We start from the raw sequence: 57671 nt of genomic DNA on the forward strand, positions 1-57671 counted from the left end.
AAAAATTATAAAATAAAACAGCCTATTATATTATAATAATAGACCGCTTCATTTTTAATATTAAAGAATTAATTTCTATAAGGGGATATTTCCCTCAATCTTCTTACTATTTTTTCAATAGCATCAGCACAGTACATTATATCTTCAATTGTATTATCCAAAGAAAGAGAAAACCTTGTGGAACTATGAGCATACTCAAAAGGCACTCCCATAGCCTGAAGTACAGGAGAGGTCTCTAATGTGCCTGATGAACAAGCACTTCCGCTAGAGGTACAAATACCATAGCCGTCTAATAAAAGAAGTATGGCTTCTCCTTCTATATTTTTGAAACTGATATTTGAAGTATTGCTTACTCTATCAGCATTTGCTCCATTTATTTTAACATCGGTTATTCTTTTTAAAATCTCTGATTCTAAAGCATCTCTTAATTTTGAAGTATGCTCTGTAAATTTAGAAAGTTCCGCTTTTACCATAGAAACAGCCTTTCCTAAACCTATAATATAAGGTATATTCTCAGTGCCGGCTCTTCTCCCCCTTTCCTGATGACCTCCAGTTTGTATGGTTCTTAATTTAGTACCGTTTTTAATATATAAAGCGCCGATTCCCTTAGGAGCATGTATTTTATGCCCTGCTATTGTAAGCATATCAATATAAGGCTCATCTTTCATATTAAGAGGAAGCTTTCCAGCAGCCTGCACAGCATCTACATGAAATACTGCACCTGCATTTTTTACTATCTCCCCTATTTCTTTTATTGGGAAAATTACTCCTGTTTCATTGTTGGCATACATTATTGAAACAATTGCAGTATTTTCATCAACGGCATTCTTTAATTCATCAATATCTATATTGCCGTCATTATCAACCGAAAGATAAGTTATTCTGTATCCGTAACGCTCCAAAGATTTGCATGTTTCGATAACTGCAGGATGTTCAACTTTTGTAGTTATAATATGATTTTTAGTGGGATAGGCTTCTATAGTTCCTCTAATAGCCATATTATCACCTTCGCTTCCACATGAAACAAAACATACTTCAATAGGTTCGCAGCCTAAAAAATCAGCCACAAGCTCTCTGGACTTTTCCATTTCTCTATGCACAGAGCCTGCAGGAGTATACATACTTGAAGGATTAAAATACATATCCTTAAAATAAGGAAGCATAGCCTCTAATACTTCATCATATACTCTTGTTGTGGCATTATTATCCATATATATAATTTTTTTATCCGACATATACCTCTCCCGTTAAATACCGACAACTTCCAAATCTTTAGAAACAAGTTCCTGCAGTTTAGGCTCAACAAAACCTTTCAAAGTATTTTTAGAAGAAGCACATGAAGAACAAGCACCTTTAAACTCTATAATTACCTTATTTCCATCAACATCTACAAGTCTTAAGCTTCCTCCGTCCATTTTCAGCATAGGATTTATTACCTTCTCTAAAGCCTCTTCTATTTTTTTAATCTTCTGAACATTAGTCATAGGTGCATTTTTAGCCTCTCTCTCCATATCTGCCAGCTCTTCATTTAATATATCTTCAATTTTAACCTTACAGGCTCCGCATCCGCCGCCCGCTTTAGTATAAAAAGTAATTTCATCTAAAGTTTTAAGATTATTTTCTCTTACTGCTCTTCTTATTTTAGTATCCGTTATGCCGAAACATTTACAAATAATTGCACCTTCATCATGTTCATCCTCTTCTGATGCTACTCCTCTGTAATTATTTATAGCCTTCTCTAAAGTTTCCATACCCATAACAGAGCAATGCATTTTTTCTTCGGGAAGACCTCCAAGCTCCGAAGCTATATCTTTGTTTGTTATATTTTTAGCTTCATCAAGAGTTTTACCCTTAATCATTTCAGTTAATATACTGCTGCTGGCTATAGCCGAAGCACATCCGAATGTCTGAAATTTAGCATCTTCTATAACTTCTGTATCCTTATTAATTTTTAATGTTAATTTAAGGGCATCTCCGCATACTATACTTCCTGTCATAGCCTCTGCATCCGGATTTTCTATTTCTCCCACATTTCTAGGGTTAATAAAATGATCTTTAACTTTATCTGTATATTCCCACATGTTCCTACCTCCATCTAAGTTAATTATTAATATATTAAATATATAAATAATTTCGGAATATAAAAATGATATAATTTTAAAAATTATTTATTCATTTCATTTAATATTTGCTGTATAGCTACCTGACAGCTTCCGCAGCCCGTACCTGCTTTAGTAGCTGCCGATACCTCTTCAACTGTTTTAAGTTTTTTTGATTTGATAGCATCTCTAATCTGACTCTCAGTTACAGCCATACAAAAACATATTGTCTTATCAGCCATTTTGATTCTCCTATTATATAATTTTTAATTATAAAAAATAATATAAATATTTAAATTTATATATATTTATAACCTTCATTGTTAGAATATTGTAATATTTACAAAAAATAAATCAAGTATATTTAAAATCCGTTCTTATATATTTTAATTATTAATAAATATAACAAATATTAAATATAAAATTATAATTTTTAAATACTATAGGCTAGTCAATAATAAAAACAGCTTTTTTGGTTCTTTTTTTGACGAAACAAAAAAAGAATATGAAAAAGAAATCAAACAATAATACATAATACCAACAATACAGAATAATAAAAAAGCTAGCCTGAGCCATTGACTTAATTTATTTAAAATATATCTGCAGGAACAGTACATAATTTATCAGGATTAAAAAAATATAGAGATGCTGGCTTAAAAAGATAAAACAATAAGAAAAACACTTATACTTACTTCAGATAAAATCAGATGTAATATTTATAATGGAGACTGGTGTCCGTATTTTTTTATACTATTCTCTAAACTGCAAAGAGTACAAATACTGATATTTACCGCCTCTTTTAATTAAATCTTCATGAGTTCCTGATTCTATTATTTTACCGTTTTCCACAACACATATATAAGTAGCATTTTTTATTGTTGATAATCTATGAGCTATAACAAATGTAGTCTGAAGATTAATAATCTCATTAAGTGCTTTTTGAACATACATTTCGCTTTCGGTATCCAATGCACTGGTAGCCTCGTCTAGTATTAATATAGAGGGCTTTTTCACAACTGCCCTAGCAAGTGCTATTCTCTGACGCTGTCCACCTGAAAGCATTACACCTCTGGAACCTATATGCGTATCATAACCATTAGGAAGTTTAAGTATAAACTCATCGGCATGGGCTATCTTTGCCGCTCTAATCAAATCATCGTCTGAAGCATCAGGATTAGCATATAAAATATTTTCTCTTACGGTACCGTAAAACAAAATATTCTCCTGAGATACAACACCTATTTGATTTCTTACGCTTCTGGTATTCAATTCATTTATATCAATTCCATCAAACCTTATTACTCCTTCGCTTGGCGTAAATAATTTAGGTATTAAACTTATTAAAGTGGTTTTTCCGCCGCCAGAATTACCTACAAATGCAACAACATCTCCTTTTTTAACATTAAAACTTATAGGTCCTAAATGAAAATGTTCGGCACCGCTTCTTCTGGAATATTCAAAATGAACATTTTCAAAAGTTACGGAATGCTCTATAGGATTCATTTGTTTTTTACTAGGATCGTCTACATTTTCTGCTGGCAAATCTATAATATCAAAAACCCTAGAAGCTACCTTTTTAGTCATTTGCAAATTTATAACTATACCAGATAAATCTCTTACAGGAGTGGAAATATTAAGCATATAAAGCAAAAATCCCCATAGAAACTCAAAAGGCATTTCTCCTTTAAATATAAGAAATCCTCCGTAAGCAAGTATTATAAGCATTGCAGCTATCATTACAAGCTCTGTCATAGGTCTATTTAATGAAGTAAGAAGGCTTATCTTCCTCATTATATTTATTAATTCGGTATATAATGATCTGTATCTGCTTACTTCCTGATCCTCTTTTGAAAATATCTTTATAACTTCTATTCCTCTTATATCTTCCTGTATAACCGAAGTAGTGCTTCCCAAAAGATTCTGCTGAGCCGATATTCTCGTTCTTATTAGCTTTGAAACTTTATCTATACCTAAAGCTATTAAAGGAGCAGCCACAAAACAAGCTATAGTAAGCTTTACATTAAGTATTAAGAGCATACATAATGTAAGTATTAATGTTAATGGAACGGTAATCATATTAGGAAATGTAGTTGATAAAAATGTTTCTATAGTACCTGATTCATTAATAATTCTGCTCATTAAATTTCCTTCTTTTTCCTGCTTAAAAAATGCTATATCAGTATTAAGAAGTCCTTTAAGCATATCAGCCCTTACATCTTTGCCTATCTCCTGAGCGGTAAATTGAAAAAGAAAAGTCTTCACATAATCAAAACCTACTCTGAATAAAACATATATAAATCCTATAATTATAATAAAAGCAAACTGGGCAACTATTATCGGATTTGCTATTGAATCGCCGCTGAAAATCTGCTGAGTGAAATTTTTTGCATTCAAATTGCTGAATCTGGCTGTTAAATCTGCAATAAACGGAATTTTATCTAAAATATCAACTCTCTTTCCTCCCGTTATAGCTATTGCCATCTGACCAAAAAAAGGCGGAAGTATATTTATTATTGTATATCCTACGCTTAATATAAAAGAAGGTATAAAAAGTTTTTTATGTCTCATAGCATAGGAAAACATTCTTTTATAAGGATGTTTTTCTTTATTTGAATAATATTTTTTTATATGTTCTTCGGTAACCGCTTCATAGTCAAAAGGTCTGTCATCTTTTTTAAAAAATTCTTTTATTTTTTTTAGCATAAATCTATTTTCCTAATCATTATTTTTTTACTTTCAATATACTATATCATAAAATTATATATTTCAATTGTCAGTATTCTGTCAAATTCTCGCCGTATTCCAATCTAAATTTTCTGTCAGCCATATCGGCAATTGAAACTGAATGCGTAACTATTATCAAAGAAGCGCCGCATTGTACAGTCATATCCCATAATAATTCTCTCACTATTTCTGCATTTTTTTTATCCAAATTACCCGTAGGCTCATCTGCTAATACAATTTTGGGATTATTTATTAAAGCTCTTGCTATTGCAACTCTCTGAGCCTCTCCTCCTGAAAGCTCACCTATTCTATGCTCCATTCTGTCTTTTAAGCCCACAGTTTCAAGTAATGACTCTGCCTTTTGTCTGGCTTCTTTTTTATTATAATTAAGCATTAATGAAGGAATCATAACATTTTCAGCGGCGCTGAACTCTCCAAGAAGATTATGAAATTGGAAAACATAGCCTAGATAATTATTTCTGAAATGCGCTAATTGACCTTCATTCATTTTTCCTATATTATTGCCTAATATATTTATACTTCCGTCCGTTATATCATCTATTCCGCCGATTAAGTTCAAAAGCGTGGTCTTTCCGCTTCCAGATTCTCCTGTTACAGCAAGTATTTCATTTCTGTATATTTCTAAATTTAATGACTTTAAAACTTCAACTTTAGGAGGACCCATATATGTTTTTTTTAAATTTTCTATCTTTATTAAGATCTCTTTAGAATCATTACTCATATCTTAAGACCTCCGCAGGCTTATATCTGCTTGCTATATATGCAGGTATTATTGCAAATAAAACTGAAAGCAAAAATGAAATACCTGCGACCATTATAACTTGAGAAGCATGCACTATTGAAGGAAGTCCTCCGCTTACATAATATATATCGGAAGGGAAAAAATCGGGTACTATGGGCATTAATATACCTGCATTTATTTTAGAAGGTATAAACCAAATTATATTAACTATATATTGAAGTATTATCCTAATTCCCTCCAAAGTTTCATTTACATAATTTGCCAATAATATGCCGAATATTACACCTAATACAGTGCCTATTAATCCTATTATTGCTCCTTCCAAAAAAAATACTTTAGCAACATTTGACGGTCTCAATCCTAATGTCTTTATTATAGCAATATCCCGTCTTTTATCTTTTACAAATATTATCTGACTTGAAGCAATATTCAAAGCAGCAATCAATATAATAAAAGAAAGTATTAAAGCCAGCATTAATTTTTCAGTATGGAGCGCCTGAAAGAAATTTCTGTCAAAAAGCATCCAAGGCATAACATTATAAAACTCTTTTAAGTCGGAATTTATTTCTTTTGCCGTTTTATCGGCATTAAAAAAATTCTTTACTTTTACCGCAACGCCTGTAACGGAATTATCATATCCTATCATTTTCTGACCTGCATAAAGAGAAACTATAACCATTCTGCTGTCATATTCATAATATCCAGTTTTATAAATACCTTTAATAGTAAAAGTAGTTTTCTGAGGTCTGAATCCCTTTTCAAAACTTCCTGAAGCAGAAATTATATCTATAGTATCTCCAACGGATAAAGCATAATCCTTAGCCATTTCGGAACCTATTAAAGCATCATTAGTTTTCATATCCTTATTACTGCCTTCAATAAAATTAAAATATTTTATGAAGTCTTTATCTGTACTGAATATATTATCCTCAAATGAACGCACTGTTATAAGAATAGTAAAATTATAGCTGCGCATTATACATGGAAGAACTATATACGGATATGCGCTTATTATTTCTTTATTATCCGTCATGTTGTCAATAATATATTGATAATCCGTAAGAGGTCTGTCACCGTAAGCGCTGATATTTATATGCGCTCTCATACCTAATATTTTATCTCTTATATCGTCCTGAAAACCGTTCATAACTGAAAGTACGGTTATCATAACCATATCTCCGACAAGTATACCAAGCACGCATATAACGGTAATAATTGAAACAAATGAAAATTTCTTTTTGGCTCTCAAATATCTGACGCCTAGCATCAATTCTAATCTCAAAGTATCTCCTTGAATATATAATAATATATTATATATTATATATAATAAATTTAAACCTGCTTTATTTTAAACTTAAATAATTTTATAATAATGCATATTTAAAAACTGTATATCTGTAAAATATATATCAATAATTTTATTCGGGTATAAATTAACATCATAATCTTTTTTCCAATTAATAATACCGAAAGATGTTAAATGCCAATCTCATAAAACAAGACTCTCTTCAACTGTAATCTATGGAACATAATTAAGCTATTGAAATATCATTGATATTCCTAATTTTCTAGCCTATATTTATATATTTAACTTATATTCTAATGTATTCTATTATATCAACATTAATATCATTATAAAAAAAAGTTTTTAATTTATTAGAATTAAATAAAGTTTTATCTATTTCAGGAAAAAATCTGCTGCAGCTGTAATTCTTATTTATATGTGTAAGATAAACTCTATCGGCATAATCTAATGCTCTTTTATATATAGATTCTCCGCCTATTATAAATATCTGATTATGCTTTTCCAATAATAATTTTGAAACTGCATCTTCAAAAGAACTGTCATAAAAAAGATTATCATACCGATTCAGTAATTCATTATTAACGCTGGAAGATATAACAATATTTTTTCTTTTAGGAAGAGGCTTTGAATCTAAAGAATCAAAAGTTACTCTGCCCATAATAACGGCATGTCCTTGAGTTTTACTTCTAAAAAACTGCATATCTTCTTTAATATATCCCCAAGGCATTTTACCGTTTAAACCTATACCGTTTTTTGAATCTACTGCCGCAATTAATGAAACTATCATTTATTATTATCCTTATTAGAAAAATCAGAAAAATATTTATCTATTTCCATTCTCATATCATTCCCAATTTCCTCAAAGCATAATAAAATATCATTATATACATCATCTCCGCCAAGAAAATTCCATAATTCTTCAGCAACTTTTAATTCTTTTTCTAAATCAAGCATTCCTGCAATAGTCCATCTTTCATAAGGTTTAGGCTCATATGGATTATAAGGAATTCCTATCATAGAATAAACATTATTTTCATTATTAGAATACAAAGTAACTGCCGACCATTCCAGTAAAGTTCTTTTAAAATTTTGAAACTCACCTTTATTTGGTTTAGCTGTTTTTAAATCTATTAAATATATATTATTATCATAATCTTCAATATAAATATCTATTTTTGTAGGTTTTATTTTTGTTATTTCACCTATTTTACATACTTTTTTTATTAATTCTATTTCTTCATCTTTATTAGGTCTTTTATTTGCTGACCTTAAATCATCCATTATATTTTGTATTATTCTTTGTGCTTCTGATGTAATTATATTCTTTGAAATTTCTTGTTTTTTAATAACTTTAAATCTATCCTTTCCTAGTTCTATAGCAAGAGGTTCAAATATAGTAGTTCCAAAATTAGTATTTAAAGAATGTATAAAAGAAAACAAAGCTTTACCAAGCAAACGAGTATGAAAAGGCATTGATTTTGTTTCTGGTTTATAATCTCTAAATTTATTTCTTAAAACAGAATATAATTTTTCTTTTATTGAATCTTTTTGTTTTTTAGTTAATGACATAAAAACTCCTATAACTCTTTTAAATGGAATATTGTTTCTGAATATTCAGATTTATCTTTTTCTACTCTATATTAATACGGGTCTTTTAAAAGTATTAACTATTTTCATATTAGATTTTTCTGCTATTTTGGTATACAAATTATATTTATCATTAGCTACAATAAATACATTATAATTATCTATCATATATTTTTTAGAGTTTATTAAAACTTCTGATATATCATCTATATACTTATTTTTTGCATTCAAACTTTGACCTTTTGATAATGAACCTATTTCAAAATCATCATTCCTATTAAATCCGAATAAATCATAAGCATAAGCATGCTGTTCATGATAATCTATTAAACCTATATAAGGAGGGCTTGTAAATATACCACTTATTTTTTTATTTTTTAAAAGTTTATAAAAGTCATTATCTATATTTTTTAATACATTAAAAATATTAATATTTCTAGAATCCCCTGTTATGCATAATTGTTTAGTATTCGTTTTTAAACTATTAAAAATATACAAACGTTTTATTGTATCTTTATAATATATATTCCACCATTTAATAATAGAAAAAATAGGTTTACATATTTTGTAATGCTTTTTACAATAATACGTGGTTGCAATGGGTTTCAATAATGTACCTATATCTGAATGAGTTGTAGCTCTGCAAGAACGCATAGTTCTACTTAAAATTATACGAATAATATTTTTTATTTTTTCATCATCTATATTTTTTATCAAATCATTCATAAAACTTAATTCATCTATAATATTTGGTATAAACCATTTTCTTATAAATGAATTATCATTATCATTATTTAATTTTATATTATATTTTTTTATTAAATTATTATAAACAGCTAAAAATTCTTTTTCTTTTTCTTTACTATATATTTTTGAATTAATCTTATTTTCTCTAATATTTTTTTTATATACTACTTTATCAAAGTATTTATTATTAAACTCTAACAATCTTTTATTAAGTTCATCTTCAAATTCATAATTTATTTTTATATAATTTTTTAATTTATCAGTCAGTTCTTTTAATATAATTTCTAATTTTTCTAAATTAATGTTAGCAATTTTTGAATTTGATATAATAGTATTAAAATCAGAAATATCTATACCCAAAGCATTAATACCCAATTCATTAGCTTGAACAAGAGTGGTACCGCTACCGCAAAATGGATCTAATATTAGGTCATCTTTTTTGAAATATACTTCTTTTTTAAATTCGTCAATATTACTATCAATAAAATAATTAACAAGCTGAGGGATAAACTTTCCTTTGTATGGATGAAGTCTATGCACATGTTTTGTAGTATCTGATTCTTTCAAATTATCAAAAGATAATTTCCAATTTAAATCATCACCCAATTTTTCTCTCCAAACTCTTTCTATTTTATTCCTATCATAATATTTTTTTAACTCATCTTTAGAAATATAAGTCATTCCATTAGTAATAATTTTATCAATTAAAGCATACTGTATTAAATAATTAATATTAGATGCCGTTACAGATTTATTAGTATAATTAGAAGCCCATTTAACAGCATCATTTATTGTAATAAGGTCAGGTTTATTCATAATATAATTTAAATAGCGACCTCCGCTTTTATAGAAGGATGATATTTATATCCCTCCAATCTAAAATCTTCATAAGTATGACTGAATATATTAGGACGATTTTCTATAAATAATTCAGCTGTCTGTTCAAAAGGCTCTCTTGAAAGCTGAGTCTTTACCTGTTCTATATGATTATTATAAATATGCGCATCTCCAAATGTCATAATTAATTCATAAGCTTTAAGTCCGCTATGCATAGCTAAAAGCCTTGTGAGTATGGCATAAGAGCTTATATTAAAAGGAACCCCCAAAAATAAATCCGCAGAACGCTGATACAAATGCGCTATAATTTTACCTTTATTATTAACGGAAAACTGACACATCATATGACATGGAGGCAAATGCATTTTATCAATATCCCCTACATTCCATGCATTCAAAATATTTCTTCTGCTTGAAGGATTATTTCTTAATGTATTTACTATATTTGATATTTGATCTATTTTATTGCCTTCTTTAGTTTCCCAAGCTCTCCATTGCTTTCCGTATACAGGTCCAAGTTCTCCCATATCATCAGCCCACTCGTCCCATATATGCACATTATTTTCCAATAAAAATTTTATATTAGTAGCTCCCTGCAAAAACCAAAGAAGCTCCACAATAACGCCTTTCATAAAAACTTTTTTTGTTGTTATTATTGGTATTTTATTATCTTCAAATTTAAATCTTAATTGAGGTCCGAATATTCTTCTTGTACCGACACCCGTTCTGTCTTTTGTATCTTCGCCTTCTTCCAATACTTTTTTTAATAATTCTAAATAATTCAGCATACCAAATCCTATTAATTTTATAAAAAATATTATATATTTTTAAAATATTTTATCAATATGAAGTTTTATTATAATACTGTAAATTAAAATATTAATACATAAAATAATAATAGAATTTATATATACTGTATTATAAAAATATACCTGACACTCCTTTAAAAAATATTATATTTAATGTATAATATTCTAATAATACTTACGGATTTATTAAAAAGTGGACTTATTAGTTATAATATTTTTCATAGCAGTCATACTGATATTTATTTTAATGTTCGGCATACTCTTTTTTGTATCAATAATAGGTAAAATCGCAGATTTGATATCTATTATAATATTCAGAAATTATGAAGATTGTCCATTTTGTAATTGCCGAAACTCTATGAGAATTATAAAAACATCAAGCGGATATAAAAAAGTATGCAGCAAATGCAAATTTTCTATAGAAGCAGACGATAAAAACGATAATGAGAAAGTGTAATATTTACGAGGGGAGGGAATCGAACCCTCATGCCTAAGGCGCTAGATCCTAAGTCTAGTGCGTCTGCCAGTTTCGCCACCCTCGCTTAATATCTATACATTATACATTATACATTATATAATTTTTTTTTGCAAGAAGCGTTATATGACAAAAATTCAAAAAATTTTAAAAAAATTGAAAAATTTTTTCTCTCAGGATATCTATTATATAGATCAGAACCTATTTAACCCTATGCAGAAATTTTTTGTAAACTCATACAAAATATTAGTTTTTGCAGTAACAGACTTTTTTAAAGATGACTGCACAATAAGAGCAGCTGCATTAACATATCTTGTAACATTATCTTTTATACCCGCATTAATAGTAGGTTTATTCATATTAAGAATATTTAATATATATCAAAACTCATTCGTTTTTATATTTGAATGGATGGAAAAAAATGCCGCATTCTATGAGCCTATAGTAAGGCAGATACTCAATATAGCTGATAATACTAATTTGGCTAGTTTCGGTATTATAGGCATTATATCAACTATAGTGAGTATTTCTTTAATACTGCATAGCATACAAAAATCATTAATAAAAATATGGCGTGTAAAGATTACAACTTCCATACCGAGAGTTATTGCCAACTATATAGCACTGCTTTTTCTTATACCTGTGCTTATAGGGATATCATTTACTTTAATAACATATTCTTCTATAAATCTTTATAATCTTCCTGCATTAATAAAAATATTATTATCTTGGTTTATACCTATAATATCTACATCTCTTTTAGTATTATTTTTATATGTACTGGTTCCTCAGACTAAGGTAAATTGGTCTAATGCAACAATATCTTCGGTACTAGTTGCAATAGCAATAATAACTCTTTTAAGCGTATATTTTAAACTTAATTTAAATTTTAAAAATTATAAGCAGATATTTGACAGCGATAAATACAAAATAGAATATATTGTAAAAGAAATAAATACTGGAAATAATAATTCAGAAAATATTGAAAATACTAAAAAAATAGATAATAATATATACTTTAATAATATTTCAAATATAAAGATAGAAAGAATAAGCTATATTATTATGCAGAATATGGGAAGCGGTATAGCTGGAACAAGCTATGAAAAAAAAAGTATAGAAACAAATATGCTTGAGTTTAAGTTTTTTTCTCCTAATATATCGGATCAGCTTTTAAAATATAATTTTAAAATAGGTGATATTGTTACAATAAGCAGCGAAAATAATATGCTTACAAGTATAATTCCAGCACAATTATCGTCTGCAAGTTCATTTGCTCAAATACCTGTTCTGCTGTTACTTCTGTATATAGTATGGATTATAATACTATTCGGTGCGGAACTTACATACTCTATACAATATTTCAGGTCTTACGGAGTGGACAAAAACAGTATTAAGCTGTCATTTGCAGAAAAAGAAGTTATAGCATTGGAGTTTATGCATATAATAGCCTACAGATTTATTAATAAGAAAAAATCTATAACTATGTACGAATTAGGCAGAGAGCTGAGAACAGCGCCTGCAATTATTACAGAAATATCAGAACCTTTAGAAAAAGCTATGTATATTATAAAAATATCCAGAGGTTCAAATACATTGTATTCTTTAGGATGTCAGCCGGAAACCATAACTATAGGAGATATTTTATATGCTGTAAGAATGGAGGGAGGATTTAGAAATAAAACTATAAATACTAATGATAAATATAAAAGTTTAATATACAGAAATAAAGAAATATCAAAAAAAGATTATAATACCAATCTGCTTAAATTAGTAAATAATAAAAACAAAAAATAAAGCTTAACTTATTATATTCTGATAATATTATTAATAAAAAAAGAGCCTAAGTAAAAATACCAAGGCTCTTTTTATTTTATTAATTTTATTCAGGCTTTTTTATTTATTAATACATACCGCCCATTCCGCCGCCCGGCATCGGAGGCATTGGTTTCTCAGGTTCAGGTATATCGGTAATAATAACTTCAGCAGTTAATACTTGACTTGCAATAGAAGCTGCATTCTGCAAAGCGCTTCTTGAAACTTTAGCTGGATCAATAATACCTGCTTTTAACATATCAACCCATTCATTAGTAAGAGCATTGAATCCCATATTTCCTTTTTGTTTTTTAGCTTCAATAGAAACAACAGAACCGTCTAAACCTGCATTTGCGGCTATCATTCTTATAGGCTCTTCTATAGCTCTTTTTACTATATTAACCCCCACCTGCTCATCGGCATTATCTACGGTAAGAGATTCAAGTTTATTCTGAGCATGTAAATAAGTAATACCGCCGCCAGGAATTACTCCTTCTTCAACAGCAGCTCTGGTTGCGGATAAAGCATCTTCCACTCTGGCTTTTTTCTCTTTCATTTCCACCTCAGTAGCGGCTCCTATATTGATAACGGCAACACCGCCTGAAAGTTTAGCCAAACGCTCCTGCAATTTCTCTCTGTCATAATCGCTGTCGGTTTCTTCTATTTGCTTCTTAATAGCTGCAACTCTCGATTTTACATCTTCTTTACTTCCAGCACCTTCAACTATAGTGGTGTTTTCTTTATCAACAGTAATTTTCTTAGCTTTGCCAAGCTGTTCAACAGAAGCATTTTCAAGCTTCATACCTAAATCTTCGCTTATAACTTGTCCGCCTGTTAAAATAGCAATATCTTCAAGCATAGCTTTTCTTCTATCACCGAATCCGGGAGCTTTAACTGCACATACATTTAATACTCCTCTCATTTTGTTTAATACTAGAGTAGCTAAAGCTTCATTTTCAATATCTTCGGCAATGATAATGAAAGGCCTGCCTGTCTGGGCAATTTTCTCAAGTACAGGAAGAAGTTCTTTCATATTGGATATTTTTTTATCATAGATAAGAAGCAAAGCATCTTCTAATTCAGCAGTCATACTGTCGCCGTTAGTTACGAAATACGGAGAAATATAACCTCTGTCAAACTGCATACCTTCAACTAAAGAAAGGCTTGTTTCTAAAGATTTAGCCTCTTCAACTGTGATAACGCCTTCTTTGCCTACTTTTTCCATAGCATCGCTTATCAAAGCTCCGATTTCTTTATCATTGTTGGCGGAAATAGTAGCAACCTGAGCTATTTCTTCTTTTCCTTTAATCTGCTTAGCCTCAGATTTAATATGAGCAACTATTTCATTAACCGCTTTCTCTATACCTCTTTTAATAAGCATAGGATTAGCACCGCTGGTTACATTTTTTAAACCTTCTTTAACCATAGCCTGAGCTAAAACCGTAGCTGTAGTTGTACCGTCGCCTGCAACATCATTAGTCTTGGTAGCAACTTCTTTAACTATTTGAGCACCCATATTTTCAAACGGATCTTCTAATTCTATTTCTTTAGCGATAGTTACACCATCATTTATTATAGTAGGAGGACCGAATTTCTTGTCTATTACAACATTGCGTCCACGCGGTCCTAAAGTTACCTTAACGGCATTAGCTAAAGCATCAACCCCACGCATAAGGGCTCGTCTAGCTTCTTCATCAAATAATAGCTGTTTTGCTGCCATATATTTTTTCTCCTTAAATTAAGTATTATTAAATAATAAGCATTATTAAACTTCTAAAATTATTTCATTTTAAAATTGATAAAATTATACATTAAAAAATAAATATTTTCAAGTATACCAGATAAAAAAGCATCGATATAATAAATACCAATGCTGTAAAAATACAAATAAATTAAAGCAAACCCAATCTGCGCTCTTTTTTTATTTTTCTTTTCATTCTCTTCAAAGCTTTTTCTCTCTGAAGCTTTTTCTCAAGAGAAGGTTTTTTATAGAATTGTTTTTCTTTTAAATCCTGCAAAATACCTTCATTCTCGCAGGCTCTGCGGAATCTTTTAATAACACTTTCTACCGGCTCGCCTTCATTAGCGAATACTCTTACCAATTAACTCACCTGCCTTTTTATAAAATATTAGCGGCGAAGGGACTTGAACCCCTGACACTGCGGATATGAGCCGCATGCTCTAACCACCTGAGCCACGCCGCCGAAGTGATAATCCAGAATATTATTTCGGATATTAGCGGGGGCAGGACTTGAACCTACGGCCTTTGGGTTATGAGCCCAACGAGCTACCAACTGCTCCACCCCGCGATATAAATATTAAAGCATTTTACCTGTTTTTAAAAAAATGTCAAGCATTTTTATATAATTCTATTAATAAACATATACTCATATTTACAAAAATATTTTAATAGTATGTATTTACAAATCAGCATATTTGTTATAATATATAAAAAGTTATATATAAAAATTGATGCATCAAATAATAAGGCTTGTTTAATTATGCAAAACTTTATCTATTCAATGGCAATGTTTTTTACAGCGTATATTATAGTCACTGTCATAGGTATTTTACATACCATTTTTAATATATATATTCTTAAAATGGAAGCTATGAGCAGCAAAGGTATGGGAAGCGGATATGAAAAAACCAAACCGTTTCACCCTATTTATAATATAATAATATTTTCTATATTTGGTTATTTATATATACTAAAAACAGATAATATTAATCTGAAAGAAGCATTAATTACAGGCGCTTTATGGAGTATAATATGCATTGTATTTGATGTTTTTGCATGGGTTTTAATAAAACATCATTGGAGTTTATCTTTCAAAGAGTTTTATATAAATTATCAGCCTTGGTTAACTCTTATATATTTATCTATATTTTCAGGTCCCGTTTTAGGATATTTTTTTACGCTGATATAGTTGATAAAAAAAACTAGATTATGCCAAACACTGAAAACAGCTTTTAAATACTGCATTATAAATATTAATTCAAATAAAATGCAGATAATAAAATAAGCTTTTACTAATATTGATGCATATCATTATTATACTAATAAAAAAATCAAAAAGCATTTAAAAAATATTTACTATTTAATAAACTTTGACAAATAAAAAATAGAGTATATAATATAATTAAATATGGGTTATAAGGTAAATTAATATGATGCCTCGCGAACAGATAGTAAATGCAGGAAAAAAACTATTTAAAAAGTATGGTTTTAAAAAAGCGTCTATGAGCGATATAGCATTAATGGTGCATAAATCTAAAAGCAGTATTTATCATTATTTTAAAAGCAAGGAAGAGATATTTTTTGCAATAGCCGAAAACGAGGCTGATGATCTGAAAAAAGAAATATATGAGGCTATAAAAAAAGAAGATACGGCAGAAGCAAAATTAAGAGCATATATTCTTACAAGACAGAAAGGATATATAAAACTTGCAAATCTATATGAAGCACTGTACAGCGAAATATTTGAAGACTTTACGCTTATAGAGAATATGAGAGCCCAATATCATAGAGAAGAATATAATACAATAAAAATTATACTTAGAAGCGGAGTAAAAAAAGGATTATTTAATATAAATTTAAGACTCGCTATAGAAGCCGTTTTAGCAATAATAAAAGGATTTGAAATAGAATGGGCTAAAAACAAAAATTCAGAAAATTATGAAAAAGATTTAGACACAATTATAAATATAATATTTTACGGAATAGTTAAAAGAAATTAAATATATTAATTAAAAGCTATAATGAAAACTTTCTTCCAATATCCTATTACATATATAATGTACATCGCATCATTTTTTACTTTAGGAATATCAGCTGCATTTATAAATCATGATTTTGCTTACGCTTCGCTTATAATATCTTCTATACTAATAATTTTATCTATAATATCGGCATTTAAAAATAAATATAATATTTCAGCTGCAATATTAATATTATCATGCTCATTTATAGGCTACAGCTATACAATCATAAGATACCATGATATATTAAAAAAGCCGCTGAACAATTTTGATAGAGAAATTAAAGCATACAATATTAAAATATTATCATATGACGGCACAATAGGCTTCAGAGACAGATATACCGCCTATGTAAATAAAGTTTATGACGGAACTAATTGGCATAACTATGCGGGAAATATAAGACTTTATAATAATTCGCTTAAACCCGTATTTATTAATGACGAAATAACCGTATCTTCAAAAATAAACCTATATAAAAATATGTTAACTAATAATGATACTTATAACTTAGAAATAATAACGGAAGTTCTTGCAGATAAAATGCTTTATGGAGCTGCAAGCATATATCAGTATAATAACTTCGTTGTTCAGAAAAATGGATTTTCTATTATAAACTATATAAATAATTATTCTGTAAAAATAAGAAACATAATAAAAAGATCATTAGGTGAAAATATAGACGCCCTTCCATACTCAGTAGCACAGGGTATTATGATAGGAGATAAAAATATCATACCATATTCTATAAGAAAACATTTTATTGATGCAGGCATATCTCATATACTTTCAATATCAGGACTTCATATTTCTATGATATTATATATTTTATTTTTATTATTGTCATTCTTTCCAATAAGCTTTTATAACAAAATATTAATATCAACAATTGCAGCCGCAGTAATATATACGCCTATTACATTATTTTCAGTATCTGTAATAAGAGCGAGTATAATGGCTTTTTGTCTGCTTATATCATATTATTTTGACAGAAACAGAAATTCAATTAATGCATTATTTTTATCTGGACTAATCATACTTTTATTAAATCCTAAATCTGTAAAAGATATAAGTTTTCAATTTTCATTTTTAGCCACTCTTGGAATAATTGTTTATTATCCTATATTTAATTTTTTTATAATAAAAAATATAAGAAAAATAAATACAAATAATAAAATTACAAATATAATAAAAAATTATGCAATAAATTTAATTTCATTTTTGTTTATAAATATATTCGCTCTTTTAGCGGTATCTCCTTTAAGTATGCATCATTTTTCAATATTAAATCTTACTTCCGTAATAACAAACATATTTGCCGTACCTTTATCATTTATAATACTATCATCATCATTATTAACTATAACAGCATATCAGATATATAAGCCTTTATCTGTTTTTCCTGCGTATGTTTCTGAATTCTGCTCAAATCTTTTAATGGAGCTGGCATATAAATTCAGCAGCATAAGTTTCTTAAAATATGAATTGAAATTAAGTTTATATTTGGCTGTATTTATAACATTTATAATAGTATTTACAGGAATCTTAATAAGAATAAAAATAAACAAACCCGCATAATTTACTTTAATAAACGGAATAAAATTTTTTATTTGTATAAATATATTTGTAATTGACAAAATAATCTATTTTTATATAATTATCTTATGAATAAATATCTTTTAATACATAAAATAATTAATGCATCAATAATAATGCTTTTTCCTATATCGGCTTTCTATATTATGGAGCATAATAATATAAAAACTGGCATATATGAAGCAATTTTTATTATAATTAATGCTATAGAAATAGCTCTGTTTATTTCATTTGCAGTTGTATCTTTTAAATGCGAATGGGGTACAAGAAAACAGCATGCTTTAGTTAAAGCGGTTATTTCATTTATCATATATTTAATTATTATTATAATTACCATATCCGCTATTTTATAATTATTGGTATTATTAATGCAGAAATTTTTTATAGCCGTATATACAATATTCGGATATATTTTTTATCCGATTATATTTATAGTTTTTTCTATTATGATGATATTTAATAAGTCTGTCAGAATGGGGGCTTTATCAAGGTTAGGATTTATATATCCTAAAGAAAATAATAAAAATGCAGTTTGGATTCATGCCGTAAGCGTAGGTGAAATAGTTGCGGTCAGAGAAATAGTATTCAATTTAATAGAAAGAGAATACACCGTTTATTTATCAACAACGACCGCAGGCGGATATGATATGGCAAAAAAAAATTACGGAGATAAAACTGAGCTTTTCTATCTGACTTTAGATTATCCGCATATGATTAATAAGCTTATTAACCTAATATCGCCTGAATATGTTATGATAGCCGAAATAGAAATATGGCCTACTCTTATATATATGCTTCATAAAAAATTAATACCTCTATATATGATTAACGGAAGAATAGGAAAAAAAGAAATAAAGGGATATAAGAATTTTCAATTTTTCTTCAAGCCTTATTTCAATATGTACACAAAAATATTAGCGCAGAGCGATATAGATAAAAATAACATGATTTCTATAGGAATGCCTGAAGGACTTATAACCGTTACAGGAAATTTAAAATATGATATAAAATATTATGCAGATGAAAAAAAAACAGAAGATTTGGAAAATATGATACCCGTTAATAAATTTATAATTACAGCGGGAAGCACTCATGCAGGAGAGGAAGAACTTATATTAAAAGCAATAGATTCTATAGGCATAAAAGATAAAGTATATATTGTTATAGTTCCAAGAGATATTAACAGAGGAGAAGATATACAGAAACTTTCATATAATTTAGGATACAGTTTGCCTCTTTATACGAATTATGAAAAAAAATCGGAGGATGGAATTATAATAAACACTATAGGAGAGCTATTAAATTGGTATAAGCTTTCCGATTTGGTTATAATGGGAGGTACTTTTATGGGTAATATGGGCGGACATAATATATTAGAGGCTATTTATTTTAGAAAACCTGTTATAGTCGGAAAGTATATGTATAATTTTATAGAAATTTATGAATATATGAAGGATGCAGTACTGACATGCGAAGATAAATCGCAATTAGCATATATTATACAAAAAGCATATCAAGATGAAAAACTTAGAAATAATTTAGCGCAAAAAGCATATAATTTACTGATACAAAATAACGGAGCTTCTAAAAAAACTATATCCATTATCAATAAATATCAAGGTATAGTATAATAATACCGTTTTTATATATGTTTTAATCGGTAATATTGCTGTTTTTGTATATATTTATAAATTCGCCAGCCGCATATAATGAACCTATTACCAATACAGGTTTATCAATCATTTTTATATTTTTAACGGCATCATAAAAATTAGGTATATGCAAAGCATTATTTTTTAAATACTTATAAGTTTTATAGCTGTCGGTTTCTTTATGAGATATGTTATCAGGAGAACTGACTATTATTTTTGAATTATACTTTTTTAATATAGATGACATATTTTTAATATCTTTCTGACTTAGAGGAGCAAACAATATTATAATATCATCATACCATTCATACACAGTATTTAATACTCTTTCCAATGATTTAGAATTATGAGCGCCGTCTACTATTATATCAGGATTCTTCTGCAAAAATGTAAGACGGGCATTTATATGAAAATCTTTTAAAGATTTTACAGCCTTATTAATATTTTTTTCCGTATAATTATTTTCATTTTTTAAAATTAAATTTAAAGCTTTAAAAGAAAGAGATATATTTTCAGCCTGATGTTCTCCAAGAAGAGAGGTTGAAAAATTATATTTTTTATTATTTTCTTTATAGATAAACTCTAATCTTTCATTGCTGTTAATTATTATCTCAGCGTCAAAATCTTCTTTATATATATATAATATGCAGTTATTTTCTTTTGATATATCTTTTATAATTTTTATTGATTTTTCTTCCTGATAAGAGGATATTACTGCCGTATTAGGCTTTATTATACCTGCTTTTTGCTCCGTTATCTCCTCTATAGAATAACCTAATATTTCCATATGATCATAAGATATGGAAGTTAAAATACTTATTGAAGAGTTTACTATATTTGTGCAATCAAGTTTACCGCCTATACCTACCTCTATGCAGGCATAATCTAATGCATTTATATAAAAATAATATAATCCCATTATGGTAAAAATTTCAAATACAGTTATATTATTATATATTTCATTACTGTCTATAATATTTTTTATTTTTAATGTAATATTTATAAAATACTCATCGCTTATACATTTTTCATTTACAGATATTCTTTCTCTTTCATCTATTATATGAGGAGATGTGAAAGCCCCTGATTTATACCCTAAGGAAGACAGCATTTTAGATAAAGTTAATGCAGTTGAGCCTTTTCCTTTTGTGCCAGTTATATGTATAACTTTAAATGTCTGATTATATCCTAAGATTTTTAATATCTCTTTTACATTATTTATATGATTAAAATTATTTTTATTAAGTGTTTTCTTTCCCATAAAGGAATATATATAGTTTTTAGCTTCTTTTATATTATTCATTATATATGTTTCCGCCAGATATCAAAGTTTAAAAAATTACGGATAGAATATCATATTTTAAAAAAGACTGCAATAAACTAAAAACCTTTAAATAAAAAATATTTAAAAATAATTTAATTACAGTATATAATTCTAATTAAATTTTAAGTTTTTATTATAATACCATTAAAACAAGTTTAATTATTGTTTTATTTTCTATCAAGTTTAAAATTATTTACTTTAATTATTTAAAAACAAAAAACTTAACTTATAGATGCTGTTAAAATATAAGTTAAGTTTTTATTTTATATTTAAATTATTAAATTACAGAGATGATAAAACTTCCTCTATGCCTTCCAGTTTATCTTCAAACTCTTTTTTCTTTCTATTTTCAGTGTCTATTGCCTCTTGTTTTGCTTTACTCATAAAGTTTTCATTGGAAAGTTTTTTATTTACAGCTTCCAAATCTTTTTTATAGCGCAAAGCTTCTTTTTCTAATCTTTTTCTCTCTGCTTCCAAATCTATTATGCCAGAAAGATTAACATTTATTTCCCCTCCCTCAAATACTTTAACAAAAGATCCTTTATTTCTCTGACTGCCTGCCGAAGAAACTATATTTAATGATTCTGTAACAGAAAGAGCCGATATAATATCTTTATAGCTTTCAGCAGTATTTTTGAAATAATCCGAATTATATCTTATTATAACATCAAGTTTTCTGTTTGGAGGCAAATTAAATGATGAGCGGGCATTTCTTATACAAGATACTATATCCTGAATTAAATTAAAATCTTTTTCTATAACTTCAAATATATATCTGCCTTCATATTTAGGGTACTCTCTGATCATCAATGCTTTTGAATATATATTATATTTAGGAAGATTAGAATAAATTTCCTCTGTAATAAAAGGCATAAAAGGGTGAATCATAGCCATTGACTCTTCCAAAACATATAAAAGAACGGCAATAGCTTTTTCTTTTCTGCAGGCGTCTTTCAAGTCAAATTTAGTTATCTCTATATACCAATCGCAAAACTCATTCCAATAAAATTTATAAATAGTCTGAGAAGCCTCATCAAATCTATACTCTTTTAATTTTTCTGAGGCAGATTTTATAGTCTTTTGAAGTCTTGATAATATCCATTTATCTTTATTTTCAAGTTCAAAATTATCTAAATCTTTAATATCTGCATTATCTTCAATATTGCCGAAAATATATTTAGCACTATTGTATATTTTATTTGCAAACTTACCTCCCATTTTGAAAAGCTCTTTATCAAGCCAGATATCCTGACCTCCTAATGAAGTTATAAAAGACAAGGTAAATCTAAAAGCATCGGCTCCATACTCATCAATAATTTCTATAGGATCTATGCCGTTTCCTAAACTTTTGGACATTTTTCTCCCGATTTTATCTCTTATAAGTCCGTTAAGATAAACATCTTTAAAAGGAACATCATTCATAAAATGTATGCCTGCCATAATCATTCTGGCAACCCAGAAAAATAATATATCATAGCCTGTAATAAGCGCTGAAGTAGGATAAAAATATTTAAGCTCTTCGTTTTTTTCAGGCCAGCCGAAAGTTGAAAAAGGCCATAGCCAAGAAGAAAACCAAGTATCAAGTACATCTTCGTCTTGATGAATATTTCTGCTTTTACATGTGCAGCATTCCGTAATATCAGTTTTTGAAACAGTCATTTCTCCGCAGTCACCGCAGTACCATACGGGAATCCTATGCCCCCACCATAATTGCCTGCTTATACACCAATCTCTGATATCATTCATCCAATGATTATAGGTATTAATCCATCTTTCAGGATATATTTTTGTACTCCCTTCATTAACCGCTTTGTATGCTTTTTCAGCTAAAGGCTTCATTTTTACAAACCATTGATCGCTGTAATAGGGCTCTACAACATTATGACATCTGTAGCAATGACCTACCTGATGCTTAATATTATCTTTTCCTGCAAAAGCACCTAATTTATCCAGCTCCTGTATAATTAAAACCCTAGCCTCTTTTACAGTTTTGCCCTGATAATTTGAAGGAGTATTTTCATTAAATGTGCCGTCAGGATTTAATATATTAATAATATCTAAATTATGCCTGCAGGCTATGGCAAAGTCATTAGGATCATGAGCGGGAGTAATTTTTAAAGCTCCTGTACCAAAATCTTTATCAACATAAGAATCTTTTATTAATTTTAATTTTCTGCCTACAAGAGGAAGCATTAAAACATCATTTTCCGTAAGATGTGCATATCTTTCATCATCTGGGTGAACAGCAATAGCAACATCTGCTAAAATAGTTTCAGGTCTTGTAGTAGCAACTTCAATATATTCATCTTTTCCGTCTATTTTATATTTAATATGATATAAAGCCCCTTCTGTCTCTTCATGTTCAACCTCATCATTAGCCAACGCTGTACCGCAGCTTGTACAATAGTTTATAAGATATTTTCCTCTGTATATTAAACCCTGATTATAAAGCTCAACAAATACTTCTCTTACGGCATTACTTAAGCCTTCATCAAGCGTAAATCTTTCTCTGTCCCAATCGCAGGAACAGCCTATTTTTTCAAGCTGCTTAATTATAATAGAATGATGCTCATTAGCAGTTTCCCAAGTTTTTTTAATAAAAGCCTCTCTTCCCAAATCATATTTATTTATGCCTTCAGCTTTTAATTTTCTTTCAACAACATTCTGAGTTGCAATACCTGCATGATCTGTTCCAGGCATCCATAAAACACATTTTCCAAGCATTCTATGAAATCTTATAAGTATATCCTGAAGAGTATTATTAAGACCATGTCCAATATGAAGTACGCCTGTAACATTCGGAGGAGGTATGACTATAGAATATGGTTCTTTATTTTTATCAATAACCGCATGAAAAAATCCGCTTTCTTTCCAGAAATTATATAATTTATCTTCAATGTTTTTAGGAGTATATGCTCCTTCTAAAGTATGCTTCATATTCTTTTCCTCCAAATTATAATTCTCATTTTTTAAAAAATTTCTTCATATTTTATACTATAATAAAATATTTTTCAATTATAGAAAAAATAAATAATGTCATGGAGCCATACTTATTGGACTTTTTGTGGTATAAAAAAAGCAGTATCCTTGTTATAATATTGTTGCTTAAAATAAAATCATTAAGTAAATCATTTTTAAGATCTTTTAAACTTTCTATCTCCAAGTTTTCTAAACTATTTAGAGGATTATTTGATAATCTGGTATAATCTTCTATAATTAAGATTCTCCTGCATATGAACAAGATAAGGCAAGACTTAAAAATAAACAAAGTTTATTACGGAGATTTCAATAATATTGAAAGCAGATACAAAATTATTATTTTTATTGTTACTAATAAAAATTGTTCGCTTAAAGTTTCCGTCATTCTTAGAATACCAGAAGCCCGCAATTTTTATAATTTATCATTATAACATTTAAAAATTATATTATAAAATATAAAATTTTAAATTTAAATACTGCTATATTAAAGAGTTTTCTAAAATAATATTTTTAATAAACAGCAATACCCGAGTCTGTTCTTCCGTCACAGCCCGCACAATAAACATCATTATCATTTTTTATTATAATCTGTCCGCGTCCGAAATATCCGAAATATGTAATATAATCTTTCTTTGATGCGTTATGCTCCAATGATAAAAGTTCTTTATAAAGATTATTGTCAAAATTATATTCCAATTCTATATTCTTACTGCCAACCCATTGCCATCTTGGTTTATCAAGTGCGACTTGAGGATTTAAGTTATAATCTATCAAATTACTGATAACCTGCACATGCCCCTGAGGCTGCATAAAAGCTCCCATTATGCCTAATGCTCCGTAAGGTTTTGAATCTCTGCATATAAAAGCAGGTATAATTGTATGATAAGGTTTTTTATGAGGCGCTATAAAATTATCCGATGAAGGATCTAATGAAAAATTTGCTCCTCTGTTTTGCAAAGCTATGCCTGTTTCAGGAATTACTATACCTGAACCGAATGCCGTATAATTACTTTGAATATATGAAACCATATTTCCGAAACTGTCGGAAGCGGCTAAATATACCGTATCACCTGATGAAAATATATGATTAATAGGCTCTAATGCCTTATTTTTATTTATAAGAGAAGCTCTTTTTTCAGCATATTTTTTTGAAAGCATTTCATCAATGGAGGTTTTCATATAATTAATATCGGAGACATATTTTTTAGTATCTGTAAACGCTAATTTCAATGCCTCAATTTGATAATGAACTCTGTCTGTCTCATTTAAATCATTAAAATCAAAATTTGACAAAATATTTAGAGTCATTAATACAGTAATGCCATGTCCGTTCGGAGGAATCTCATAAATATCATAACCTCTGTAATTTAAAGTTATAGGATTAACAAACTCCGTATAATATCCGCTTAAATCTTCTTTAGATAAATATCCTCCATATTTTTTCATAAATGAATCTATTCTTTCAGCATACTCTCCCCTATAAATACATTCTGCATTTGTTTTTCCTATATCATATAGAGTTTTAGCATGAAACGGAAGTTTTACTATTTCGCCGAGCTTCGGAGTTTTTCCGTTAAAAGTAAAAGTATCAAACCAATATTTGAACTCTTCTTTTTTAAGATTATCTGAAGCTTTCATATATATATTATAAGCTTCCTTCCAATCAAGAGCAGCCTGAGGCTGAACGGCATATCCGTTTTCGGCATATCTTATAGCAGGTTCAAGAACATCTATAAGTTTTAATCTTCCGAATTTTTTTATAAGCGATTCCCAAGATGCAGGAATTCCTCCTACAGTTACAGGAATAACTCCGTATAACGGCATTTTATCAAGATTAAGAGATAATATTTTTTTTACATCTAAATCTTTCGGAGAAAATCCGCTTGCGTTAATAGCGTATATTTTATTCTCAAAATTAATTATGGCAAAAGCATCTCCGCCTATGCCGTTTGAGGCAGGTTCAACAACAGTAAGGGCAGCAGCGGCAGCAATTGCCGCATCAACAGCATTTCCTCCTTTTTTAATAATCTCTATTCCCGCCTGAGAAGCTAATATATTACTTGTTGCAACTATGTTTTTCCCGAATACAGCATTTCGTTTAGAAGCATACCTGTTATCATAAAAATCCATAATAAAATCCTGTTTTTTATAATAGTTCATTATATTTATTAAATATCTTATTAAAAAATCTGTCAATAAAAACTTTTATATATAAAAAAATAAAGCTGTTAAAGTCTGGATTTTTTAATTTTAAAACTATAATTTTTAAAATCTAATTTTTTTTATTTATTTAAAAATAATAAAACGCATCTGTAAAAACAGATGCGTCAATCAAATAATTTCTATTAATTTAATTACTTAGCAGGAGTTAATTTAGTTAAAGCATCTTCAGCTAATGCAGTCCAAGTAGCACCGCTTACACCGTCAGCATAAATATTATTAGCTTTTATCATTTTATCATAAGCTGCTTTTCCTCTTGCAGGACCGCTGCTGTGTCCGCACTTTGTCAATACAACCTTTGTCAATTTGCCGCCTGCAACGGTAAATTTACCCTGATAATCTCCGGGTCTGTTTTTATAAACAGCTTTATAATTGCCCAAATATGTTCCGTCAGGTATTTTTGACAAATCTACTTTTTTCTGAGCAAATAGGAACATACTAGCGGTAAAAATAACCGTAAATACTAAAAACATAACTTTTTTTAAACGCATACATTCTCCTTTTTAAATATAAAAAATTACTCGTTAATCATTCCCTCCATTCTGAAGAATGGCAGACACTCATAACTTTTTATTATATGTTAAATTAAAACTATATAAGCAGTAAAAAGTAAAATATTTTATGAAATTAATTTAATATTTTTTTTATTTCACCATCTCTTAGCAAGCTTAATAAATTATTATATTCCACAGCTGTTTTTATTTGATAATATCTGCCGTCTATAAAACTTGAATATTCTACTTTAATATATTTTTCTACAATATCTTTCAATTCTGTATTTTCATATTTTTCGTTCGGAAGTTCTTTAGCAAATGCAGTTTCTGTTTTTACCTTTGACAAAGCCAAAGCAGCATTAAAAGCGCTGTTTTTTATATCTTCTTCCGTTACGGCATAACTGTTCGGATACCCTATGGAAGTTACTATAAATTTATTTTCATTTATCCAGCCTTCATTAAAATTAATATTTAAAGCTGTTTTTTCAGCCGATTTGCATGATATTAATAAAATAAACACAAATACAATATATGTAAAAATATATCTCATACCGCCTCCGAATTATAAAAATGCATCTTTACAATAATCGTCAAATTCTATTTTTTTTAAAGTATATAATTTTACAGATTATTAATTTTAGAGTATGATAATTCCGATTATATAAAAAATATTTAAACTTAATAATTGGGAATTATTTATGAAAAGATTATATATTATATCTGTCATCTTTCTTTTATTATATGTAAAAGCATTTAATCAAATATATACCCTGCAAAACGGAGAAAAATTAAATAATTCATATATTCTGTCTGAAAACGATTACGCAATAATTTTAGAAAAAAACACGGCTGATTTAGGAAAAACTTTTGATATAATCTTCAAAGATACAAGGTTGGAAGGATACAAAGAAGCGGGAAGCATAAAAATACTGCCTAATGGTACTTTAATAGCCACTATGTTAAAAACTTCTTTGGCAAAAGATATGTGGGTATTAATATACGGTAATATAGAGCAGGAATTTGATTCTATAGAAAAAGAAATGTATGCAGGAAACAATTCCGTAATATTTGCCAGATTAACGGATTATGGAATTGCCGTAATAAACGGAGAAGCAAAGGTTCAATATTCTGAATTATACGAAAGCGTTATTAATGAAAATAATTATGCTTTTTCGTATTCAAGAGACGGGCGGTATTATGTAAATATTAACGGAGAGGAAAAACAAGTAACTGCAAAAGTTACTAAATTAAAAATCTCAAATGACGGAAAAAATATTGTATATGTTATAGATAATCAGGAAAACTCTATAATATTTAACGGAAGTAATGATACTGAAAGTTTCAGATTAGTTGATGATTTAGCCTCATTTAATAATAACAGCATAGCCTATGCTGTAAAAATGATGCCTAATACTATAACGGACAATGATATTTCAAATATGCTAATAAACAGCAATGATTCAAATATGATGATAACTAATGATATCATAACAAATACTGTATCTATAACAAATTATAATTTATCAAATATAAATATATATACAAATGAAGAAGGAATAACGGTTAAGGGTCAGTCAAATACTATAGCATTAATAACCGTAACAAATATTATAACAAATATAAGATATAATGAATTAAGTTCTCTTCCACCTGCCTCAGATATTTCAAATACTATAACATATAATGAATCTATAATGACAAGCGTTATAGCAAACGGAAGAAATTACGGTAATTTTAATTCTGTAACAAATATGTCTTTTTCTCCAAACGGAAAAACTTTAGTATTTGTAAATATCAATACCAATAATACAATGCAGTTATATGCAGGCGGAAATATAACTCCTAATTATGATATTATACATAATTATAAATATTCGGAAGACGGCAGTATTTTCGCATATTCTGCTCAGACTAACGGAGTATCTTTTATAGTACTTAACGGAAAAAGACTGCCTAAAAATTATAATAGTATAAACAGCATATATTTTTCATCAAATAATAATTTAGTTTATAATGCATCGAAAAACGGAAGAGAATATATTATAGCTGATGATTTTGAAAGTCCTTCATACAATAAAATAACTTCATTTAAATTTTCAGGAGATTCTTTTGCATTTACTGCTGAAAGACTAGGCAAATATTATTATTTTATTCTAAATAAAAATACATCTTTAAGAAGGGAATTCGGAGGATATGATTATATATCAGATATGGATGATAATCAAAAAGAAGCATTATCAATAGCATCAGACGGAAAAAACATTTTCATAATAAAAGACGGCATATTAATAAATAATAATCAATAGCTATTAAAATTGAAATGCGTAAATCCATATATGATTCACGCATTTCAATTTTAAAGCATCTATTTAATTAGAGAAAATTATAACTTGACTTAATTTTTTTTATAGTTAAAATACAAAATATATTTTAAGTTTTGTTTTTTTAATCAAATAAAGTAGTTTATAAATGAATGATAATGCTAAAATAAGGATCATACCTCTTGGCGGCGTACAAGAAATAGGTATGAATATGACAATTATAGAATACGGAAATGAAGCTTTAATAATAGACTGCGGTTTCATGTTTCCAAGATATCATATGTTAGGAATAGATTATGTTATTCCTGATACTTCATATTTGGAAGATAAAAATGTTATAGGGCTGATACTTACTCATGGACATGAGGATCATATAGGAGCAATACCGCATTTTTTAAGAAAATTTCCTCATATTTCAATATACGGTTCAAGACTTACGATAGCTTTTTTAAGGGCAAAATTAAATGATTATAAAAACGAATATAAAGAAGCAAAACTGTATGAAGTGGAGCCTAGAAATAAAATACAGTTAGGAATGAATTTTGATATAGAGTTTATAAGAGTTAATCACAGCATACCTGACGGAGTAGGAATTGCAATTACAACTCCTCTCGGCATAATAATACATACAGGAGATTTCAAAATAGATTTAAATCCCACAACGGATAAATTTATAGATCTTTATAAATTTGCCGAATACGGAGAAAACGGAGTACTATTAATGCTTGCTGACTCAACAAATTGTCAGAAAGAAGGATTTTCTATGAGCGAAAGCGTTGTGCAGAATACTATGACTCCGCTTTTTAATTATTCCGACGGCATGATTATAGTAGCAGTGTTTGCAAGCAGCATAGAAAGAATACAAGATTTGGTAACAGCTGCAAAAATTAATAATAAATATGTGGCTTTTTCTGGAAGAAGCTTAATAAAATATACTAAAATAGCGGAGGATATGGGATATTTAAATCTGTATGATATAGTTATACCTATAGATAAAATAAACAGATACCCCAGAGAAAAAATCGTATGCATAACAACGGGAACTCAGGGAGAACCTTATTCCTCTCTTTCTTTAATAGCTGCAGAGTCCCATAAGCATATAAAAGTAGAAGACGGTGATATGGTAATATTCTCATCTAGCGTAATACCCGGAAATGAAATGTCTGTTACAAGAATGATAAATAATTTATTTGACCTTGGAGCAAAAATGGTGGGAGAAGATAAAAAACTTCTTCATGTATCAGGACATGCCTCAAGCGAAGATTTAAAATTAATGTACAGATTAGTAAAACCTAAATATTTTGTACCTATACATGGAGAAAAGAGACATTTAATCACTCATATAAAACTTGTTGAAAATTTAAATGGTTTGGAAAGCAAAGGATTTCTTCTGTATAACGGAGATGTATTGGAAATAGACGAAACTTTAGATGCAAAAACGGCGGAACCTATAGAAATAAGAAATATATATGTTGATGGAAAAGGTGTTGGAGATTTAGAGGAAAGCATATTTTATGACAGAGAACAGCTGTCTCTTAATGGTGTGGTAGTGGCAAATGTTATAGCCAAAAAAAATAATAAAGGCGAATATGATATAAGAGTAGATTTGGAAAGCAAAGGCTTTACATATAACGGAGGCGAAAAAGAAGGCTTAATAAACAAAACAGAACAATTAAGAGAAGAAGGCATAACTTCTGCAGCAGAAACTGTAAGAAAATTATTAAGCAGAAATAAAAGAACTCCTTCCACAATTAAATATGAAGTAAGAGAAGCTCTTCGTAAAAAATTCATAAAGATTATAGGAAGAGAACCTGTAATATTTGTATGCTTATATATGGATCATATTTATGTGAAGAATGTGGATAATATTATAAATAATAATGAATCTCAAAATGAATCAATAATTGATAACACGGATAATACAGACAACAATAAGGAGGAAGAAATAACATGTCATACGAAGAAGAAAAAGAGAATCAAGAAAACCGCTTTGAAGAAAAAATCGGTTCAAATAAAGAGAATAAAAAAGAAAAAGCAGGCAAAAGAGAGCTAATATTCACGGCATTAATTATAATATCAATAATTATCGGAAGCTTAAATATATTTACTAAAAAAAATATAAAAATACCGTCAAAAAATATCACTAATGATATCAGCAGTTCAATGCAGTTAAAAGAAGGAATAGCCATTGTAGATTTAACGGGCATAATAACTCATACTAAAATAAAAAACAGCATAGGTTTTGAATATCCTTCCGTAACGGAAAAGCTTATTAATGATTTTGAATATTATATGAAACACCCAAATGTTAAAGCTGTAGTTTTACAAGTAGACAGTCCAGGAGGATCTTTAACTTCATGCGAGGAAGCTTTAAAATATCTGCAGGAATTAAAAGAAAAAAATCCGAAGCCTATAGTAGCATCATTCAGAAGTATAGCTGCAAGCGGAGGATATTATATATCTATGATAGCTGATAAAATATATGCAAATGAATCTACGCTTACGGGAAGTATAGGAGTTATATCCCAGTTTTTTAATGTATCGGAGCTTATGGATAAATACGGCATAAAAATGTATACTATAAAAAGCGGAATAAATAAAGATTCTCTATCTCCTTTCAGAAAACCCAGAGAAGATGAATTGGCTTATTGGCAGGATATGACTGAAGAATTTGTCTCGTTATTTACAAATGTAGTTGAGCAATCAAGAGGAAGCAAAATAAAAGGCAGCAGAGAAGATATATTTGACGGAAGAATATTCAGCGGAAAAAATGCATTGGAAGCTGGGCTTATAGACTCTATAGGAACATTGCATGATGCTCTAAAAGATGCGGCTGAAATGGGAGGCATAAAAGATGAAGAGCCCTATATAATAAAAAAACCTGAAATAAAAAACAATGTGTTCAATCTTGTATTTTCAAGTATTGCCGAAAATATAAAACCTAAATCAGGCATGCCCTATTCTTCTTTTCCTTATGAAGAAATAATGAGTTCTAAATATATGGGAGTGCCTATGTATATTTATATTCCTAATTATAACGGAGAAAATTAATGCATATATCTGAAGCAATATACTATTATATATTAAAGCCTAAAACTGCTATAAAAAAAAATATAAATTTTGAATACTCTGTTTTAATATATTTATTAACATCTTTAAGCATTGCCGTATCAATAATTTATATTCTAGATAACAGAAGCAATATACTTTATTTATTAATTCTTACATTTGGAATAGCTGCATATATAACAATATCAAATATAGCAAAAATAGCTATTATCAATCTTACAATATCAGTTTTTTTTAAGAATAATAGTAAAAATAATATAACAAATTTTATTAATAATTGTTTTGGTATGTACGGAATATTTATTTTTATACTTCCTGTAACATTAATATTTGGAAAATATGCATCTATATATTTTATACAAGCCGCAGCTTTTTTAATACTGCAGTTATATTATATAATTCTGATGTATAATAATATCAAATATTCATTTAATATAGAAAGCCCATTTAAAGTTTTTTTAGTTTTAATAACACCTGTAATATGCAGTTACTTACTATATGTATCATTGGCAATATTAATATTCGGAGTTTTTATAAACTATATATAAGCTATGAAAAAAATTACCAAGTATATTATAAAAGAAACTATAGGTCCTTTTTTTGCAGGCATTTTATTTTTTACTTTCATATTTGTAATACAGCTTTTACCCGAATTAATAAGACTCATACTTAATAACGGAGCTCCTCTGATTATGTCATTAGAAGTATTTGCATATATGCTTCCTTTTAACATAGCTATAACAATACCCATGTCCATACTTATGGCTAGTATAATAGGATACGGTAGACTGTCTTCAGATAATGAAATAATAGTAATGAGAGCCTTAGGATTTCCTCATATGAGAATATATATGCCGATTATAATATTAGGAATTATAACATTTATATTTTCGTTATTTTTTAATAATGTAATTATGTCAGAATCAAATTACAGATACAGAGCATTAATTTCCTACATGGTAAATATAAAACCATCAATTGCCGTAGGAAAATTAGAATTCTCAGATATTCCTGATATGGGATTATCCATAGGTTCGGAGTATGCCGATGACAAAAGCATATCTAATGTTATTATATATGATAAATCCGAAATAAAAAGAGTTATAAACGCTAAATACGGTATCTGGAAAAATAATGAAGCTAATTCAAGTGTAGTAACATTAACATTATATGACGGTATAGTACAAGAAATGCCTGGATACGGGTTTGCTACAAACGATTATACAGTATTTGATTCTATGGACATTAATATTGTAAGGAAAGTAAGCACATTAAGCTCCCATGAAAGAGGATTAAGAGAAATGCCATCTTGGCAAATACTCAAAAAAATAAATACATTAAAATTGAATGCTGATAAATCTGTAGACGAGCAAATAAATGCAATGATAAATAATGCATATCATAACACTGAAACAAATACAGTTGATATAATTTCATTTTCCAATGAATATGTAAATACCAACTCGGTGCAATTAAATTCCATAAGAGAAAAAGCAATAGACGAATCTGTGCCGTATTTTTATTATGTGGAATTTCATAAATTTATATCAATACCAGCAGCTTGCTTATTTATGGTATTAATAGGAGCACCTTTGGGAATAGTAGGAAAAAGAAGCGGTAAAGGATTCGGATTCGGAATATCTGTAATAGTAGTTGTAATATATTATCTTCTTATTACAGCCGCAGAATTGATGGCTGGAGGAAAAAAAGTTCCGCCTATTGCCGCTATGTGGTTTCCAAATATAGTGCTGGCTATGATGGGAGCTTTCTTTATGATAAGATCTTTTTTCAGCAGAGGAAAATAAAAAAGTATCATTATCATTGTACATAATAATATATTTTTTATATAATACTATTGACAATTTTTATATATATGGTAATATTACTATATATAGTAATATTACTTATAAAAACAGAGGATTTATAGTATGAAAAATAGTAATAAAGGATTTTTCGGAAAATTCGGAGGGAGATTTGTTCCTGAAGAATTAGAAAAATTATTAATTGAACTTGAAGAAGCATTTCTGTATTATATTAATGACAAAGAATTCTTAAACGAGCTTGAAGAATTAAGATCTGATTTTATAGGAAGACCTACCCCGTTAATGTATGCTGAAAATTTATCTGAAAAAATAGGTGGCGCTAAAATATATGTTAAACTTGAAGGTTTGGCAAATACAGGTGCTCATAAAATCAACAATTCAATAGGACAGGCTCTGCTTGCTAAAAGGATGGGAAAGAAAAAAATTATAGCTGAAACAGGAGCAGGTCAGCATGGTTTGGCATCAGCTGCGGCATGCGCAAAATTAGGTCTTGAATGTTCAATATATATGGGCGAGATAGATGTTAAAAGACAGCAGCCCAATGTTGTGTCTATGGAATTGTATGGTGCTAATGTAGTGTCTGTAACATCAGGAGGAAGAGGACTTAAAGATGCGGTTGATAAGGCATTAGAAGATTGGGTTAAAGATTTAAAAGATACGCATTATCTGCTTGGAAGTGCTGTAGGTCCCAGCCCTTACCCTGATATTGTGAGAACTTTTCAATCAATAATAGGAAGAGAATTAGAAAAGCAAATAAAGGAAAAAAATTTAAATGTAAAAGCTATGATAGCATGCGTGGGAGGAGGCTCTAATGCCATAGGATTTTTTGAGCCTTTTATAGAAAAAGAAAATCCGAAATTAATAGCGGTTGAGGCAGGCGGAATAAGTATGACACTTGGAGAAAATGCTATTAGAATGAAAAATCCGTATGCTGAAAATATTGCAGCTCAGGGATATATGAGCAAGTTCATATTAAAAGAAGACGGAGAAATATCTGAAACTATGTCTATAGCTGCAGGACTTGATTATCCTGGAGTAGGTCCTCAGCTTGCATATTTGGGAGAATTAGGGAGAATAGAGTTTATTTATGCTACGGATAAGGAAGCTGTTAATGCCGTAAAAGAGTTTGCAAGAAATGAGGGTATAATATTTGCATTAGAAAGCGCTCATGCAGGTGCTAAAGCAATTGAATATGCAAAACAATATTCAAAAGATGATGTAATTATAGTCAATATGTCTGGAAGAGGAGACAAAGATATATTTATAACTTCTCCTATATTCAGAACTGAAAAATGGAAAGAGTTCTTAAAAAATGAACTGGAAAGATTAGAAAAAAACATAGATATTCATAAGTTTTAGATTCATATTTTTATATATTTCTTAGGTTTTTGTTTATTAATTTTAATATTCAAAAGCCTATTTTTATTAGTTTATAATTATTTATAAATAACTTTTCCATCTATATTGGAAAAATGAACATTACCGAAATCCCTACTGTCATATCCGTAATCTCTGTTATCAGATAAAACAAAATATTCATTATATCCTATTATATAAGGTCCGAAATTATCTCTTGATGAAATTTCCTTATCTAATATTCTATTATCTAAATCTATATTAGCCCAAGGTTCATTAAGTATTTCCCCGTTTATATAAACAATTTTATCTTTTATCTCTATAGTCTCTCTTGGAAGTCCTACCACCCTTTTTATTAAATATCTGGTTTTTGATATATTGATATTTCCGAAAGAAATAAAATAAACAAAATAAGATGCAAACCTTTTTAAAAAAAACTCTCTCTGCGTTCTAGGATCAATCATAAATACAATATCTCCCCTATTAGGTCTTGCAAAAACAATGCTTTTTCCTGTAAGTGAAGAAACAAAAGGTCTGAAAGCTGCAGCATATCTTAATTTTGAAATAATCAGCATTCTGCTTGGCTCTATAGTATTCATCATAGAAGAGCTTTTCATTCTGTCAAACCTTATAAACAAAGTTATAATTCCGAATGAAATAAAAACTATGACAAAACCCAAAGCAAGTCTTGCAATAGCTCTGTAAATCAGGCTTTCGCTTCTGTAATATATAAATATAAAAGGTTTTAATATAGATTTAACGGCGTTAAACTTATCTTTTTTCAACTTTTCTTTATCATAAGAATAATTCATCTATAATTGATGACCTCTGTAACCGAAAATATTTTCAAGATTTTTTAGCCTGATGCTCGCTGTTTTCCAAAGCCGCAGGAACAGCAGGTACTACAATATAACCGTATTCTCCGCTTCTGCATAAATCCATTATAATTTCATTATCTAAAGTCTCGCCTTTAATATCTTCTCTTAAATATTCAGGCAGATCTATAGCATGATACAGAGGATCAATACCATCAACATTAACTTCAAATAACTCTTCTATAAAATTTAAATCTTTATTTAATCTGTCAATCATCTCATCTTTTTGATTTTCTTCTATTTTTAATCTTGTTTGATATAAAAGCGCTTCCAATTCTTCTCTGTCTGTAGTCATTGTTATATCCTTAAAATATTGTATATAAGCATAATATATTATAATTGATAATTTTTCAATAGCTTATATATTTTTTATCTTAAATACTTTATTAAAATTTAAAAGAAATTTAATAATATAAGATTTATAATTATTTAATTTTCAAATAAAAAATATTTAATGTATTCAAATTTTATGTAAAATATTGTATCATTTTAATTAATATTAATTAACATAACAACTATTTTATTAAGTTAATAATTTATGGAAAAATACCGTTATTTATAGTATTGATAATTTTTTGCTAATATAATATTAATAACAATTATTAAATAGGATTATTTATGAATTTTTTAGAGATAGAATTAAATAAAGATAAAAAAATAATAAGCGAAGATTTTAAATATAGAAAAAGATTAGTAGCAGTATTTATAATATCAATACTTGTTGTAGCTTTGCTTTTAATAAGGCTGTTTTATTTACAGATAATAAAAAATGATCATTATGACAGTCTAGCAAGAAATAATAAAGAACAAATAATACCGATAGAAGCATACAGAGGAGAAATTTATGACAGAAACGGAATTATAGTTGCTGAGAATATAAAAACATATACAATGTATATGATTCCAGTTTATCTTCCAAAAAACTATTTTGAAAGAGAAGAATTATTATACAGAGTATCTAAAGTTTTCAATATAGATCTGGGTCATATAAAATCAAATTTAGAAAAAGTATCAAAAAACAGTTATGAATCTGTGGAAATATCTGAAAATATTACAATGTCTCAAATGAGCTATTTAGCAGAAAGATCTGAAGAATACCCAGGAGTATATTATGGAAGCAAATCCATAAGACATTATCCTCTTGGAGAAACTATGACGCATGTGCTTGGATATATAGGCAACATATCTCAGGAAGAATTTGAAAATAAGCGTGCGGAAGGATACAGAAGAAACAGTATAATAGGCAAAGAAGGCGTTGAGCAGTTTTATGATAAAGAGCTCAGAGGCATAGACGGATATGAACAATGGATAGTAGATTCAAGAAACAGAGTAAAAGAAACAATAAGCCCCGCAATAGGAAAGCCTATACCCGGCAAAAAACTTATATTAAGCATAGATTCAAAAATACAAAAAGATGCAGAAGAGTTAATAAAAGGACAGGTTGGAACTATAATTATATCCAGACCTTCAACAGGAGAAATATTGGCTATGGTAAGTTCTCCTTGGTATGATCCTAATATATTTATAGGGAAAATAGACAGACAGAAATATGCGGAACTTATAAATAACCCTGCAAATCCTTTTTGGAATAAAGCAATTAGGGGAAGATACCCTCCTGGCTCCACATTTAAATTAGTAACTGCCGTAGGCTCATTGGCTGAAAAAAGAATAGGAGTTAATACTACCAGATACTGCGGAGGCGGTATGCTTCTTGAAAACAGATTCTACAGATGTACGGGACAGCATAGATATGTAAATATGTATAAGGCTATTCAATTTTCATGCAATACATATTTTTATAATTTGGCATACGAGCTCGGACCTAATTTCATAAAAAGACATGCTGAAATGCTGGGTTTCGGGGATATTACGGGAATAGATTTACCAGGTGAAAAAGTAGGCATTGTACCAAGCGCTGATTGGAAAAGAAGAAAAATCGGCGAATACTGGTGGGACGGAGATACAATTCAATATGTTATGGGACAAGGATATATGTCTGCTACGCCTATTGCGGTACATATGGCTACTTCTGCTATAATCAATGATGGCATAATGTACAGACCTCATATTGTTAAAGAGATAAGAAGTTCGCAAACAGATGAAGTTATATATAATAATGATAAAGTAATAATAAAAAAATTAGATATAGATAAAAATATATTTACTGTTGTAAAAGAAGGTATGAGAATGGCTGTAACTGGAGGTACCGCTAGAAATGGTGCTTGGTCTCCTAATATTAAATTGGCGGCAAAAACAGGTACAGCGCAGAATGCGCAGGGAAAAGACCATACTTGGGTAACTATATTCGGACCTTACAATATCAGACCAACCGATGATATGATTGCAGTTACAGTAATGCTGGAGCATAGCGGAGGCGGAGGCGGTACAACTGCAGGACCAATCGCTACGGCAATGCTTCGCTCCATACTTGGAGGAGAAGATGCTGTGGAAGCAAGAAATATTATATATTCAAGAATGCAGTATATATATCAGCAGATAAGGCTTGCAAGAGAACAGATGAAAGCTCAGGAAAACGGAGAAATATTAGAAAACATTGATGGTGAGCAAAAAGAAGAAAAAACAGGAGAAGATGAAAGAATAAAATATGAATGATAAAAAAGAATTAAAAAAATTATTTGTCTTTGATTGGAAAATATTAGCAGCTGTAATATTTTTAATGACTGCAGGAGCTGTTGCTGTATATTCATCAACATATTCTCCAGAATCGGGAAAAACAAGCTGGATGTTTTTAAAATTTATATTTTTCTGCGCAACAGGCATAGTGTTAATATTTATCAGTATGTTTATAAATTATACTAAATTAGCGGAACACAGAATGTCTTTATATATACCTATGCTTGCGGTATTAATACTGGTTTTGATACCCGGAATAGGTACCACTATAAATGGAAGCAGCAGCTGGCTATTCGGCATGCAGCCTTCCGAATTCGGAAAAATAGTTGTTATAATATTTTTGGCAGGATATTTGGATCAGATAGGAGATAAAATAAAAGATATAAAATATTTTGCTTTGGCAGGTTTTTTTATTTCAATACCTATAGGATTAGTACTTCTTCAGCCCGATTTAGGTACGGTGCTTGTATATTGCTTCATAGTATTTATAATGCTGTTTATGGGAGGTGTTCCAACCAGATATATTATAGCATTAATAAGTATAGGTGTAATCGGTCTTTCAATACCTATGTTTCTGGAGTATAAAAGAATGTCCGATGATATAGACAATTTTCTCTTTAACTTCTTTTCCCAGAGAATATATATAGGCTATTTAGCTGGTATCTTTTTATTTATATCGGCGCTTCTTCTTACTCTGAATTTTTATATGAACAGCAGATATATAGGATTATTATCATTCACTTTCTTTGTATTATTTTTATGTATGGGAGCGGCTCTTATATTTGATATAGGCTTAAAAGAGTATCAAAAGCAGAGATTATTAGTATTTATGAATCCTCAATTAACAAGATTAAGTTCAGGATATAATATAATACAATCTTTAATTGCCGTCGGAAGCGGAGGATTATTGGGAGAAGGTTTTTTAAATGGAAGCCAATCTCAGTTAAATTTCATTCCTCAGCAGGTAAATGATTTTATATTTTCAAATATATGCGAGGAATGGGGGTTTATAGGAAGTTCTTTGGTGGTGCTGGCATATTCCGTTATTTTTATAAGAGGAACAATGGCGGCATATTTTGCTAAGGACAGACTTGGAGCTTTAATTGTATCGGGGGTTATTGCTATGTTCTTATGCCATGTAATTATTAATATCGGAATGGTAGTAGGTATGATGCCTATTACAGGCTTAACATTGCCTTTTATAAGCAGCGGCGGATCTTCTATATGGACTTTCTCTATATCCATAGGATTAATATTTAATGTTGAAGCTAGAAGGTATGTTCATTAATTAATATGAAAAATAATATTTTAACGGAAAAAGTTTTAATTGCAGATTCAAATATAGATTATGCTAAGTTTCTGCAAAACTTTTTAAAGGAATCAGGATATTTATCCTATATAGCATTATCTTATGAAGAAGCTATTAATACGGCTTATGATAAAATACCTGACTGTATATTAGTAGATTATATGCTTCCTAATGCAGGAGCATACCGTATTTCGCAGCATATAAAAAATGACAATATATTAAAAAATACTGCGGTGCTTTTTCTTACAGCAACTAATAATAAAAGCGAATTTTTAAAAGCTTATGAATGCGGCGCAGATGGTTTTTTTATAAAATCTATAGATACGGACATATTACTATCAAAAATAAAATCATATATAAGATTAAAAAAAGCTATAGAATCCAATATAATGTATATGAATATATTAAAGCAGGATATTGAATATGCATCAAAAATTCAGAAATCTATACTTTCCTACGGAAACACATCAATACCGAAAAACGACATATCTATTTTTCATTATGCTCCTAATGAAGTATCAGGCGATTACAGCGGAATAAAAAGCATAAATGACGGCTGGTATGCAATACTTCTTGCTGATGTATCGGGTCATGGAGTGGCTGCAAGTATGCTTACAATATTAATAAAATCTTTTTTTGATTCACATGTAATAACAAATTTCATTAATACTTCTCCGTCTAATTTTATAAAGGAGCTTAATAATTTTTTTATAGAAGAAAATTTTGATAAAAATTTATTTGCATCTGTATTTTACGCCTTATACAATAATAATACAGGAGATTTTATATGTTCATCTGGAGGCTCTCCTAAACCTATATACTACTCTGAAGATTCTGCAAAAGAAATCAATACGGAGGGACCTTTAGTAGGAATGTGTGAAGACAGCGAATATTCTGAAATAAGTATAAAATTAAAATACAATGATACGCTGTTTATATTTACAGACGGAGCATACGAAATATTTAATTCCGAAGGTAAAATGCTCGGAGATGTAAAGTTAAGAAATATTTTCATTAAAAATGCCAATAAAAATATTAATGTAATAAAAGATAATATAATAAAAGAGCTAAAATCATTCTCTGATAATATACTATCAGATGATATAAGCATGATAATACTGAGAAGAACAAATTAATAAAAATAAAAAATTAAATTAAACTTTTATTTTATATATATAAATTTTAATCTATCACAATAATAAATAGTTTTTATAAAAAAGCATCATTATTATGCACTAAAATTTGACAAGCGGGTATTTTTTTCCTATACTAGATTTTAAATACAATTTAGGAGTATATAATTATGAATAATGAGGTTAAAATTGCTGTTGCAGAACCCGCCCCGTTTGGTTTATTTGGTCTTGCTGTTATATGTTTTGTTGCTTCTACACAAAAGCTAGGTATAACAACAGGAGTGTCAGGACTTATGCCATGGGCAGTATTTCTTGGAGGAATAGCTCAATTCACTGCTTGTATTATGGAGTTTAAAAAAGATAATGTTTTCGGAGCTACAGTATTCGGCGCTTTCGGATTATTTTGGATAGCTGTCGCTTGCGTATGGGGAGTATCGGTTGGAATATTCGGAGAAAATATGCAGAAAACTCTTGATATGAAGCAATTCGGGGTTGTATGTCTTGGTTATCTGTTTCTTGTAGGACCTTTAACTTTCGGAGCTGCAGAAGCTCATAAAGTTTTATTTCTCATATTTTTTGCTGTTGATGTATTGTTGATAGCTATGGCATTAAATTATTTCGGAATAGCTCCAAAAGAAACTCAATTGCTGGCTGGAATATCAGAGCTTGCTGCTGCTTTATTGGGATTCTACGGATGCACTGCCGGAATATTAAACAAAAATTTAGGAAGAGTTGTACTGCCTGTGGGAAAACCGTTTGGAATATTTAAAAAATAAATTATTTTAAGATAAAAAAATTAAAGGTCATATACTTAAATATATGACCTTTTTTATATTAACATAATATTTTCTAATAAATAAAAAAATATGATAACTAAATATTTTATTATTACGATAATAATTACGATAATAATATATTAGTTGACATATTATTATTTTATATATATGATATTATCATAAAATTATTATCTATTGCAATAAGGTGATTAAAGCTTATGAGATTAAAAATAGGAATTTTAACTATAGCAAATTTAATGGCATTTATAGCATTACTCTATATGTTTGATATATTTGGTGTTGTAAATTATTATACTTTAATGCGTAATAAAATAGCTCCTAATATGCCGGGTTTTGTAGCAAAATTTACTCAAAAGCCTAGAGTGGAAGATATGACTCTTCTTGCAAGAGATGATTTAAATAAAATGAGAGAATCATTTAATCTAAGAGAAAAAGACCTGCAGGCTCAGGAATCTTTAATAGCAAGCAAGGCAATAGAATTAAACACTCAATCTGAATTAATAGAACAAGACAGGCAAAATCTGTTAAATGCTTGGTCTAATTATCAAGCTACTATGGAGGAATCTTCTCAGTATCAGTTAGTATTAACAGACTTAGCCAATAAAATAAACAGTATGCCTCCTCAAAACTCTGTTGCTTTACTCAATCAGTTAGCTGCAAACGGCTCTGATGATTTAGTTATAGATGTATTATTAGAAATGGATTCTATAGCCGCTGCGGAAGGAAGAAGCAGTACAACCTCATATCTTTTAAGCCTAATGGATGCAGCTGTCGCCGCCAGAATATTAGAAAAATATGAGGCCAGATCTAATCCCGGAAATAATACAGTACCTTCCTCCCCTAACGATTTCCCGAATTATTTGCCCGATGATATGCTTAATGATAATTTGATGGATACAGGAATATAAAATTATTTAATATAAAAACTCAGTTTAAATATTTAGACTAGTTTTTTTATTAAGTATTTTCAATAATATAATTGAGAAATAAATTTTATATGATATAATAGCCTTCAATTAATTAGGAGACTATTTATTATATGATAAAAATTATACTTATAATTACCGCTTTATTTTATGCAAATATTTATTCTCAGGATATTGACGGCAAGCCTATAAAAATAAATAAAAATTTTTTTAATGAAAACGGAAATTTAAAAAATCAAAAAGATTTATCCGTTTATGTTATAAGAAAAATAAGATTCACTGATAACTCATCTTATGAAATGGTAATATTAAAAAATAATTATTGGTATTATTATTGTCTTTTTGAAATAGAAAAAAATAATAAATACAAATATGTAGGAACCGTTGCTTTGAAAAGCTTTAATTCTAATATAGAAGGACTTATTGGAAATATAGTTTATAAAGATAATTATTTTACTATAGAACATAGTTTTATGGGAAGCACTAAAATATACATAACATTTAAATATAATGATAATAAAAAAATATATTTAGATAAAGCCAGTATGATTGTGGAATTTATCAATAATCTGTACGATAATAAAAAATTAACTAAGCAAGTTGACGGCAATGTAACTCCAAACAAAATTTTATATAAAGATACATCAGCCGATATGATATCAAAATTATTAAACATAAATATTACATAATAGCATAAACTATAAAAAATTAATAATGCTGATTTTATTCTATAATCTTTTTTCAGCTAATTCTATAGCTTTATATTTAAGCTGTTTTTTAATTATATAGCTATTGTCAATCATTTACATTTTTATTAATTAAAGTATAATTAAGCAAATAAACATAATAATTTACAATACTTAAAAATTATAAAGGCAAATTAATTTATGAATAAAATAAATAATATATATATAGGATATCCGCCGTTTGAAAGCGACAGGGGAATAGCCATGCTTTCTCAAAACAGGCAATTTCAATGGTTTAAATCCCCTACATATATTTATCCTGTAGTGCCAGCTACTGCAGCTACTATGATAAAAAATGCAGGCTACAATGTGTATTTTGTTGATGCTATAGCTAGAAATATGACTTCTAAAGAATGGCATCAATATTTAGAAACAAATACTCCTGATTTATTATTCTTCGAAGTTAAAACTCCTGTTATATATAAGGCTTGGAAAATAGCTGATGAGCTGAAAACTAAATACCCTAATATTATAGTGGTTTTAGGAGGAGACCATGTTACTGCTATGCCTGAAGAAACAATGGATAATTGTAAAGTTGATTATTTACTTACAGGCGGAGATTATGATTTTCTGCTTTTAAACCTGATAGAATATTTAAACGGCAAAACTCAATTAGAAAAAGGCATATACTATAGAGAATATAACAGTATAAAAAATACAGGGTTATTTGAATTAAAACATGATTTAAAAAATCTTCCATTTATAGACAGAGATTTAACATCATGGCAAGATTACGCTTATGACAATGGAAACTTCAAAAGAATACCCGCAACCTATATAATGGCTGGAAGAGACTGCTGGCATCATAGATGTACATTCTGTTCTTGGACTGGAATATATAACAATTTCCGTGTAAGAACCGCTGAAAATGTAGCTGATGAAATAGAGTTTCTTTACAATAAATACAATATAAAAGAAATAATGGACGATACAGGGTGCTTTCCAGTAAAAAAATGGCTCAATGATTTCTGCAATTTTATGATAGATAAAAAACTGAATAAAAAAGTTAATATAGACTGCAATATGCGTTTTGGGGCATGCAATGAAGACGAATACAGACTTATGAAAAAAGCAGGATTCAGATTCCTTTTATTCGGACTCGAATCTGCAAGTCAGCATACATTAGACAGACTTATTAAAGGAAATAAAACCGAAGATATAATTCCATCATGCAAAGCCGCTTCGGATGCAGGACTTTCTCCTCATATTACAGTAATGCTGGGCTATCCTTGGGAAACCGAAGAAGATATTCAAAAAACTTATGAGCTTACTAAAAAGCTTCTTCTTAAAGGATATGCAAAAACTATGCAGGCTACAATTATAATTCCGTATCCGGGCACAGAGTTATTCAATCAATGCAAAAGAGAAAATTGGCTAACTACAGAGAATTGGGAAGATTATGATATGCGCACTGCCGTTATGAAAACCGATGTCGGAGAAGAAAAAATAAAAGAATATATTCAAAAGCTTTATAACTTGAGTTTCAGCCCCAGTTTTTTAATGCATAAAGTATTATCCATCAGAGATTTAGATGATATTAAATATTATCTGCGTGCTTTTAAGAAAGTTTCAAAAGGACATTTGAAAGACTTCGCATAATTTTTATTTCCATATTAATAATTTTGCAAGCTATAGAAATAAAAATTATAAAAACGGCATATATTTTTAAATTACTTTTGACTGTTTAATGTTTTTTAAAGAATCGCTGAACTCTTTTAACTGCTTTTTCCTTTCATCAGGAATTTTTGTATATTCTATATCAGCAATAGCTCCATACAATACATATAAATATACCAAACATATTTTTGGGTATGATTCTTTTAACATTAAAAAAGACTTTTCCGCTCCAAGCTTAATAAGTTTTTCAGGAGAATCAATATTAACCGATTCTAATTTTATTGCTATTTCCTTACCTATATTTTTCATAGATATTAATGATGACATTCTATAAACCTTTTTTAATATATTCTTCTGAATTGTAAATTATATCAATTAAAATTTCAATATGCTTTAACATATATTTACTTAATTTAAAATACAGTATATAATCGGACTAAATATAATATAGGAGTTAATTATGATTAAATTAATTGAAATAAAGCATAATTCTGAAAACATAGATTTTTATAAGCAATTATATAACGATGCTTTTCCTAAAGAGGAAAGATGGTCTTTTGATATGATTATGGAAAATAAAGACAATAATAATTATAAATCATATTCCATATTAGACGAAAATATTCCAATCGGCTTTACGGTTATTTGGCATTTAGATAATATTAATTACGTAGAATATCTGGCTATAGATAAAAAATTAAGGGGAAGAAAATACGGCTCGGAAGTTTTAACTAAAATACTTAATATGATTAATAATAAATTAATAGTTATAGAAGTTGAACCTTACGAATTAAATGAAACTGCAAAAAAGCGTATAGAATGGTATAAAAGATTTGGTCTTATATTGGCAGATTATGATTATGATATGCCTTGTCTAGATAAAAACAATAAAATATCATCTATAAAAATGAAAATAATGACAAACAGAAATTTAGAAAATAAAGAACAGCATGATAATATAATAAAAATATTATATGATAAGATTTATAAGCCCAGATTAGATGAAATAGATAAATGGAAATAAAACTAAAAGCGGTAAGACTTCTATAACACAATATATCTTACCGCTTTTTTCTTCTTCATAATTAAATTAATCATCAAATTTTTGTCCGATAATCTGTCCGTTTTCTGAAACTATAACTTCCATCATATTATTTAATTTTAATTTATAATTTCCCCATTCTTTTTCAGCATCAATAACGGAAGCCTGCGGATATGCATTTTTTACAGCCCGTACTACAGAAGGAGGAAAAGCGGCATCAGGTATAGGAGCATATTCGCTGTCTATACTAGTCCAATACCCATTGCCTAAAAATTCTATTGATACTCCGTTAGACAATTTAACATCAAATTTCCTTCCGTCTCTTTCAACTTTCCATATCTGAACATTAGGAAATACCCTGTTAATAAATGATGAAGCCTGCTGAGGCAAGGCAGAAGGCGGAACTACCCAATCATCCGCAAAAAGATTAGAAACGGATAAAATAACTAATGATGATAATAAAACAAATAATTTTTTCATGATTTACTCTCCTTAAAAACAATATATGTAAATTATCTTTACAATAATAAGTATATCATTTTTAATATATTTGTCAAGTTTATTTACAATATTTTTACTATTTTTTTACATTATAATATGCATCCGCATCAAAAAAAACTGACAAATAATCATATAATAGTGCCGCTTTTAACTACAGTATTTTTAGGTATTATTACAATTCCGTCTCTGATACAATAGAATTCGCTGTCCTGATGCTGTATTTTCTTTTTATTAGTAATAACAACCTCATTGCCTATTCTTACATTTTTATCTATTATAACATTTTTAAGAGTGCATTTTTTACCAATGCCTATTTTAGGCAAATGCTTAACATTAAGTCTCTCAATATCATTACTATTCTCATAATAATCGCTGCCCATCATAATAACTCTTTCTAAAGTTGAACCGCTTTGAACAACAGAGCGTACGCCTATTACGGATTCTTTTATAACAGCATTCTCTATCCTGCATCCGTCGGCTATAATACTTGAAGTTACATCAGCTTTATCAAATTTAGAAGGAGATAAATATCTCACATGAGTATATATAGGAGTACTTTCATCATAAAAATCAAAAGGAGGATTTTTGCTTCCAAAAGATATATTAGCCTCAAAATATGCTTTAATAGTTCCTACATCCTCCCAATAACCTTGAAATGCATAGCTAAATACTTTATATTTTTTTATAGCTTCAGGTATAATATCCTTGCCGAAATCAATCATAGAAACATCAGATAAAAGCTCTTTAAGTACACTGTGCCTGAATACATAAATACCCATAGAAGCCAAATATTCTTTATGAGGATCTTCTATATTGAACATTTTTTTCTGTTCTTGGCTTAACTTTAATGAATTAAGTACCTCATCTTCTTTTGGTTTTTCATGAAAATTGGTAATCTGACCTCTTTTATTTACAAGCATAACTCCAAAACCTTTGGCATCTTCCTTTACAACTGGAACTGTTCCAACTACTATATCAGCCCCTGTTTCAAGCATATGCTGAAGCATTACATTATAATTCATACGATACACCTGATCACCTGAAAGTATAACTACATTATTGACAAATTCATTATCAAAATGTGCAAGATTTTTTCTAACGGCATCTGCAGTACCCTGATACCAATCTATATTAGTATCTGTCTGCTCGGCTGCAAGTATACTTACATGTCCTCCTGAAAAGTTATCAAATCTATAGGCATTGTATATATGATTGTTCAAAGAAGCACTATTAAACTGAGTAATAACATATATATTCCTAAATCCGCTGTTAATACAATTAGATACAGGTATATCTATCATTCTGTATTGACCGCCCAAAGATACTGCAGGCTTAGAGCGGGCTTTAACTAAAGGATAAAGTCTTGTTCCTCTGCCTCCGCCAAGTATCAATGCAACAGTATTAAAAGCTCTCATATAAAAACTCCAATTTTTATTATATAATATTAAGTATAGTAAAAAAAAATTGACTTTTCAAGAAATAGAATTAAGTTATCTATAGCATATTAAAATATTTTAAGGCTTTATATATACCATCATTATCAACATCGTCCGTTATATAATCTGCATATTTTTTTACCTCTTCATCAGCATTGCCCATAGCAATTCCTACAGCGGCATGTTTTATCATAGAAATATCATTACCTCCGTCACCGAAAGCCATAGTATCCGACAGCTCTATACCATAGTATTCTATAATTTTATCTATACCTATATGTTTTCCTCCGCCTTTATTATTAACATCTGCAAATAAAGGATGCCATCTGCTTGCCTCGCAGTTTTTAAATATGCTATGCATTAATTCTTTTTCTTTTTTATCATCTACAAATAAATTAAGCTGAAGAATATTGTCTGCATTTTTTTCTAAAAGCTCATAATAATTATCAGCCGAAGGTATAGTAAGATTAATAGAGTTTGATACTTTTTCCACATCTTCCGTAATATAATTTATAAATATTCCGCTGTCAATCATAACGGAGCATGGAAAGTTTTCCTTATTTTTCAAATAGTGCATTAAAGAATAAATTTCTTCTCTAGCTATTGAATTTCTGTAAATGGATTTTTCTCCTATATAACAGTCAAAACCGTTAGCAGTTATATATCCGTCAAATTTTAAATCTCCTAAATTATTTATATGCTTCTTTATTCTGCCCGTAGCTATAAAAACTTTTATTCCTTTATCTTTTAATAATTTTATAGCCTCTTTTGACAAATCTGAAACTTTATGAGTATTGAAACTTACCAAAGTACCATCTATATCAAAAAATACCGCTTTTACCATAATAAAATCCAATTTATAATATTATTTTTTTATTTAAGATATGTTATTCAATGCCTCCACAATAGTATGGGCAAACTCCTTTGAAGAATGAGGACCGTTTGCAGTTATTATATTACCTGAAACTACAACATTATCAGTCAATACATTAGCATTTCCATGCCGTACATGAGATTCATCGGCAGATAAGCATGTAACATTAATACCATCAAGTATCTTAGCATTAGCCATTATAACAACACCGCTTCCTATTGCCCCTACTATTTTCTGATTATCTAAAAATAGTCTGGCAAGACCCTGAGTACGCCAATCGTCCCATAAAGTGATGCATCCTATTCCTCCTATAAATATAACGGCATCAAATTCAATAGCATCAACTTCGCTGAAAAGCAAATCTATATTTTCCGTACTTCCGAATTTACCTTGAGCAGTTCCTATAAATGTGGAAGATACTTTTGTTTTATATCCTGATCCTTCAAAAATTTTCTTGCTTTCAAAATATTCTTCATCTTGAAAGTTCTGACCAGGCATAACATACAAAATATTATTAGTTTTTTCCATTTTAAATAAACTCTCCAATATTATTTATATCTATTTACAATATGCAATTCTTATCATATTTATTTTTATTTTGTACAGCAAGTTTATAAGCTTTTATATACTCTTTTGCACTTTTCTCCCAAGAATTATCTATCTTCATACCCCTCTTCTGCATATTTATAAACCTATCTCTATGATCATAATAAACGCTTACAGCCCAGCCTATAGTATTATATAAAGCCGAAGGATCGGAATCATAAAATTTAAAACCTGTACCTTCGCCTGTCTGTTCATTATAATTATCAACAGTATCTTCAAGCCCGCCTGTGGCATGCACAATAGGTAAAGTACCGTATCTCAAAGAATACATTTGATTAAGTCCGCAAGGCTCAAACAATGAAGGCATCACAAATAAATCGCAGCCAGCTTCTATTAAATGCGATAATTCATTATTATATCCTATATAAGAACCGACTCTTCCAGGATATTTTTTAGGTAAATCTCCAAAGAAACTTTCAAGTCCTTTATCTCCGCTTCCGAGTATGCAAAACTGCACTTTCATATTATTAACTAAAGAATCTATTATAGAAGCTATAAAATGATATCCCTTTTGATCTACAAATCTGCCTATGGCTCCTATTAATACAATATCATCATCTTCCTCAAGCAAGAATCTATTCTGAAGCTCCTTTTTGCATATTTTTTTGCCGTCCATATTATCTGCAGAATAATTTTCAGGTATAAGCTTATCCTTTTCAGGAGACCAAACATCTTCATCAATACCATTTAGTATTCCAAAGAAACTTGTAGTTTTATTCTGCAAATAAGGCGCCATTCCATGCCCGCCGTAAGGAGAAGAAATCTCTCTGGCATATGTAGGACTTACTGTTGTAACCACATCAGAAAAGAATATTCCGCCTTTTAATAAATTAATGTTTCCATGATCTTCAAATGCATCGGGGCTGAAATTATTCCAGCCCAAACCTAAATAATCATAGGTAGATGCTGCATTATATATGCCTTGATAATTAGCATTATGTATAGTAAGGAGGCTTGCAGCTCTTCCTATTTTATCATTCCAATGCCAAGTTTTTATATAGGCAGAAATTGAAGCAGTCTGCCAATCATTAGCATGAACAACATCTACATCCAGCGGCAAATCCTTGCATAACTGCAAAGCAGCGCAGGAAAAAAAACCAAATCTCCAAGCATTATCATTATAATCATTAAAAGAAGCGTCATGGTAAAGACCTTCTCTGCTAAAAAAACTATGATGCTCTATAAAATAAAAATCTACTCCGTCTTTTACAGTTTTAAATACGGAACACCATTCTTCTCCGTTTCCCATCCATACGCCCATAGTAGGAAGTATATTTTCCAAATGACAATCATAAAAATTAATATCCCTATATTTCGGAAGCACGACGCAAGCATCAACATTTAATTTCTTTAAATATATAGGCAAAGCTCCGACCACATCAGCAAGTCCTCCTGTTTTTATAAAAGGCGCCGCCTCTGAAGATGCTATCATAACTTTCATTTTTGACATAATAAACTCCTAAGATTTGGAATATACTTAAAATATACAACTTTATTTAAAAACTTCAAGCAAATTTATTTGCTTGATACTATATTAAATGCTGATTTCAAGTATCTCTAAAACTTTATCTCCTGCCGGAACTTTTATAGCAACAACATCTCCCACTTTTTTAGATAATAAACCTTTAGCAATAGGAGTTACTATAGTAATTTCATTTTTATTCATATCTGCTTCTAATTCTCCGACTATTCTGTATTCAAAAACGGCATTTCTATTTTTATCTTTTACTTTAACCTTTTTTCCGAAAGTTACTATGTCTTTATCTAATGAAGCGGGATCTATTATTTCACATACTGCCAAATCGCTTTCCAATTTTGATATTTGGGCATTTAATAATCCTTGTTTTTCTTTAGCAGCATGATACTCGGCATTTTCTTTTAAATCGCCTTTCTCTCTAGCCTCTGCAATAATAGCAGGCAAAGTCTCAAACTCAGATTTTAATTCTGAAAGTTTAGACTTAGCTTTATCATATCCTTCTTTTGTTATAGGTTTTGCCATTTTTAATATCCTTAAAATTAGTAATCTTTATATTATAAACCATTTTTAAATATTTACAAATAAAAAGCTTAATAATTAAATATAAAGCTATATCTTATGAAACTTTATAAAAAATATTCATAAGACTTTGAAATAACATATTTTTTATTTAGGATATATTACGGTAATACAGGCATCAGCATTTGGTATAATTGCACCTTTTTTGGAATAAAAACCATATATTAATGCAGGATTATAGCATAAAGTTTCAACAAATTTATTTATGCTATTCTTCCTTTCATAAATCCTTCAGAAAATATTAAATGGTGTCTTTTCTCAACTGAGACTTAACAATTAGGACATTTTATAAAATTTTAAACCATAATATAATAACAAAATAATTTTTATCCGGAATAATATTTTAGTTATACCAAAAAATTTTATTAATAGCGATTTATAAAATTAAGTTTTTCAATTTTTATTATATAATTAATTGACAGCATATATTTTAAAGTATATCATATCAATATATAAAAAAGCTGTAATAAAATATTAAGCTTATTAAATTATGAGGCTTTATTTATGGATATAAAAAAAATAAAGATAGAAACATATATACCTGAAGAATACACCCAAAAATTAAGAGAAGCTTTAAATAATATAGGAGCATTAGGTAAAGGCAATTATGACAATGTAATGTCTGTCTCAAAAATAACAGGTTATTGGCGCCCTCTTAAAAATGCTAATCCTTTTAACGGAAATATTAATGAAATATCTAAAGCTAATGAAGATAAAATAGAGTTTTCTGCAGATATAAAAAATATAGAAAGCATCATAAAAACAATAAAAGAAATTCACCCTTATGAAGAGCCTGTAATAAATATTATACCGTTAATAAATGACAGATTTGATATAAATTTAAATTATTGATTCTATAAAGAAAATATATCTTTTATAATATAAATAAAATCATTCTTTGGAAATTTATTTATGATTTCTATATTCTCTATACCGTCAGCATAATATAATTTGCTTTCTTCAGGTAAATATGATATTGCGAATATCTGAGCATTGCTGTTTAATAATTTATCTTTTGTGTATCCGTATTCAGACATTTCTATTATTCTGCTTGGAATATTATCCCCATAAAAAATAAAAACGGCATGATTGTATAATTTAGCTTTTAATATTTTATCCTTATTATTTATACTGTCTTTTTGAAAAAGTTTTTGATTATCATCTATATAAAGATCAAATATATCATTAATTTCATTTTTAATATTATTAAGTACAGACTCTCCGTCTTTATCAATATCTGCTAAGAAAAAATAATATGCATGTATTATAATAGATTTTTTATTTTTTATAACATCTGCTCTGATAAAAACTCTTGAAGAGTTTACAGAATACATACTATAGCCGAAATATTTAAGTCTTTCTATTATAAAATCTTTGCTGATATTTTTGCTTACATGATGCTCCAATTTAGAATTATTTTTAATGAATACTAATTTTCTTTTGCTGATATTAGCCACATCAAGATATAAAAAAACTATAGTAATTATTTCAAGTATTATTAATATAATTGTCATATATACTTGATTATCATTGTATATTGAGAGGAAAATTAAGTTGGCAAACACCACAGCTATTATGCCGTAAGTGCCTGCCCTTAATAATTCTTTTTTGAAGGAGAACATTTTATTATTGTTCATTATTAATAATTTATCTTATTTTATTTATTATCTGTAAGTTGTTATTTCCTGATAAGCTCTTACAGCTCTGTCTATAACTGCTTTTGTAAAACTAAGAGATAATTCTGCTTCTGCAACTGCATTCATTACATCGGATACATCAACCTGATCAGGTCTTATTCCAGCCTGAACTATTATATTATCTCTGTCAACCTGCTTTTGATTTACGGCATCTACAGCATCGCTCAGCATTGTGCCGAAATTACTTATTAAATCACCGCCTGAGATTCTTCTTAACTGTCGCTCAGGTCCGTAATGTCTATAGTCTGTGGTTTTCAATACAAATCCGTAATTATCGCCTACATTTCCTGTTTTTGCATTCATTATACTATTAATATTCATAAAAATATCCTTTTATAAAAACTGATTAATATCTGATAATATTCAAAGCACTTCCAAACATAGTTTTAGCTGACTGAATCATTGTGGAATTAGCCTCATAAGCTCTTGAAGCTTCCATCATATCAACCATCTCGGTAACAGGATTAACATTAGGCATCTCAACATAACCCGCTTTCTCTCCGTATTTAATGGCATCAGGATGAGAAGGATCATAAACAAATCTTGTCGCTGTTTCCGTATCTTTTTCTATACTAAATACCCTTACTCCTGTACCTACATTAGGCTGCAAAGCATTAGGTAAAAACGGACTTCTATATTTATTTCCGTCATCTCTGGGCTTGAATATAACTCTGCTTCTTCTGAAAGTGCCGCCTTCTGTAGTTCTTGTTGTATTAACATTTGCTATATTATCTGCAATAACATCTAATCTTGTTCTTTGAGCTGTAAGTCCGCTGCCAGATGTATTAATAATTGAAAATATTCCCATATACTATATCTCCTTTGCAATTAAATAATATTATTAAGCATTTCCTATCATTCTTCTAATCTCTCTGTATTGAGCATTAACTATCTGAGTAAACATTTGATATCTTAATGTATTTTTTGCCTCTTCAGCCATTTCTCTGTCTATATCTATATTATTTTTATCGTTTCTGTAGCTAGTGTCATAATCTACCGTAAGCTTCGGTGCAACCTGCTTATAATCCATAGGCATATGAAAAGGAAAATGTCTGGGATCCGTTCTTACAGCTTCCATACCATCATATTTCTCACTGTCTAAAGCTCTTGCTAATTGATATTCAAAAGTTACATCGCTTCTTTTAAAATTCGGAGTAGACACATTTGCTATATTATCAGCTATAACCTCAGCTCTGAGCCCGTAAACATTTAAAAGCTTTTTTGCAACCGTCATAGTTTTAGCGTATGTCGTATCAGTAAACATATTCATAATAATAAATCCTGAATTATAAAATTATACCTGCAATTATTTTCGGTTTTATTAAAAACTGATTTAATGTTTTTTTATATAATTCAAATTATTTTAATATCTAAGTACTATTCAAAAAAGCATAAGCTTATATAAATATTATTGCTGATGCATCAATATATAAAGATTAATTATAAACTAAACTGCATTTATTAATCCCACCAAAAATACCAAATATCAGATTTTAATAATGTACCCGCCAATTTTCCGATATCATAATTTTCTGAATACTGACTAACTCTGTCGGTACAAAAAATAAAATGCTCGCAAGCAAGTTTAAGGGCTTCTTCTTTGGTATTAGGCTTTATTTCTGTAAAAAGCTCCCAAGTATTATAATTCACAACAGCAGGATAAGCCTGATATTTTTCATACCAATATTTAAAAACAGCAGTTTGTACTTCAGGATTAGGACAATCATTAAAACCGCCCATAGGAATATAGCATGCCAATTCATAAGGATTCAGAGTAGGTATTTTGGCTAATATTAAATCATAAGTTTCTTCCGTTTCATAATTATAATAAGAAGAAAAACTGTTTATTACTTCAAATTCTTCAAAAGGCTTATTTAAACTTCTTTTTATATCATCTATATATTCTTCATCGTCATAAATATCTTCAATACTTCGATTCAAATATTCTTTATAATCTATTTTTTTTGATTTTTCTATATATTCTGAAATTAATTTTTTTGAATCTTCAATTTCAGAATCATTATCTTCAAGAAACATTGATACTTGTTCAGAAAGCACTTCGCTTGGTATTATAATTAAGGGGGTGTATCCTTCCTTTTTTCCTTTTTTTAAATTTTTTTTATACCAATCTATTATTTTGCCGTCATCTTCAAGTCCGCCTTCCAATATTTCATAATCACATTTAATAAAATCTGTTATAAGCTTTATATCATCATTCATATATATCTCCTATAATTAAATATACCATTAAAATAAACATGAAGAATACAGTATATATTTATAAAAGTAATATATCAAATTTTAAAGAATAAGTAATATACTGCATTAATATTTTCAATTGCTGTAAATACTGATTTTATTAAAATTCTGCATTTTTATCATTGGATATAATTCTAACTTCAGCATTTAAAGTAATGCCTTTTTGATTATAAACCTCTTCTTTCACCTTTTTCATAAGATTAAATATATCTTTTCCTGAAGCATTATTATAATTAATTATAAAATTGGCATGATAAGGCGAAACCATAGCTCCTCCAAGTCTTAAGCCTCTCATATTAACAGAATCAATAACTTTTCCAGCTATCATATTAGTTTCATAATCATTTAAAAATGCACTTCCAGCTGAAGGATATTTAAATTGATGCTTACTTTTTCTGTCTTTTAAATACTTGTTCATTTCAGGTTTAATTAATTTCTTTGACGACTTAATTAATTTAAATCTTACATCCAGTATAATATATTCTTTATCCTGAAAAATACTTCTCTTATAAGCATAATTACAATCATCAATACCAATATGAATATATTCGGTATCATCATTTATTATGCCAATGCTGTCAATAAACTCGGATACGGAATGACCGTAGCATCTTGCATTCATATATGCAGCTCCTCCGATACTGCCAGGAAGTCCGTATAAAAACTCCAAACCTGTAAAAGAATTTTTATATGCATATTTCACAGCATCAGTAATATAGGCGCCGGAATAAGATAAAATACTATGAGATGTATGCTCTATTCTGGAAAAAAAACCTGTATATATAATAGGAAACTCTATTACCCTATCTAAGAATAAAATATTACTTCCTCCGCCTAAAATCATATATCTTTTACTATTATCATTAAGATATTTAATCAAATCTATAAAACCGTTTATAGTTTCAGGCATATAAAACTCCAAAGCCTTAGCATTAACTCTGAAAGTATTAAATTTTTTAAGCGAAACATTTTCTCTGCTTAGAACACCGTTAAAAGACTTAATCATTGCTATAGTTCCATAATATTATTTAATATGAATATAATAACAAATTTTATAAAACATTACAATAAAATTTAATTATATTGACTTTATATTTTTATAAAATAAATCAGACTATTTATCATACCAGCAAGGATTCTTTGTTAATGAAGTATTTATAAACATGTCTTTAATTGCTGCATCGGTATTCATATTCCAAGTATTCAAATCCTGATTAAAGCTTACAGCATTTTTGAACATACAAGCCATATATTTAACATTGCATACATTCCATTTATTTAAAGGCTGATTAAAACTCTCAGCACCGTAAAACATAAAGCTCATATCAATAACATTGCAGACATTCCAATCATTAATATTGATATTAAAGTTTTTTATATTATGAAACATCGATTTCATATTTAA

The 57671-nt window shown here is 28.9% G+C and carries 56 protein-coding genes and 3 tRNA genes (1 of these 59 running past the window's edge); 23 read left to right on the top strand and 36 right to left on the bottom strand.

The window, feature by feature from the left end; all coding sequences use genetic code 11:
- Positions 1–68: 68 nt before the first annotated feature.
- From nifS to QZ306_RS05510, 10 genes are all read right to left on the bottom strand, one after another.
- Positions 69–1235 carry a cysteine desulfurase NifS gene (nifS, locus tag QZ306_RS05465; RefSeq protein WP_295161943.1) on the bottom strand — a complete coding sequence of 389 codons (1167 nt, stop codon included), beginning with the start codon at positions 1233–1235 and terminating at the stop codon, positions 69–71.
- 12 nt (positions 1236–1247) lie between these two features.
- Complete coding sequence (gene nifU, locus QZ306_RS05470; RefSeq protein ID WP_295161945.1) at positions 1248–2081, bottom strand: Fe-S cluster assembly protein NifU; 834 nt, start codon at positions 2079–2081, stop codon at positions 1248–1250.
- 83 nt (positions 2082–2164) lie between these two features.
- On the bottom strand, positions 2165–2341 hold the full coding sequence (locus tag QZ306_RS05475; RefSeq protein ID WP_295161947.1) for a (2Fe-2S)-binding protein: 177 nt from the start codon (positions 2339–2341) through the stop codon (positions 2165–2167).
- Between the two features lie 508 nt (positions 2342–2849).
- A complete protein-coding gene (locus QZ306_RS05480) occupies positions 2850–4802 on the bottom strand; it encodes an ABC transporter ATP-binding protein (protein WP_295161949.1) in 1953 nt (650 codons plus the stop codon).
- A gap of 70 nt (positions 4803–4872) precedes the next feature.
- Complete coding sequence (locus QZ306_RS05485) at positions 4873–5565, bottom strand: ABC transporter ATP-binding protein (protein WP_295161951.1); 693 nt, start codon at positions 5563–5565, stop codon at positions 4873–4875.
- On the bottom strand, positions 5558–6853 hold the full coding sequence (locus tag QZ306_RS05490; RefSeq protein WP_295162217.1) for an ABC transporter permease: 1296 nt from the start codon (positions 6851–6853) through the stop codon (positions 5558–5560). The genes QZ306_RS05485 and QZ306_RS05490 overlap by 8 nt, the downstream gene beginning before the upstream one ends.
- 325 nt (positions 6854–7178) lie before the next feature.
- Positions 7179–7679, bottom strand: a complete 501-nt coding sequence (locus QZ306_RS05495) for a dihydrofolate reductase (RefSeq protein WP_295161953.1) — start codon at positions 7677–7679, stop codon at positions 7179–7181.
- The gene (locus QZ306_RS05500; RefSeq protein ID WP_295161955.1) at positions 7676–8461 is read right to left on the bottom strand and encodes a TdeIII family type II restriction endonuclease; all 786 of its coding nucleotides are present in this window, start codon (positions 8459–8461) and stop codon (positions 7676–7678) included. The genes QZ306_RS05495 and QZ306_RS05500 overlap by 4 nt, the downstream gene beginning before the upstream one ends.
- A 66-nt stretch (positions 8462–8527) precedes the next feature.
- Complete coding sequence (locus QZ306_RS05505) at positions 8528–10042, bottom strand: DNA methyltransferase (protein WP_295161957.1); 1515 nt, start codon at positions 10040–10042, stop codon at positions 8528–8530.
- Between the two features lie 8 nt (positions 10043–10050).
- Positions 10051–10851: a thymidylate synthase gene (locus QZ306_RS05510; RefSeq protein WP_295161959.1), complete on the bottom strand. Its 801-nt coding sequence runs from the start codon at positions 10849–10851 to the stop codon at positions 10051–10053.
- Positions 10852–11065: 214 nt separating this feature from the next.
- On the opposite strand from QZ306_RS05510, the gene QZ306_RS05515 reads away from it, so the two are divergent.
- Complete coding sequence (locus QZ306_RS05515) at positions 11066–11329, top strand: hypothetical protein (protein ID WP_295161961.1); 264 nt, start codon at positions 11066–11068, stop codon at positions 11327–11329.
- A gap of 4 nt (positions 11330–11333) precedes the next feature.
- Here QZ306_RS05515 and QZ306_RS05520 read toward each other — a convergent pair.
- A tRNA-Leu gene (locus QZ306_RS05520) sits at positions 11334–11414 on the bottom strand.
- A gap of 59 nt (positions 11415–11473) precedes the next feature.
- On the opposite strand from QZ306_RS05520, the gene QZ306_RS05525 reads away from it, so the two are divergent.
- Positions 11474–13144, top strand: coding sequence for a YhjD/YihY/BrkB family envelope integrity protein (locus tag QZ306_RS05525; protein WP_295161963.1), 1671 nt, complete (start codon positions 11474–11476; stop codon positions 13142–13144).
- A 106-nt stretch (positions 13145–13250) separates the two neighbouring features.
- On the opposite strand, the gene groL is transcribed toward QZ306_RS05525, so the two are convergent.
- From groL to QZ306_RS05545, 4 genes are all read right to left on the bottom strand, one after another.
- On the bottom strand, positions 13251–14882 hold the full coding sequence (groL, locus tag QZ306_RS05530) for a chaperonin GroEL (RefSeq protein WP_295161965.1): 1632 nt from the start codon (positions 14880–14882) through the stop codon (positions 13251–13253).
- Positions 14883–15054: 172 nt separating this feature from the next.
- Complete coding sequence (gene rpsU / locus QZ306_RS05535) at positions 15055–15264, bottom strand: 30S ribosomal protein S21 (protein WP_008724792.1); 210 nt, start codon at positions 15262–15264, stop codon at positions 15055–15057.
- Between the two features lie 28 nt (positions 15265–15292).
- Positions 15293–15366 (bottom strand) — tRNA-Met (locus QZ306_RS05540).
- Between the two features lie 32 nt (positions 15367–15398).
- A tRNA-Met gene (locus tag QZ306_RS05545) sits at positions 15399–15471 on the bottom strand.
- A 192-nt stretch (positions 15472–15663) separates the two neighbouring features.
- Here QZ306_RS05545 and QZ306_RS05550 point away from each other — a divergent pair.
- The 5 genes from QZ306_RS05550 (at position 15664) to QZ306_RS05570 (ending at position 20151) form a co-directional block, all read left to right on the top strand.
- Positions 15664–16092: a hypothetical protein gene (locus QZ306_RS05550; RefSeq protein WP_295161967.1), complete on the top strand. Its 429-nt coding sequence runs from the start codon at positions 15664–15666 to the stop codon at positions 16090–16092.
- Positions 16093–16333: 241 nt separating this feature from the next.
- Positions 16334–16903: a TetR/AcrR family transcriptional regulator gene (locus tag QZ306_RS05555; protein ID WP_295161968.1), complete on the top strand. Its 570-nt coding sequence runs from the start codon at positions 16334–16336 to the stop codon at positions 16901–16903.
- Positions 16904–16924: 21 nt separating this feature from the next.
- Positions 16925–18502, top strand: a complete 1578-nt coding sequence (locus tag QZ306_RS05560; RefSeq protein WP_295161970.1) for a ComEC/Rec2 family competence protein — start codon at positions 16925–16927, stop codon at positions 18500–18502.
- Between the two features lie 164 nt (positions 18503–18666).
- Complete coding sequence (locus QZ306_RS05565; protein WP_295161972.1) at positions 18667–18873, top strand: hypothetical protein; 207 nt, start codon at positions 18667–18669, stop codon at positions 18871–18873.
- A gap of 15 nt (positions 18874–18888) precedes the next feature.
- The gene (locus QZ306_RS05570) at positions 18889–20151 is read left to right on the top strand and encodes a glycosyltransferase N-terminal domain-containing protein (RefSeq protein ID WP_295161974.1); all 1263 of its coding nucleotides are present in this window, start codon (positions 18889–18891) and stop codon (positions 20149–20151) included.
- A 22-nt stretch (positions 20152–20173) separates the two neighbouring features.
- On the opposite strand, the gene QZ306_RS05575 is transcribed toward QZ306_RS05570, so the two are convergent.
- Both QZ306_RS05575 and QZ306_RS05580 read right to left on the bottom strand, forming a co-directional pair.
- A complete protein-coding gene (locus tag QZ306_RS05575; RefSeq protein WP_295161976.1) occupies positions 20174–21475 on the bottom strand; it encodes a Mur ligase family protein in 1302 nt (433 codons plus the stop codon).
- 303 nt (positions 21476–21778) lie between these two features.
- Positions 21779–24433: a valine--tRNA ligase gene (locus QZ306_RS05580; protein WP_295161977.1), complete on the bottom strand. Its 2655-nt coding sequence runs from the start codon at positions 24431–24433 to the stop codon at positions 21779–21781.
- Between the two features lie 296 nt (positions 24434–24729).
- Here QZ306_RS05580 and QZ306_RS05585 point away from each other — a divergent pair, with 296 nt between their 5' ends.
- Entirely contained in the window at positions 24730–24906 is a 177-nt protein-coding gene (locus QZ306_RS05585; RefSeq protein WP_295161979.1) for a hypothetical protein, read from the top strand.
- Positions 24907–24985: 79 nt separating this feature from the next.
- Here the strand turns inward: QZ306_RS05585 and QZ306_RS05590 are convergent, their stop codons facing one another.
- From QZ306_RS05590 to QZ306_RS05600, 3 genes are all read right to left on the bottom strand, one after another.
- Complete coding sequence (locus tag QZ306_RS05590) at positions 24986–26605, bottom strand: gamma-glutamyltransferase family protein (protein WP_295161981.1); 1620 nt, start codon at positions 26603–26605, stop codon at positions 24986–24988.
- A 224-nt stretch (positions 26606–26829) separates the two neighbouring features.
- Complete coding sequence (locus QZ306_RS05595) at positions 26830–27186, bottom strand: FMN-binding protein (protein WP_295161984.1); 357 nt, start codon at positions 27184–27186, stop codon at positions 26830–26832.
- Positions 27187–27322: 136 nt separating this feature from the next.
- A complete protein-coding gene (locus tag QZ306_RS05600; protein WP_295161986.1) occupies positions 27323–27739 on the bottom strand; it encodes a hypothetical protein in 417 nt (138 codons plus the stop codon).
- Between the two features lie 148 nt (positions 27740–27887).
- Here QZ306_RS05600 and QZ306_RS05605 point away from each other — a divergent pair, with 148 nt between their 5' ends.
- From QZ306_RS05605 to trpB, 6 genes are all read left to right on the top strand, one after another.
- Positions 27888–29495: a hypothetical protein gene (locus QZ306_RS05605; protein WP_295161988.1), complete on the top strand. Its 1608-nt coding sequence runs from the start codon at positions 27888–27890 to the stop codon at positions 29493–29495.
- 163 nt (positions 29496–29658) lie between these two features.
- Complete coding sequence (locus QZ306_RS05610) at positions 29659–31563, top strand: ribonuclease J (protein WP_295161990.1); 1905 nt, start codon at positions 29659–29661, stop codon at positions 31561–31563.
- Positions 31461–32561 (top strand): signal peptide peptidase SppA, encoded by a 1101-nt coding sequence (sppA, locus tag QZ306_RS05615; RefSeq protein ID WP_295161991.1) that lies wholly within the window; start codon positions 31461–31463, stop codon positions 32559–32561. The genes QZ306_RS05610 and sppA overlap by 103 nt, the downstream gene beginning before the upstream one ends.
- Positions 32561–33127, top strand: coding sequence for a hypothetical protein (locus QZ306_RS05620; RefSeq protein ID WP_295161993.1), 567 nt, complete (start codon positions 32561–32563; stop codon positions 33125–33127). Before sppA ends, QZ306_RS05620 begins: the two co-directional genes overlap by 1 nt.
- 3 nt (positions 33128–33130) lie before the next feature.
- Positions 33131–34384: an LptF/LptG family permease gene (locus tag QZ306_RS05625; protein WP_295161995.1), complete on the top strand. Its 1254-nt coding sequence runs from the start codon at positions 33131–33133 to the stop codon at positions 34382–34384.
- A 123-nt stretch (positions 34385–34507) separates the two neighbouring features.
- Positions 34508–35761 carry a tryptophan synthase subunit beta gene (trpB, locus tag QZ306_RS05630; protein ID WP_295161997.1) on the top strand — a complete coding sequence of 418 codons (1254 nt, stop codon included), beginning with the start codon at positions 34508–34510 and terminating at the stop codon, positions 35759–35761.
- 77 nt (positions 35762–35838) lie between these two features.
- On the opposite strand, the gene lepB is transcribed toward trpB, so the two are convergent.
- Both lepB and gatC read right to left on the bottom strand, forming a co-directional pair.
- Positions 35839–36570 (bottom strand): signal peptidase I, encoded by a 732-nt coding sequence (lepB, locus tag QZ306_RS05635; protein WP_295161999.1) that lies wholly within the window; start codon positions 36568–36570, stop codon positions 35839–35841.
- Between the two features lie 34 nt (positions 36571–36604).
- Positions 36605–36928, bottom strand: coding sequence for an Asp-tRNA(Asn)/Glu-tRNA(Gln) amidotransferase subunit GatC (gene gatC / locus QZ306_RS05640; protein ID WP_295162001.1), 324 nt, complete (start codon positions 36926–36928; stop codon positions 36605–36607).
- A 323-nt stretch (positions 36929–37251) separates the two neighbouring features.
- On the opposite strand from gatC, the gene mrdA reads away from it, so the two are divergent.
- From mrdA to QZ306_RS05675, 7 genes are all read left to right on the top strand, one after another.
- The gene (mrdA, locus tag QZ306_RS05645) at positions 37252–39246 is read left to right on the top strand and encodes a penicillin-binding protein 2 (RefSeq protein ID WP_295162003.1); all 1995 of its coding nucleotides are present in this window, start codon (positions 37252–37254) and stop codon (positions 39244–39246) included.
- A complete protein-coding gene (locus tag QZ306_RS05650) occupies positions 39239–40555 on the top strand; it encodes an FtsW/RodA/SpoVE family cell cycle protein (RefSeq protein WP_295162005.1) in 1317 nt (438 codons plus the stop codon). Before mrdA ends, QZ306_RS05650 begins: the two co-directional genes overlap by 8 nt.
- Positions 40556–40560: 5 nt before the next feature.
- On the top strand, positions 40561–41712 hold the full coding sequence (locus QZ306_RS05655) for a fused response regulator/phosphatase (protein ID WP_295162008.1): 1152 nt from the start codon (positions 40561–40563) through the stop codon (positions 41710–41712).
- 167 nt (positions 41713–41879) lie between these two features.
- A complete protein-coding gene (locus tag QZ306_RS05660; RefSeq protein WP_295162009.1) occupies positions 41880–42485 on the top strand; it encodes an acetate uptake transporter in 606 nt (201 codons plus the stop codon).
- A 218-nt stretch (positions 42486–42703) separates the two neighbouring features.
- Positions 42704–43414 (top strand): flagellar protein FlbB, encoded by a 711-nt coding sequence (locus QZ306_RS05665; RefSeq protein ID WP_295162011.1) that lies wholly within the window; start codon positions 42704–42706, stop codon positions 43412–43414.
- A 131-nt stretch (positions 43415–43545) separates the two neighbouring features.
- Complete coding sequence (locus QZ306_RS05670; protein ID WP_295162013.1) at positions 43546–44121, top strand: hypothetical protein; 576 nt, start codon at positions 43546–43548, stop codon at positions 44119–44121.
- Between the two features lie 198 nt (positions 44122–44319).
- Positions 44320–45777 (top strand): radical SAM protein, encoded by a 1458-nt coding sequence (locus QZ306_RS05675; protein WP_295162014.1) that lies wholly within the window; start codon positions 44320–44322, stop codon positions 45775–45777.
- 66 nt (positions 45778–45843) lie between these two features.
- Here QZ306_RS05675 and QZ306_RS05680 read toward each other — a convergent pair whose 3' ends face one another.
- Positions 45844–46122: a TfoX/Sxy family DNA transformation protein gene (locus QZ306_RS05680; protein WP_295162016.1), complete on the bottom strand. Its 279-nt coding sequence runs from the start codon at positions 46120–46122 to the stop codon at positions 45844–45846.
- 133 nt (positions 46123–46255) lie between these two features.
- Here QZ306_RS05680 and QZ306_RS05685 point away from each other — a divergent pair, with 133 nt between their 5' ends.
- Positions 46256–46819, top strand: a complete 564-nt coding sequence (locus tag QZ306_RS05685; RefSeq protein WP_295162017.1) for a GNAT family N-acetyltransferase — start codon at positions 46256–46258, stop codon at positions 46817–46819.
- 66 nt (positions 46820–46885) lie between these two features.
- Here the strand turns inward: QZ306_RS05685 and QZ306_RS05690 are convergent, their stop codons facing one another.
- From QZ306_RS05690 to greA, 6 genes are all read right to left on the bottom strand, one after another.
- A complete protein-coding gene (locus QZ306_RS05690; RefSeq protein WP_295162019.1) occupies positions 46886–47317 on the bottom strand; it encodes a PepSY-like domain-containing protein in 432 nt (143 codons plus the stop codon).
- A gap of 149 nt (positions 47318–47466) precedes the next feature.
- Positions 47467–48753, bottom strand: coding sequence for a glucose-1-phosphate adenylyltransferase (locus tag QZ306_RS05695; protein ID WP_295162021.1), 1287 nt, complete (start codon positions 48751–48753; stop codon positions 47467–47469).
- A 79-nt stretch (positions 48754–48832) separates the two neighbouring features.
- Complete coding sequence (locus tag QZ306_RS05700; RefSeq protein ID WP_295162023.1) at positions 48833–49618, bottom strand: Cof-type HAD-IIB family hydrolase; 786 nt, start codon at positions 49616–49618, stop codon at positions 48833–48835.
- 33 nt (positions 49619–49651) lie between these two features.
- Complete coding sequence (locus tag QZ306_RS05705) at positions 49652–50176, bottom strand: DJ-1/PfpI family protein (RefSeq protein ID WP_295162024.1); 525 nt, start codon at positions 50174–50176, stop codon at positions 49652–49654.
- Between the two features lie 34 nt (positions 50177–50210).
- A complete protein-coding gene (gene glgA, locus QZ306_RS05710; protein ID WP_295162026.1) occupies positions 50211–51704 on the bottom strand; it encodes a glycogen synthase GlgA in 1494 nt (497 codons plus the stop codon).
- An 84-nt stretch (positions 51705–51788) separates the two neighbouring features.
- On the bottom strand, positions 51789–52253 hold the full coding sequence (greA, locus tag QZ306_RS05715; protein ID WP_295162028.1) for a transcription elongation factor GreA: 465 nt from the start codon (positions 52251–52253) through the stop codon (positions 51789–51791).
- Positions 52254–52814: 561 nt separating this feature from the next.
- On the opposite strand from greA, the gene QZ306_RS05725 reads away from it, so the two are divergent.
- Positions 52815–53162 carry a cytochrome C biogenesis protein gene (locus QZ306_RS05725; RefSeq protein ID WP_295162030.1) on the top strand — a complete coding sequence of 116 codons (348 nt, stop codon included), beginning with the start codon at positions 52815–52817 and terminating at the stop codon, positions 53160–53162.
- A gap of 2 nt (positions 53163–53164) precedes the next feature.
- On the opposite strand, the gene QZ306_RS05730 is transcribed toward QZ306_RS05725, so the two are convergent.
- The 7 genes from QZ306_RS05730 to QZ306_RS05760 form a co-directional block, all read right to left on the bottom strand.
- Entirely contained in the window at positions 53165–53947 is a 783-nt protein-coding gene (locus tag QZ306_RS05730; RefSeq protein ID WP_295162032.1) for a hypothetical protein, read from the bottom strand.
- Between the two features lie 27 nt (positions 53948–53974).
- Positions 53975–54328 carry a flagellar hook-basal body complex protein FliE gene (fliE, locus tag QZ306_RS05735; RefSeq protein WP_295162034.1) on the bottom strand — a complete coding sequence of 118 codons (354 nt, stop codon included), beginning with the start codon at positions 54326–54328 and terminating at the stop codon, positions 53975–53977.
- A 25-nt stretch (positions 54329–54353) separates the two neighbouring features.
- Positions 54354–54815: a flagellar basal body rod protein FlgC gene (gene flgC / locus QZ306_RS05740; protein WP_295162036.1), complete on the bottom strand. Its 462-nt coding sequence runs from the start codon at positions 54813–54815 to the stop codon at positions 54354–54356.
- A 33-nt stretch (positions 54816–54848) separates the two neighbouring features.
- Positions 54849–55277: a flagellar basal body rod protein FlgB gene (flgB, locus tag QZ306_RS05745; RefSeq protein WP_295162038.1), complete on the bottom strand. Its 429-nt coding sequence runs from the start codon at positions 55275–55277 to the stop codon at positions 54849–54851.
- A 191-nt stretch (positions 55278–55468) separates the two neighbouring features.
- A complete protein-coding gene (locus tag QZ306_RS05750) occupies positions 55469–56227 on the bottom strand; it encodes a DUF4253 domain-containing protein (protein WP_295162040.1) in 759 nt (252 codons plus the stop codon).
- A gap of 139 nt (positions 56228–56366) precedes the next feature.
- Complete coding sequence (gene murB, locus QZ306_RS05755; RefSeq protein WP_295162042.1) at positions 56367–57272, bottom strand: UDP-N-acetylmuramate dehydrogenase; 906 nt, start codon at positions 57270–57272, stop codon at positions 56367–56369.
- A 108-nt stretch (positions 57273–57380) separates the two neighbouring features.
- On the bottom strand, positions 57381–57671 hold the 3' portion of the coding sequence (locus tag QZ306_RS05760) for a BspA family leucine-rich repeat surface protein (RefSeq protein ID WP_295162044.1). It continues 219 nt past the right edge of the window; only the last 291 of its 510 coding nucleotides appear in the window; its start codon lies off the right edge, out of view; its stop codon occupies positions 57381–57383.

The sequence above is a fragment of the uncultured Brachyspira sp. genome, assembly GCF_910588665.1.
Lineage (GTDB): Bacteria > Spirochaetota > Brachyspiria > Brachyspirales > Brachyspiraceae > Brachyspira.

What these genes read in the sequence shown, in the direction of transcription:
- gatC (WP_295162001.1), bottom strand. Translation starts at nt 36,928, where the DNA reads ATGACTACAGACAGAGAAGAATTGGAAGCGCTTTTATATCAAACAAGA.
- QZ306_RS05555 (WP_295161968.1), top strand. Translation starts at nt 16,334, where the DNA reads ATGATGCCTCGCGAACAGATAGTAAATGCAGGAAAAAAACTATTTAAA.
- QZ306_RS05670 (WP_295162013.1), top strand. Translation starts at nt 43,546, where the DNA reads ATGATAAAAATTATACTTATAATTACCGCTTTATTTTATGCAAATATT.
- QZ306_RS05685 (WP_295162017.1), top strand. Translation starts at nt 46,256, where the DNA reads ATGATTAAATTAATTGAAATAAAGCATAATTCTGAAAACATAGATTTT.
- QZ306_RS05650 (WP_295162005.1), top strand. Translation starts at nt 39,239, where the DNA reads ATGAATGATAAAAAAGAATTAAAAAAATTATTTGTCTTTGATTGGAAA.
- QZ306_RS05675 (WP_295162014.1), top strand. Translation starts at nt 44,320, where the DNA reads ATGAATAAAATAAATAATATATATATAGGATATCCGCCGTTTGAAAGC.
- QZ306_RS05595 (WP_295161984.1), bottom strand. Translation starts at nt 27,186, where the DNA reads ATGCGTTTAAAAAAAGTTATGTTTTTAGTATTTACGGTTATTTTTACC.
- QZ306_RS05725 (WP_295162030.1), top strand. Translation starts at nt 52,815, where the DNA reads ATGGATATAAAAAAAATAAAGATAGAAACATATATACCTGAAGAATAC.
- QZ306_RS05525 (WP_295161963.1), top strand. Translation starts at nt 11,474, where the DNA reads ATGACAAAAATTCAAAAAATTTTAAAAAAATTGAAAAATTTTTTCTCT.
- nifU (WP_295161945.1), bottom strand. Translation starts at nt 2,081, where the DNA reads ATGTGGGAATATACAGATAAAGTTAAAGATCATTTTATTAACCCTAGA.
- mrdA (WP_295162003.1), top strand. Translation starts at nt 37,252, where the DNA reads ATGAATTTTTTAGAGATAGAATTAAATAAAGATAAAAAAATAATAAGC.
- QZ306_RS05560 (WP_295161970.1), top strand. Translation starts at nt 16,925, where the DNA reads ATGAAAACTTTCTTCCAATATCCTATTACATATATAATGTACATCGCA.
- QZ306_RS05475 (WP_295161947.1), bottom strand. Translation starts at nt 2,341, where the DNA reads ATGGCTGATAAGACAATATGTTTTTGTATGGCTGTAACTGAGAGTCAG.
- QZ306_RS05510 (WP_295161959.1), bottom strand. Translation starts at nt 10,851, where the DNA reads ATGCTGAATTATTTAGAATTATTAAAAAAAGTATTGGAAGAAGGCGAA.
- QZ306_RS05495 (WP_295161953.1), bottom strand. Translation starts at nt 7,679, where the DNA reads ATGATAGTTTCATTAATTGCGGCAGTAGATTCAAAAAACGGTATAGGT.
- QZ306_RS05580 (WP_295161977.1), bottom strand. Translation starts at nt 24,433, where the DNA reads ATGAAGCATACTTTAGAAGGAGCATATACTCCTAAAAACATTGAAGAT.
- QZ306_RS05680 (WP_295162016.1), bottom strand. Translation starts at nt 46,122, where the DNA reads ATGTCATCATTAATATCTATGAAAAATATAGGTAAGGAAATAGCAATA.
- QZ306_RS05750 (WP_295162040.1), bottom strand. Translation starts at nt 56,227, where the DNA reads ATGAATGATGATATAAAGCTTATAACAGATTTTATTAAATGTGATTAT.
- murB (WP_295162042.1), bottom strand. Translation starts at nt 57,272, where the DNA reads ATGATTAAGTCTTTTAACGGTGTTCTAAGCAGAGAAAATGTTTCGCTT.
- flgB (WP_295162038.1), bottom strand. Translation starts at nt 55,277, where the DNA reads ATGAATATGTTTACTGATACGACATACGCTAAAACTATGACGGTTGCA.
- lepB (WP_295161999.1), bottom strand. Translation starts at nt 36,570, where the DNA reads ATGAATTATTCTTATGATAAAGAAAAGTTGAAAAAAGATAAGTTTAAC.
- QZ306_RS05505 (WP_295161957.1), bottom strand. Translation starts at nt 10,042, where the DNA reads ATGAATAAACCTGACCTTATTACAATAAATGATGCTGTTAAATGGGCT.
- QZ306_RS05610 (WP_295161990.1), top strand. Translation starts at nt 29,659, where the DNA reads ATGAATGATAATGCTAAAATAAGGATCATACCTCTTGGCGGCGTACAA.
- QZ306_RS05700 (WP_295162023.1), bottom strand. Translation starts at nt 49,618, where the DNA reads ATGGTAAAAGCGGTATTTTTTGATATAGATGGTACTTTGGTAAGTTTC.
- QZ306_RS05585 (WP_295161979.1), top strand. Translation starts at nt 24,730, where the DNA reads ATGAACAAGATAAGGCAAGACTTAAAAATAAACAAAGTTTATTACGGA.
- nifS (WP_295161943.1), bottom strand. Translation starts at nt 1,235, where the DNA reads ATGTCGGATAAAAAAATTATATATATGGATAATAATGCCACAACAAGA.
- QZ306_RS05500 (WP_295161955.1), bottom strand. Translation starts at nt 8,461, where the DNA reads ATGTCATTAACTAAAAAACAAAAAGATTCAATAAAAGAAAAATTATAT.
- QZ306_RS05625 (WP_295161995.1), top strand. Translation starts at nt 33,131, where the DNA reads ATGAAAAAAATTACCAAGTATATTATAAAAGAAACTATAGGTCCTTTT.
- trpB (WP_295161997.1), top strand. Translation starts at nt 34,508, where the DNA reads ATGAAAAATAGTAATAAAGGATTTTTCGGAAAATTCGGAGGGAGATTT.
- QZ306_RS05660 (WP_295162009.1), top strand. Translation starts at nt 41,880, where the DNA reads ATGAATAATGAGGTTAAAATTGCTGTTGCAGAACCCGCCCCGTTTGGT.
- QZ306_RS05600 (WP_295161986.1), bottom strand. Translation starts at nt 27,739, where the DNA reads ATGAGATATATTTTTACATATATTGTATTTGTGTTTATTTTATTAATA.
- QZ306_RS05730 (WP_295162032.1), bottom strand. Translation starts at nt 53,947, where the DNA reads ATGAACAATAATAAAATGTTCTCCTTCAAAAAAGAATTATTAAGGGCA.
- fliE (WP_295162034.1), bottom strand. Translation starts at nt 54,328, where the DNA reads ATGAATATTAATAGTATAATGAATGCAAAAACAGGAAATGTAGGCGAT.
- QZ306_RS05575 (WP_295161976.1), bottom strand. Translation starts at nt 21,475, where the DNA reads ATGAATAATATAAAAGAAGCTAAAAACTATATATATTCCTTTATGGGA.
- greA (WP_295162028.1), bottom strand. Translation starts at nt 52,253, where the DNA reads ATGGCAAAACCTATAACAAAAGAAGGATATGATAAAGCTAAGTCTAAA.
- QZ306_RS05590 (WP_295161981.1), bottom strand. Translation starts at nt 26,605, where the DNA reads ATGGATTTTTATGATAACAGGTATGCTTCTAAACGAAATGCTGTATTC.
- groL (WP_295161965.1), bottom strand. Translation starts at nt 14,882, where the DNA reads ATGGCAGCAAAACAGCTATTATTTGATGAAGAAGCTAGACGAGCCCTT.
- QZ306_RS05480 (WP_295161949.1), bottom strand. Translation starts at nt 4,802, where the DNA reads ATGCTAAAAAAAATAAAAGAATTTTTTAAAAAAGATGACAGACCTTTT.
- QZ306_RS05550 (WP_295161967.1), top strand. Translation starts at nt 15,664, where the DNA reads ATGCAAAACTTTATCTATTCAATGGCAATGTTTTTTACAGCGTATATT.
- glgA (WP_295162026.1), bottom strand. Translation starts at nt 51,704, where the DNA reads ATGTCAAAAATGAAAGTTATGATAGCATCTTCAGAGGCGGCGCCTTTT.
- sppA (WP_295161991.1), top strand. Translation starts at nt 31,461, where the DNA reads ATGTCATACGAAGAAGAAAAAGAGAATCAAGAAAACCGCTTTGAAGAA.
- QZ306_RS05605 (WP_295161988.1), top strand. Translation starts at nt 27,888, where the DNA reads ATGAAAAGATTATATATTATATCTGTCATCTTTCTTTTATTATATGTA.
- flgC (WP_295162036.1), bottom strand. Translation starts at nt 54,815, where the DNA reads ATGGGAATATTTTCAATTATTAATACATCTGGCAGCGGACTTACAGCT.
- QZ306_RS05690 (WP_295162019.1), bottom strand. Translation starts at nt 47,317, where the DNA reads ATGAAAAAATTATTTGTTTTATTATCATCATTAGTTATTTTATCCGTT.
- QZ306_RS05695 (WP_295162021.1), bottom strand. Translation starts at nt 48,753, where the DNA reads ATGAGAGCTTTTAATACTGTTGCATTGATACTTGGCGGAGGCAGAGGA.
- QZ306_RS05705 (WP_295162024.1), bottom strand. Translation starts at nt 50,176, where the DNA reads ATGGAAAAAACTAATAATATTTTGTATGTTATGCCTGGTCAGAACTTT.
- QZ306_RS05620 (WP_295161993.1), top strand. Translation starts at nt 32,561, where the DNA reads ATGCATATATCTGAAGCAATATACTATTATATATTAAAGCCTAAAACT.
- QZ306_RS05655 (WP_295162008.1), top strand. Translation starts at nt 40,561, where the DNA reads ATGAAAAATAATATTTTAACGGAAAAAGTTTTAATTGCAGATTCAAAT.
- QZ306_RS05490 (WP_295162217.1), bottom strand. Translation starts at nt 6,853, where the DNA reads ATGCTAGGCGTCAGATATTTGAGAGCCAAAAAGAAATTTTCATTTGTT.
- QZ306_RS05485 (WP_295161951.1), bottom strand. Translation starts at nt 5,565, where the DNA reads ATGAGTAATGATTCTAAAGAGATCTTAATAAAGATAGAAAATTTAAAA.
- QZ306_RS05565 (WP_295161972.1), top strand. Translation starts at nt 18,667, where the DNA reads ATGGAGCATAATAATATAAAAACTGGCATATATGAAGCAATTTTTATT.
- QZ306_RS05665 (WP_295162011.1), top strand. Translation starts at nt 42,704, where the DNA reads ATGAGATTAAAAATAGGAATTTTAACTATAGCAAATTTAATGGCATTT.
- QZ306_RS05570 (WP_295161974.1), top strand. Translation starts at nt 18,889, where the DNA reads ATGCAGAAATTTTTTATAGCCGTATATACAATATTCGGATATATTTTT.